General features: G+C 64.0%; 46 protein-coding genes, 1 tRNA gene and 1 pseudogene (1 of these 48 only partly in view). 33 read left to right on the top strand and 15 right to left on the bottom strand.

Annotated features, from left to right (window positions below; genetic code table 11):
- Nucleotides 1–2: a 2-nt sliver of a sigma-54 dependent transcriptional regulator gene (locus P9217_RS14420; RefSeq protein WP_278087115.1), read on the bottom strand. 1540 nt of this gene lie to the left of the window's left edge; only 2 of the gene's 1542 nt are visible here; its start codon straddles the left edge of the window (only 2 of its three bases are visible, at nucleotides 1–2); its stop codon lies beyond the left edge, outside the window.
- 144 nt (nucleotides 3–146) lie between these two features.
- On the opposite strand from P9217_RS14420, the gene P9217_RS14415 reads away from it, so the two are divergent.
- The 12 genes from P9217_RS14415 (at nucleotide 147) to P9217_RS14360 (ending at nucleotide 13335) form a co-directional block, all read left to right on the top strand.
- Nucleotides 147–1985 carry a M3 family oligoendopeptidase gene (locus tag P9217_RS14415; protein ID WP_278087114.1) on the top strand — a complete coding sequence of 613 codons (1839 nt, stop codon included), beginning with the start codon at nucleotides 147–149 and terminating at the stop codon, nucleotides 1983–1985.
- 329 nt (nucleotides 1986–2314) lie between these two features.
- Nucleotides 2315–3019 carry an NADH dehydrogenase gene (locus tag P9217_RS14410; RefSeq protein WP_067325955.1) on the top strand — a complete coding sequence of 235 codons (705 nt, stop codon included), beginning with the start codon at nucleotides 2315–2317 and terminating at the stop codon, nucleotides 3017–3019.
- 153 nt (nucleotides 3020–3172) lie between these two features.
- Nucleotides 3173–4318, top strand: a complete 1146-nt coding sequence (locus tag P9217_RS14405) for an aminodeoxychorismate synthase component I (RefSeq protein ID WP_067325952.1) — start codon at nucleotides 3173–3175, stop codon at nucleotides 4316–4318.
- A complete protein-coding gene (locus P9217_RS14400) occupies nucleotides 4267–4929 on the top strand; it encodes an aminotransferase class IV family protein (RefSeq protein WP_067325948.1) in 663 nt (220 codons plus the stop codon). The genes P9217_RS14405 and P9217_RS14400 overlap by 52 nt, the downstream gene beginning before the upstream one ends.
- Nucleotides 4930–4976: 47 nt before the next feature.
- The gene (locus P9217_RS14395; protein ID WP_278087113.1) at nucleotides 4977–5237 is read left to right on the top strand and encodes a YciI family protein; all 261 of its coding nucleotides are present in this window, start codon (nucleotides 4977–4979) and stop codon (nucleotides 5235–5237) included.
- On the top strand, nucleotides 5234–6169 hold the full coding sequence (locus P9217_RS14390; RefSeq protein ID WP_278087112.1) for a DUF3445 domain-containing protein: 936 nt from the start codon (nucleotides 5234–5236) through the stop codon (nucleotides 6167–6169). The genes P9217_RS14395 and P9217_RS14390 overlap by 4 nt, the downstream gene beginning before the upstream one ends.
- A 125-nt stretch (nucleotides 6170–6294) precedes the next feature.
- Nucleotides 6295–7740 (top strand): homospermidine synthase, encoded by a 1446-nt coding sequence (locus P9217_RS14385; RefSeq protein ID WP_127215433.1) that lies wholly within the window; start codon nucleotides 6295–6297, stop codon nucleotides 7738–7740.
- A 186-nt stretch (nucleotides 7741–7926) separates the two neighbouring features.
- The gene (locus P9217_RS14380; RefSeq protein ID WP_067002507.1) at nucleotides 7927–8298 is read left to right on the top strand and encodes a hypothetical protein; all 372 of its coding nucleotides are present in this window, start codon (nucleotides 7927–7929) and stop codon (nucleotides 8296–8298) included.
- A gap of 190 nt (nucleotides 8299–8488) precedes the next feature.
- Nucleotides 8489–10546, top strand: a complete 2058-nt coding sequence (locus P9217_RS14375) for a 5'-nucleotidase C-terminal domain-containing protein (RefSeq protein ID WP_278087111.1) — start codon at nucleotides 8489–8491, stop codon at nucleotides 10544–10546.
- 147 nt (nucleotides 10547–10693) lie between these two features.
- On the top strand, nucleotides 10694–11758 hold the full coding sequence (gene hemH, locus P9217_RS14370; RefSeq protein ID WP_127240930.1) for a ferrochelatase: 1065 nt from the start codon (nucleotides 10694–10696) through the stop codon (nucleotides 11756–11758).
- Between the two features lie 133 nt (nucleotides 11759–11891).
- Nucleotides 11892–12842 carry an SPFH domain-containing protein gene (locus P9217_RS14365; protein ID WP_067002512.1) on the top strand — a complete coding sequence of 317 codons (951 nt, stop codon included), beginning with the start codon at nucleotides 11892–11894 and terminating at the stop codon, nucleotides 12840–12842.
- 28 nt (nucleotides 12843–12870) lie between these two features.
- On the top strand, nucleotides 12871–13335 hold the full coding sequence (locus tag P9217_RS14360; RefSeq protein WP_067325928.1) for an NfeD family protein: 465 nt from the start codon (nucleotides 12871–12873) through the stop codon (nucleotides 13333–13335).
- Nucleotides 13336–13401: 66 nt separating this feature from the next.
- Here the strand turns inward: P9217_RS14360 and P9217_RS14355 are convergent, their stop codons facing one another.
- Nucleotides 13402–14403, bottom strand: a complete 1002-nt coding sequence (locus tag P9217_RS14355) for a KpsF/GutQ family sugar-phosphate isomerase (protein ID WP_278087395.1) — start codon at nucleotides 14401–14403, stop codon at nucleotides 13402–13404.
- A 161-nt stretch (nucleotides 14404–14564) separates the two neighbouring features.
- Here P9217_RS14355 and P9217_RS14350 point away from each other — a divergent pair, with 161 nt between their 5' ends.
- Nucleotides 14565–16352, top strand: coding sequence for an outer membrane beta-barrel protein (locus tag P9217_RS14350; protein WP_278087394.1), 1788 nt, complete (start codon nucleotides 14565–14567; stop codon nucleotides 16350–16352).
- Nucleotides 16353–16421: 69 nt separating this feature from the next.
- Here the strand turns inward: P9217_RS14350 and galU are convergent, their stop codons facing one another.
- Entirely contained in the window at nucleotides 16422–17327 is a 906-nt protein-coding gene (gene galU, locus P9217_RS14345) for a UTP--glucose-1-phosphate uridylyltransferase GalU (protein WP_095777124.1), read from the bottom strand.
- 224 nt (nucleotides 17328–17551) lie between these two features.
- On the opposite strand from galU, the gene P9217_RS14340 reads away from it, so the two are divergent.
- Nucleotides 17552–18772 (top strand): lytic murein transglycosylase, encoded by a 1221-nt coding sequence (locus P9217_RS14340; RefSeq protein WP_278087110.1) that lies wholly within the window; start codon nucleotides 17552–17554, stop codon nucleotides 18770–18772.
- A gap of 115 nt (nucleotides 18773–18887) precedes the next feature.
- The gene (locus tag P9217_RS14335; RefSeq protein ID WP_278087109.1) at nucleotides 18888–20102 is read left to right on the top strand and encodes a DUF459 domain-containing protein; all 1215 of its coding nucleotides are present in this window, start codon (nucleotides 18888–18890) and stop codon (nucleotides 20100–20102) included.
- A gap of 38 nt (nucleotides 20103–20140) precedes the next feature.
- Here the strand turns inward: P9217_RS14335 and P9217_RS14330 are convergent, their stop codons facing one another.
- Together P9217_RS14330 and gltB are read right to left on the bottom strand one after the other, a co-directional pair.
- Entirely contained in the window at nucleotides 20141–21595 is a 1455-nt protein-coding gene (locus P9217_RS14330) for a glutamate synthase subunit beta (RefSeq protein WP_278087108.1), read from the bottom strand.
- Nucleotides 21596–21745: 150 nt separating this feature from the next.
- Entirely contained in the window at nucleotides 21746–26464 is a 4719-nt protein-coding gene (gltB, locus tag P9217_RS14325) for a glutamate synthase large subunit (RefSeq protein WP_278088293.1), read from the bottom strand.
- A gap of 490 nt (nucleotides 26465–26954) precedes the next feature.
- Between gltB and P9217_RS14320 the strand changes: the two genes are divergently transcribed.
- Nucleotides 26955–28007, top strand: coding sequence for a low specificity L-threonine aldolase (locus tag P9217_RS14320; RefSeq protein ID WP_278087106.1), 1053 nt, complete (start codon nucleotides 26955–26957; stop codon nucleotides 28005–28007).
- A gap of 180 nt (nucleotides 28008–28187) precedes the next feature.
- Here the strand turns inward: P9217_RS14320 and P9217_RS14315 are convergent, their stop codons facing one another.
- Nucleotides 28188–28655, bottom strand: coding sequence for an Hsp20 family protein (locus tag P9217_RS14315; RefSeq protein ID WP_278087105.1), 468 nt, complete (start codon nucleotides 28653–28655; stop codon nucleotides 28188–28190).
- Between the two features lie 464 nt (nucleotides 28656–29119).
- Between P9217_RS14315 and P9217_RS14310 the strand changes: the two genes are divergently transcribed.
- Nucleotides 29120–30076: an alpha/beta hydrolase gene (locus P9217_RS14310; RefSeq protein ID WP_278087104.1), complete on the top strand. Its 957-nt coding sequence runs from the start codon at nucleotides 29120–29122 to the stop codon at nucleotides 30074–30076.
- Nucleotides 30077–30096: 20 nt separating this feature from the next.
- Here P9217_RS14310 and hisN read toward each other — a convergent pair whose 3' ends face one another.
- Together hisN and P9217_RS14300 are read right to left on the bottom strand one after the other, a co-directional pair.
- Nucleotides 30097–30870: a histidinol-phosphatase gene (gene hisN, locus P9217_RS14305; protein WP_278087103.1), complete on the bottom strand. Its 774-nt coding sequence runs from the start codon at nucleotides 30868–30870 to the stop codon at nucleotides 30097–30099.
- A gap of 304 nt (nucleotides 30871–31174) precedes the next feature.
- Nucleotides 31175–32116, bottom strand: a complete 942-nt coding sequence (locus tag P9217_RS14300) for an N-formylglutamate amidohydrolase (protein ID WP_067002532.1) — start codon at nucleotides 32114–32116, stop codon at nucleotides 31175–31177.
- A gap of 165 nt (nucleotides 32117–32281) precedes the next feature.
- Here P9217_RS14300 and P9217_RS14295 point away from each other — a divergent pair, with 165 nt between their 5' ends.
- Both P9217_RS14295 and P9217_RS14290 read left to right on the top strand, forming a co-directional pair.
- Nucleotides 32282–32644 (top strand): response regulator, encoded by a 363-nt coding sequence (locus P9217_RS14295; RefSeq protein WP_006199474.1) that lies wholly within the window; start codon nucleotides 32282–32284, stop codon nucleotides 32642–32644.
- A gap of 215 nt (nucleotides 32645–32859) precedes the next feature.
- Nucleotides 32860–32934: transfer RNA gene (locus tag P9217_RS14290), tRNA-Val, on the top strand.
- A gap of 767 nt (nucleotides 32935–33701) precedes the next feature.
- Here P9217_RS14290 and P9217_RS14285 read toward each other — a convergent pair.
- A complete protein-coding gene (locus P9217_RS14285) occupies nucleotides 33702–34856 on the bottom strand; it encodes a dihydrodipicolinate synthase family protein (RefSeq protein ID WP_095823427.1) in 1155 nt (384 codons plus the stop codon).
- 230 nt (nucleotides 34857–35086) lie between these two features.
- Here P9217_RS14285 and P9217_RS14280 point away from each other — a divergent pair, with 230 nt between their 5' ends.
- The 14 genes and pseudogenes from P9217_RS14280 to P9217_RS14215 all read left to right on the top strand — a co-directional run bounded on the left by P9217_RS14280 (nucleotide 35087) and on the right by P9217_RS14215 (nucleotide 51243).
- Entirely contained in the window at nucleotides 35087–36139 is a 1053-nt protein-coding gene (locus tag P9217_RS14280) for a LacI family DNA-binding transcriptional regulator (protein ID WP_095800485.1), read from the top strand.
- Entirely contained in the window at nucleotides 36136–37152 is a 1017-nt protein-coding gene (locus tag P9217_RS14275; protein ID WP_278087102.1) for a Gfo/Idh/MocA family oxidoreductase, read from the top strand. The genes P9217_RS14280 and P9217_RS14275 overlap by 4 nt, the downstream gene beginning before the upstream one ends.
- Complete coding sequence (locus tag P9217_RS14270) at nucleotides 37149–38750, top strand: acyl CoA:acetate/3-ketoacid CoA transferase (RefSeq protein WP_095823429.1); 1602 nt, start codon at nucleotides 37149–37151, stop codon at nucleotides 38748–38750. The genes P9217_RS14275 and P9217_RS14270 overlap by 4 nt, the downstream gene beginning before the upstream one ends.
- Nucleotides 38743–39519, top strand: a complete 777-nt coding sequence (locus P9217_RS14265) for an enoyl-CoA hydratase/isomerase family protein (protein WP_095823590.1) — start codon at nucleotides 38743–38745, stop codon at nucleotides 39517–39519. The genes P9217_RS14270 and P9217_RS14265 overlap by 8 nt, the downstream gene beginning before the upstream one ends.
- Nucleotides 39520–39529: 10 nt before the next feature.
- Nucleotides 39530–41041, top strand: coding sequence for an aldehyde dehydrogenase family protein (locus P9217_RS14260; protein ID WP_127246093.1), 1512 nt, complete (start codon nucleotides 39530–39532; stop codon nucleotides 41039–41041).
- Between the two features lie 59 nt (nucleotides 41042–41100).
- Nucleotides 41101–42354, top strand: a complete 1254-nt coding sequence (locus P9217_RS14255; RefSeq protein ID WP_067002546.1) for an ABC transporter substrate-binding protein — start codon at nucleotides 41101–41103, stop codon at nucleotides 42352–42354.
- Nucleotides 42355–42540: 186 nt separating this feature from the next.
- Nucleotides 42541–43500 carry a sugar ABC transporter permease gene (locus P9217_RS14250; RefSeq protein WP_067002547.1) on the top strand — a complete coding sequence of 320 codons (960 nt, stop codon included), beginning with the start codon at nucleotides 42541–42543 and terminating at the stop codon, nucleotides 43498–43500.
- Nucleotides 43497–44441, top strand: coding sequence for a carbohydrate ABC transporter permease (locus P9217_RS14245; protein ID WP_095800490.1), 945 nt, complete (start codon nucleotides 43497–43499; stop codon nucleotides 44439–44441). Before P9217_RS14250 ends, P9217_RS14245 begins: the two co-directional genes overlap by 4 nt.
- 23 nt (nucleotides 44442–44464) lie before the next feature.
- Nucleotides 44465–45580: an ABC transporter ATP-binding protein gene (locus P9217_RS14240; protein WP_278053879.1), complete on the top strand. Its 1116-nt coding sequence runs from the start codon at nucleotides 44465–44467 to the stop codon at nucleotides 45578–45580.
- A gap of 106 nt (nucleotides 45581–45686) precedes the next feature.
- On the top strand, nucleotides 45687–47189 hold the full coding sequence (locus tag P9217_RS14235; RefSeq protein ID WP_278087101.1) for a GMC family oxidoreductase: 1503 nt from the start codon (nucleotides 45687–45689) through the stop codon (nucleotides 47187–47189).
- Nucleotides 47186–47947 (top strand): 3-ketoacyl-ACP reductase, encoded by a 762-nt coding sequence (locus P9217_RS14230; RefSeq protein WP_278087100.1) that lies wholly within the window; start codon nucleotides 47186–47188, stop codon nucleotides 47945–47947. Before P9217_RS14235 ends, P9217_RS14230 begins: the two co-directional genes overlap by 4 nt.
- 12 nt (nucleotides 47948–47959) lie before the next feature.
- Nucleotides 47960–49588, top strand: a complete 1629-nt coding sequence (locus P9217_RS14225) for a GMC family oxidoreductase N-terminal domain-containing protein (protein WP_278087099.1) — start codon at nucleotides 47960–47962, stop codon at nucleotides 49586–49588.
- Nucleotides 49589–49598: 10 nt separating this feature from the next.
- Nucleotides 49599–49915, top strand: a pseudogene (locus tag P9217_RS14220) (Dabb family protein).
- 74 nt (nucleotides 49916–49989) lie between these two features.
- A complete protein-coding gene (locus P9217_RS14215) occupies nucleotides 49990–51243 on the top strand; it encodes an MFS transporter (RefSeq protein ID WP_082953939.1) in 1254 nt (417 codons plus the stop codon).
- Here the strand turns inward: P9217_RS14215 and P9217_RS14210 are convergent.
- From P9217_RS14210 to P9217_RS14185, 6 genes are all read right to left on the bottom strand, one after another.
- Nucleotides 51230–52075 carry an EamA family transporter gene (locus P9217_RS14210; protein ID WP_067002559.1) on the bottom strand — a complete coding sequence of 282 codons (846 nt, stop codon included), beginning with the start codon at nucleotides 52073–52075 and terminating at the stop codon, nucleotides 51230–51232. The genes P9217_RS14215 and P9217_RS14210 overlap by 14 nt on opposite strands.
- A gap of 7 nt (nucleotides 52076–52082) precedes the next feature.
- The gene (locus tag P9217_RS14205) at nucleotides 52083–53000 is read right to left on the bottom strand and encodes an endonuclease/exonuclease/phosphatase family protein (protein ID WP_067325867.1); all 918 of its coding nucleotides are present in this window, start codon (nucleotides 52998–53000) and stop codon (nucleotides 52083–52085) included.
- 112 nt (nucleotides 53001–53112) lie between these two features.
- A complete protein-coding gene (locus P9217_RS14200; protein ID WP_278087097.1) occupies nucleotides 53113–54663 on the bottom strand; it encodes a sodium:proton antiporter in 1551 nt (516 codons plus the stop codon).
- Nucleotides 54664–54813: 150 nt separating this feature from the next.
- Nucleotides 54814–55878, bottom strand: a complete 1065-nt coding sequence (locus P9217_RS14195; protein ID WP_067325862.1) for an ABC transporter ATP-binding protein — start codon at nucleotides 55876–55878, stop codon at nucleotides 54814–54816.
- A gap of 27 nt (nucleotides 55879–55905) precedes the next feature.
- Nucleotides 55906–56697 carry an ABC transporter permease gene (locus tag P9217_RS14190; RefSeq protein ID WP_067002564.1) on the bottom strand — a complete coding sequence of 264 codons (792 nt, stop codon included), beginning with the start codon at nucleotides 56695–56697 and terminating at the stop codon, nucleotides 55906–55908.
- Nucleotides 56694–57539: an ABC transporter permease subunit gene (locus P9217_RS14185; RefSeq protein ID WP_176477631.1), complete on the bottom strand. Its 846-nt coding sequence runs from the start codon at nucleotides 57537–57539 to the stop codon at nucleotides 56694–56696. Before P9217_RS14185 ends, P9217_RS14190 begins: the two co-directional genes overlap by 4 nt.
- Between the last annotated feature and the right edge of the window lie 132 nt (nucleotides 57540–57671).

The following is a 57671-nucleotide window of genomic DNA, read 5'->3' as shown; positions in this document are numbered from 1 at the left end:
ATGACTCTTTGAATTGTCCGCCCGATAAATCCCCATGGATCATCTTGGCACAGGGTTCTAAATAAGGTTTCAAAAAACCCGGTGAACGAATTCCTTAGGATTTGACCGGCTTCTCCTTTCCCGTTGATTCGAAGAAGGTATTGTCGATGCGCATGATGTTTGGTCAGCGGCTTGCGGCGACGGCGTCTGGCCAGGCCGCGGCGGAACTTGGCGATCTGCCGGAGTGGAATCTCGCCGATCTCTATTCCGGTATGGAAGCGCCGGAGCTGAAGCGTGACATCGCCCGGGCGGCAAGCGACGCCATCGCCTTCGAGGTCCGCTGGAAGGGCACGTTGGCCGCCGAAGCCGAGCGTGGCGCCGCCGGCCGGCTCGGCGAGGCGCTGAAGGCCTACGAGGCGCTGGAGGAACTGATCGGCCGCATCGTCTCCTATGCCGGGCTTGTCTATGCCGGCAACACCGCCGATCCGCAGCGCGCCAAGCTCTATGGCGACATCCAGGAGAAGATGACGGATGCCAGCGCGCATCTTTTGTTCTTCGCGCTGGAGCTCAACCTGATCGACGACGCGGTGATCGAAGCAGCACTCGCGGCCGACCCGGCCTTCGCCCACTACCGTCCCTGGGTGCTCGACCTCAGGAAGGACAAGCCGTACCAGCTCGAGGATCGGGTCGAGCAGTTGTTCCACGAGAAGTCGGTCACCGGACGCGGCGCCTGGAACCGCCTGTTCGACGAGACGATGACCGACCTGCGTTTCGACGTCGACGGCGAGGAGCTGACGCTGGAGCCGGCGCTGAACCGACTGCAGGACGCGGATGGCGAAGTGCGCCGCCGTGCCTCCGAGGCACTCGCCGCGACTTTCCGCAATAACCTGCGCACCTTCACGCTCATCACCAACACGCTGGCTAAGGACAAGGAAATTTCCGACCGCTGGCGCGGCTTCGAGGACATCGCCGATTCACGCCATCTCGCCAACCGCGTCGAACGCGGCGTGGTCGATGCTTTGGCCGCGGCCGTGCGCGAAGCCTATCCGCGCCTGTCGCACCGCTACTATCAGATGAAGGCGCGCTGGCTCGGCACGGACGTCATGAACCACTGGGACCGCAACGCGCCGCTGCCCGAGACCCCGCAGTCGGTGATCCGCTGGGACGACGCCAGGGACACGGTGCTGTCAGCCTATCAGCGTTTCTCGCCGAAGATGGCGGAAATCGCGCGGACCTTCTTCGACCGCAAATGGATTGATGCGCCGGTCAGGCCGGGCAAATCGCCCGGCGCCTTCGCCCACCCGACCGTGCCTTCGGCGCATCCCTACGTGCTCCTCAACTACATGGGCAAGCCGCGCGATGTGATGACGCTGGCGCATGAGCTGGGCCACGGCGTTCACCAGGTGCTGGCCGCCGGCCAGGGCGCGCTGATGGCGTCCACCCCGCTGACGCTGGCCGAGACCGCCTCCGTCTTCGGAGAGATGCTGACCTTCCGCTCGCTGCTCGACCAGACCTCCGACAAGCGCGAGCGCAAGGCCATGCTCGCCCAGAAGGTCGAGGACATGATCAATACCGTCGTGCGCCAGATCGCCTTCTACGAGTTCGAGCGCAAGGTGCATGCCGAGCGCCGCAACGGCGAGCTGACCTCGGACAGGCTGGGCCAGTTCTGGCTTGAGGTGCAGGCTGAAAGCCTGGGGCCGGCGATCAAGTTGCGCGATGGCTACGAGGTCTTCTGGACTTATATCCCGCACTTCATCCACTCGCCCTTCTACGTCTACGCCTATGCCTTCGGCGACTGCCTGGTCAACTCGCTCTACGCCGTCTACCAGAACGCCGAGCGCGGCTTTCAGGAGAAGTATTTCGAGATGCTGCGCGCCGGCGGCACCAAGCATCATTCGGAACTGCTGGCGCCCTTCGGCCTCGACGCCACGGATCCGGCCTTCTGGCAGATCGGCCTGGGTGTGATCGGCGCGCTGATCGACGAGCTGGAGGCGCTCGACAAATGACGGGTGCTCGCCTGGCGGCATAGACCGGGAACAGTTTGGCCGGAACGCATACTTGTGCTGTTCTTGAATAACTCTGCCCGCACTTTTCAATTAGCTTTGCGCAGGCCGTGTGCTAGCGTAGACCCCAAGCTCAACCGGACGCGACAGCAAGGCCGGAGGCGGCCCTAGCGTTGCTTCAGCGGGAGCGATAGCGGCCGTCGGGCCGCAGCCGGAGGAGGGCCAGCCGCCAGCGATTGGAGGGGCGGTTCCGCCCAGCGCGCGGAACGATTGACGATCCCTGCGGCAAGGCCGCCGTTTGCGACCGCGGCCCGATCGGACTGGAGAGGGAAATGAGCACTTTCTTCTATATGCTCCTGGCGTTCGTTGTCGGTGTCCTGGTTGGCTGGTTCATCTGGGGCCGCCTGCGTGGCGAGCTCGACAGCCTGCGCGGCGAACTCGGTCGCGCCAAGAGCGAACGCGACCGGTTTAGCGCCGATACCTACCGCCTGAGCGGCGAGCTCGACGCATGCGGCCGCAGCCGCGCCGATCTCGAACGCAAGCTGCGCGAAGCGCCGACCTCTTCCGCCAAGGCGGGAACCGACAAAGCCTCCGCGCCGGCGCCTGCGGCGCTGATGTCGACCCCGACCCCAGCCAGATCCTCATCTGCAAGACCGTCAGCGGCAAAATCGGCTTCGACCAAATCCGCCGCGGCCAAGCCGGCAGCGGCAAAGACGGCCGCCGCGGCGCCAAAGAAGGCGCCGGCTCCGAAGAAAGCCGCCGCCCCGAAGGCGACCACCGGCAAGGCGGACAATCTGCGCCGCCTGATCGGCATCGGCCCGGTCAATGAAAAGCTGCTCAAGGCGCAGGGCGTCACGTCCTATGCCCAGATCGCCGCTTGGACCGATGCCGACGTCAAGCGCGTCGAGGAGGTGCTCAATTTCGACGGCCGCATCGCGCGCGAGAAATGGATCGAGCAGGCGAAACTGCTGGCCGCGGGCGACGAGGCCGAATTCGCTAGCCGGTTCCCCACGGCGGCGACCTCGAACAACAACTGATCTCGCTGTGTCTTCCCAGCGCAGGCGGCGTCCATTGGGCGCCGTTTTTGCTTTGGACCAGATGCCTTTACGCCCCTCCGACGCCGCTCTCTCGATTGCGCCTCGCCGCGCCCCCATATAGAGCGATCGACTTAATCGACCCATCCAAGGCTTATGTCCCTGCCCTCAGCAATATTCCGCAATGACGAGACCGGCCGCCAGCTCGTCTTTGACGGGCCGCATGAGGTCATCACGGCGCGAACCGCGGACGAATTCACGCCGGCGCTGGAAGCGGCACAGGCCGCCTCCGACGCGGGCAAATGGCTGGCAGGCTATTTCTCCTATGAGGCAGGCTACCTGCTGGAGCCGAAACTGGTGCCGTTGCTGCCAGAGGGCCGCCGCGCGCCGCTGATCTGTCTCGGTGTCTTCGATGCGCCGCTCGAACAGGCTGTCCCGCGGAATGAAGGCCCCGCTAGCAACGGACCGATCTTCGACGCCCGCGCATCCTGGTCCGCCGAGGACTACGCCGTCCGCTTCGCGCGCCTCCACCACCATATTCGCAAGGGCGACTGTTATCAGGGCAATCTAACCTTTCCGGTCCATGCGCAATGGTCGGGCGATCCGCTTGCCGCCTTCGAGGCGCTGACCGGGCGCCAGCCGGTGAAATACGGCGCGCTGATCTCGTTCGGCGATCCGATCGTGCTGTCGCGCTCGCCGGAACTCTTCTTCGAGATCGACGCCGACGGTATGATCGAGACGCACCCGATGAAGGGCACGGCGCCGCGCGGCGCCACCAAGGCCGAGGACGCGCGGCTGAAGGCGTTCCTGCGCAACGACGAGAAGAACCAGGCCGAGAACCGGATGATCGTCGATCTCCTGCGCAACGACATCTCGCTGATCAGCGAGGTCGGCACGCTGGAAGTGCCTGAGCTGTTCCGCATCGAGACCTACCCGACGGTGCACCAGATGGTGAGCCGGGTGCGGGCGAAGCTCCTGCCTGATATCGGTATTCGCCAAGTCTTCGCAGCGCTCTTTCCCTGCGGCTCGATCACCGGCGCGCCGAAGATCCGCGCCATGGAGATCCTGCACGATCTGGAGGGCGTGCCGCGCGACGTCTATTGCGGCGCCATCGGCTGGGTCGCGCCCGGCGGCACGATGCGGTTCTCGGTGGCGATCCGCACCATCTCGCTCTTTGCCGACGGCGAGGCTGTCTACAATGTTGGCGGCGGCGTCGTCTTCGATTCCACCGCCGAGGAGGAGTACCGGGAGTGTCTTCTGAAAGCGCGCTTCGCGACGGGAACCGTGCCGACTTCGAGCTGATCGAGACCATGCGCTGGGAGCCTGGCTCGGGCTTCCTGCGCTTCGAGCGCCATCTTGCACGGCTTTATGCCTCGGCCGCGGAGCTCGGCTTTGCCTGCGATCCGCAACGGATCGGCGAGGTGCTGAAGAACGCGATCGGCGGGCAGCGGATTGCTTTGCGCACCCGGCTTGCACTGCAGCGCAACGGCGAGGCGACAGCAGCCGCGCAGCCCTTTGAGCAGCTTCCCGCAGGTAGGGCATGGCGTCTGCAGCTGGCGCGGGTCCGCCTCGATTCCGGTAACTTGTTGCTGCGTCACAAGACCAACCGCCGCGAAACCTACCAACAGGCGCGCGCCGAATACCTCGCCACCCGCGCCGACGAAGTGCTGCTCGCCAACGAGCGCGGAGAACTCTGCGAAGGCACGATCACCAATCTGTTCGCCGATTTCGGCGACGGGATGCTGGTGACGCCCCGGCTTGATTGCGGCCTGCTGCCTGGAGTATTGCGCGGCGAGCTTCTGGACGAAGGCCGCGCCGCGGAAGCGATCTACACCTTCGACGATCTGAAGTCGGCGCAGGCGATCTTCGTCGGCAATTCGCTACGTGGGTTGATCCCGGCGAGGCTGGCATGACGCCAAGCAGGAGAATGCAATGTTCATCGTTTCGCTGAACTTACAAGGTGCCGCTGACCGAGATCGATCGGCTGGCGCCGGCGCATGTCGAATGGCTGAAGGCCTGCTACGCGGAAGGCATTTTTGTTGCGTCTGGACCGAAACGGCCAAGGACCGGCGGCATCATCGTCGCGCGCGGTTCCCGCGACGTGCTTGACGCCAGACTGGCGGCCGACCCTTTCTCCGAGGCAGGCGCGGCCGACTACGAAATCACCCAATTCGCGGCGCGGTTGACCGCCACCGAACTGGACGCCTTCAAGGAAGCATGACCATTCGCCAACCGACCCATACGCCCTATGACGGGTCCTCAAAGCTCTTCACCATCGGCCTGAAGCCGCTCGAGCTCAACCGCTGGATCGAGGTCGATCAATTCCTTCTGCCCCATCTCGCCGAGAAGCGACGGCTTTACGCGGAGATCCCGGAAAAGGTTTTTGTCGAGGAGGAAGAGACCCGCGATGCACAGCAAGAAGTGTTCGACCTTCTCGCCGGCTATCTTCCGGCAAAACATCCCGAGACCCACCGAGGTGCCGGCTCGGATGTCGAGGTCGTGGGCCTCGAAAGCGCGAGCAACGCGCTGCCGCCCGAATTGAACAAAGCGCCGCTAGCCCGCGCGTCCCTGCTGGTGCAGGAAGACCTGATCATCATGCGCCGTGGCGATAACGGCTGGCGGCTCGCGGCCGGCTCGCTCTGCTTTCCGTCGTCCTGGTCGCTCCGGGAGAAATTCGGCAAGCCGCTGCAACAGATCCACGCGCCCGTGCCCGGCTTCGGCCCCGGCACGCGGCCTGCCGACCTCATCAACCGCATGTTCGACGGCCTGCAGGGCCAGGCGGTCGAGCGCTTCAACTGGTCGATCCAGGCGGGCGACGCGCTCTATCATCCGCTTTCCAACGGGGAGCGCATCGACCGTGCCGCGAACCGTCCGACGCGTTTTGCGGACGGCGACATCAACGCCCATGCCTTCATTCGCGTCGAGCGTCAGACCTTGCGCAAGCTGCCGGTGTCGCGCGACATCCTTTTCACCATTCGCATCCATCTCGACCCGCTGGCGGTGCTTGCCCGCCACCCCGACAAGGTCGCGCTTGCGGCCTCCTTCGCCGACCAGCTCAATGCTCTCGATCAGGCGCAGCTCGATTACAAGGGCCTGACCGCCGACCGCGACCGGCTGGTTTCGTACCTCGCCGGCATGGCCATGGTGGCTTAACCAAACCGCCAGGCCGGTTTGGCCGTCGGTTGGCGGTTTTCGCTGGTTTGTGACAATGATCTGTGATGTAGGGCTACCGGCGAAAAATGCCGGACTTTCCCGTGTTTGAAGGAGTGTGCGAAAAAATGGCGAACGAGAACTGGCCCGTTTACGGTGAAATCACCGGCCCTGTCGTGATGATCGGCTTCGGCTCGATCGGACGGGGAACGCTGCCGCTGATCGAACGCCATTTCAAGTTCGACAAGTCGCGCATGGTGGTCATCGACCCGCGCGACAGCGACCGCATGCTGCTCGACGAGCGCGGCATCGCCTTCGTTCAGGACGCGGTGACCAGGAAGAACTACAAGAAGCTTCTGACCCCGCTTCTCACCAATGGCAGCGGTCAGGGCATGTGCGTCAACCTGTCGGTCGACACCTCCTCGCTCGAGTTGATGAAGCTCTGCCGCAAGCTCGGCGTGCTCTATATAGATACGGTGGTCGAGCCGTGGCTCGGCTTCTATTTCGACGACAAGGCCGACAATGCCTCGCGCACCAATTACGCGCTGCGCGAGAGCGTGCGCCAGGAGAAGGAGAAGGCTCCCGGCGGCACTACGGCGATCTCCTGCTGCGGCGCCAATCCTGGCATGGTCTCCTGGTTCGTCAAGCAGGCACTGGTCAACCTCGCCAACGATCTCGGGCTCGAGTTTGTGGTCCCGGCGGAGCACGACCGCGAGGGCTGGGCGAAGCTGATGAAGAAGGCCGGAGTCAAGGGCATCCACATCGCCGAGCGCGATACCCAGCGCACCAAGAAGCCGAAGCCGATGGACGTATTCTGGAACACCTGGTCGGTCGAGGGCTTCATCTCGGAAGGCCTGCAGCCGGCCGAGCTCGGCTGGGGCACGCATGAGACCTGGACGCCGAAGAACGGCAAGAAGCACAAGCACGGCTCGCAGGCGGCGATCTATCTGGAGCAGGCGGGCGCCAACACGCGCGTGCGCTCCTGGTGCCCGACGCCCGGCCCGCAATATGGCTTCCTGGTGACCCACAACGAGGCGATCTCGATCGCCGACTTCTTCACCGTGCGCGGCAAGAAGGGCAAGGTTCAGTATCGCCCGACCTGCCATTATGCCTATCACCCCTGCAACGATGCCGTGCTGTCGCTGCACGAGATGTTCGGCGCCGCCGGCAAGGCGCAACCGGTGCATCACGTGCTCGACGAGAACGAGCTGGTCGACGGCGTCGACGAGCTCGGCGTGCTGCTCTACGGCCATGCCAAGAACGCCTATTGGTACGGCTCACAGCTGTCGCTGGCCGAGGCGCGCAAGCTGGCGCCTTACCAGAACGCCACCGGCCTGCAGGTCACCTCGGCGGTGCTCGCCGGCATGGTCTGGGCGTTGGAAAATCCGATGGCCGGCATCGTGGAGGCCGACGAGATGGACTACCGGCGCTGCCTGGAAGTGCAGCTTCCCTATCTCGGGCCGGTCAGGGGCTACTACACCGACTGGACGCCGCTCGATAATCGCCCGGGGCTTTTCCCCGAGGATCTGGACAAGGACGATCCGTGGCAGTTCCGCAACATCCTGGTGCGATAGCAGCCAAGCCTACCCGCGTCTCCACCTTGCAATCGCCCGGAAATCGGGCGATTGAAGACGGGCGGCCTAGAGAAACGGGCGTTCCTTCGGACGCACAAAGTACTCTAGCACTTTGAATGCACGCATCGTGCTTTTCCGAAGATCGGAGATCGGTTTTCGGGCCGACGCGAGAGGAGAGGATTCTAAATGACCATTGCGCGCAAATTGCTTTCGGCAGGCGCCGCGGCAAGCCTTCTGGCCGCGGCCGCCTGCACCACCACCGGCCCTTCGGAGCCGATCGCAGCGGCGCCCAAGGGCGTCGAGGGCAACTGGATCGACGCCAAGGGCACCGGCCTCTCGACTTTCGCGGCCGGCAGCTTCACCACCGTCGCGACCGATACCGGCCAGAAGCTGTCCGAGGGCAGCTACACCATGACCGGCGCGACCTCGGTCGAGATCCACGGCACCTCGCTGATCCGCCAGACGCCGGTTAGCTTCAACTGCCTGATGGTCTCTACCAGCCAGCTCAACTGCACCAGCTCCAGTGGTCAGAATTTCGTGCTGACGCGCCGGGCCTGAGCTCAGGCAGAGATCGACTTTGTTGAGGATGGCGGCGCGAGCCGCCGTCCTTTTTTGTGCCGGCAAACCTCCTCCCGATTTCCGCTTGCATCGGCCAAAACGCGATGTGAACATGACCCGAAGCTGACTGTTACCTTCCAGCCAAGCGAGGGCTTTAAGCACTTCAAGTCAGCTCATCCGGGAGACGAGAATGAAGAAATTTGCCGCCATTGCCGCCCTTTCCGCATCAGCACTTGGCCTCTCGGCCGGAGCGTCTTTTGCCGACTACACGCTGAACATCCTGCATTTCAACGATTGGCATAGCCGCATCGAAGGCAACAACAAATACGAGTCGACCTGTTCAGCGGAGGAGGAGACCAAAGGCGAGTGCATTGGCGGCGCCGGCCGGCTGGTCACGGCGATCGCGCAGGAGCGCAAGAAGCTTGAAGGTCAGAACGTGCTGCTGCTCAATGCCGGCGACAGCTTCCAGGGATCGCTGTTCTACATCACCTACAAGGGAGCAGCGGAGGAGGAATTCCTCAATCAGCTCAAGCCCGACGCGGTGACGCTGGGCAATCATGAGTTCGACGACGGCGAAAGCGCGCTTGTGCCTTATCTCGACAAGGCGAAGTTCCCGGTGGTCAGCGCCAACGTCGTGCCCAACGACAAGTCCGGCGCCCACGGCAAGATCAAGCCGTCCATCGTGGTCGAGGTCGGCGGCCAGAAGATCGGCATCGTCGGCGCCGTCACCAACGACACTCCGGAACTCGCCTCGCCCGGCCCCAACATTGCCATCGCGGACGACGTCAAGTCGATCATCGCCGAGGTCGAGAAACTGAAGGCGCAGGGCATCAACAAGATCATCGCCGTCACCCATATCGGCTATAACCGCGAGCGCGACGTCATCGCGAAAATCCCCGGCGTCGACGTGGTGGTCGGCGGCCACAGCCACACGCTTTTGTCGAACACCGATCCGAAGGCGGCAGGCCCCTACCCGACGATGGTCGACAACCCCGACGGCTACAAGGTGCCGGTGGTGCAGGCGGCGTCCTATTCGAAACATCTCGGCGAATTCAAGGTCGTGTTCGACGACAACGGCGTCGTCAAGTCGGCCAGCGGCGACCCGATCTTTCTCGACAAGTCGATCACGCCCGATCCGGCGGTGCTCGCCCGCATCAAGGAGCTTGGCGCGCCGATCGAGGCGCTGAAGAACAAGGAAGTGGCGGAGACCACCAAGCCGATCGATGGCAGTCGTGAAAGCTGCCGCACCCGCGAATGCGAAATGGGCAATCTCGTCTCCGACGCCGTCCTCGATCGGGTCAAGGGCCAGGGCGTCGAGATCGTCATCTCGAATGGCGGCGGACTGCGCGCCTCGATCGACCAGGGCACCGTGACCATGGGCGAAGTGCTGACGGTGCTGCCGTTCCAGAACACGCTGGCGACCTTCAAGATCTCCGGCAAGGACCTGGTCGCCGGTCTCGAAAGCGGCGTCAGCCAGGTCGAGGACGGCGCCGGCCGCTTCCCGCAGGTGGCCGGCTTGAAATATGCCTTCGACAAGTCGATCGCGCCCAATGCCGGCCGCGTCAAATCGGTCGAGGTGATGGAGAACGGCGCCTGGGTGCCGATCAATCCGGACAAGCAGTATCTCGTCGCCACCAACAACTACGTCCGCCAGGGCGGCGACGGCTACAAGGTCTTCGCCGAAAAGGCCACGGACGCCTATGACTACGGCCCGGGCCTGGAGCAGGTGGTGGCCGACTATCTCGGCGCGCACCGCCCCTACACGCCGAAGCTCGACGGCCGCATCACCGAGATCGGCGCCACGACAGCGGCCGCGGAGCCGGCAAAACCTGCCGAGACCGCCACGACGCCGGCTGCCGCCCAACCCGCGAAGCCGGCCGAGACGGCGCCGGCGGCCACCGAGCCTGCCATGCCGGCTTTGCCGTCCAATTCCGGCGACATCGCCGGGACGCCGCCGGCCGTTCCGACCGAGACGGCACCGGCAACGTCGGAGACAGCAAAACCTGCCGAGACTGCGCCGGCGGCCGCCGCCCCTGCGACCGAATCCGCCAAGCCGGCCGCGACCGGTCCGGAGGCCAGCCCAGAGACCAGCCACGTGGTTGCCGCCGGCGACACCTATTGGGATCTGGCCAAGAAAAACTATGGCGACGGCAGCAAATGGAAGCTGATCTCCGAGGCCAACAAGGACTACAGGCCGCGCCGTCTGCCGCTCGGAGCAACGCTGACCATTCCGCCGGCCGCAAAGTAATCTTTCGCCGGAAGTTCATGGCGCCCGTCCGGGAGACCGGACGGGTGTTCCGTCTTCAGACGCAAACGCGGTAAGGTGCGTCCAGACGCAGCATTCCAAAACCGGCATGGCATCGCTAGTTTTCGCACCGACAACCGGAGACCGTCGATGACGCTTGCCAATCCTGCCGATGCGAAAGCCGCCAAGACCGCCGGTCCGGCGCCGGCGGGTGCCGCGCCGGTGAAAGCGGGCAAGATCGGCATCATGCTGATCAATCTCGGCACGCCCGACGGCACCGATTTCAAGCCGATGTGGCGCTATCTCAGAGAATTCCTCTCCGATCCGCGCGTCATCGAGCTCAACAAGGCGATCTGGTATCCGATCCTCTATGGGCTGGTTCTCACAACGCGACCGAAAAAGTCCGGCGCCAACTACGCCAGGATCTGGAACCGGGAGAAGAACGAGTCGCCGTTGCGCACCTTCACCCGCTCGCAGGCGGAGAAGCTCGCGGTTGCGCTTGCTGATTTGCCGGACGTCGTGGTCGACTGGGCCATGCGCTACGGCAATCCCTCGACCGGCAGCGTCCTCCGACGGCTGGTCGAGCAGGGCTGCGAGCGCATCCTCACTTTTCCGCTCTATCCGCAATATTCGGCGACGACCACGGCGACCGCGAACGACCAGCTGTTCCGGGCGCTGATGAAGATCAGGCGAGCGCCGGCGATCCGCAGCGTGCCGCCGTATTATGACGAGCCGGTCTATATCGACGCCCTCGCCCGTTCGATCGAGCAAAACCTGGCGACGCTCGATGTCGCGCCGGAGGTAGTGATCACCTCCTACCACGGCATCCCAAAACCCTATTCCGACAAGGGTGACCCTTACCAGGCGCATTGCCTCGAGACGACGCGGCTGCTCAGGGCAAGGCTCGGCTGGGACGAGAAGAAGCTCATCACCACCTTCCAGTCGCGCTTCGGCGCCCAGGAATGGCTCCAGCCCTACACCGACGTCACTGTCGAGAAGCTGGCGAAGGACGGCGTCCAATCGATCGCGGTCGTCAATCCGGGTTTTTCCGTCGACTGTATCGAGACGCTGGACGAGATCGGCCGCGAGGCCGCCGAGACATTCCACCATGCCGGCGGCAAGAACTTCGCCCACATCCCCTGCCTCAACGACAGCGCCGAGGGCATGGCGGTGATCGAGGCGCTGGTGCGGCGGGAACTGTCAGGCTGGGTCTGACGTCCAATAATAGGCGTCGAAACCGGTTCGCAACAGCCTTCGCTAACCAATATTCGCGATCACCTGATTGTAACGCTTCGGAAACACACTTAAGTGATTCCGCGAGGTCGCCGCCTTTTGAGGGAGAAACGAAATGGGGTTTAGCGGTTTCGATATTGCCATCATTGTTCTTGTATTCCTCGTCATCATCCTTCTTTTCAAAGGCATCAGAACGGTGCCGCAGGGCTACAACTACACGGTGGAGCGTTTCGGCCGCTACACCAAGACGCTGACGCCCGGCCTGAACATCATCAACCCGATCTTCGAGCGCGTAGGCGCCAAGATGAACATGATGGAGCAGGTGCTCGATGTCCCGACGCAGGAGATCATCACCCGCGACAATGCAATCGTCGGCGTCGACGGCGTCGCCTTCTACCAGGTGCTGAATGCCCCGCAGGCCGCCTATCAGGTCTCCGGGCTGCAGAACGCCATCCTCAACCTCACCATGACCAACATCCGTACCGTCATGGGCTCGATGGATCTCGACGAATTGCTGTCCAACCGCGATGCGATCAACGAACGGCTGCTGCGCGTCGTCGATGAGGCCGCGCACCCGTGGGGCATCAAGATCACCCGCGTCGAGATCAAGGACATCAACCCGCCAGCCAATCTGGTGGATTCGATGAGCCGCCAGATGATCGCCGAGCGCGACAAGCGCGCCCAGATCCTGGCCGCCGAAGGCATGAAGCAGTCGCAGATCCTCGAGGCCGAAGGCCGCAGGGAAGCCGCTTTCCGCGATGCCGAGGCGCGAGAGCGTTCCGCCGAGGCGGAGGCCAAGGCGACCCAGGTGGTGTCGGAAGCCATCGCCAAGGGCGACGTGCAGGCGATCAACTACTTCATCGCGCAGAAATACACCGAGGCGCTGGCCAGGATCGGCTCGTCCAGCAACAACAAGATCGTGCTCATGCCGTTCGAAGCCTCATCGCTGATCGGTTCGCTCGGCGGCATCGGCGAGATCGCCCGCGAAGTGTTCAAGGCCGACGGCCCTTCCGGCCCGCAACGTCAGGGGGCGCGCACGCCGCTCGTGCGACCGTCGGACAATTGAGTCACGCCATCTGGGTGGGAGAACGTCAATGATTGATCGCATCGTCTCGGAACTCGGGCCGTGGAACTGGATGGTCCTCGGCTTCGTGCTGCTGGTGATGGAAATCGTGGCGCCCGGCGTGTTCATGCTGTGGATCGGCATCGCCGCGCTGATCATCGGCGCGGTATCGCTGCTGATTTGGGACGCTGCCTTCTGGACCTGGCAGCTCCAGGTGCTCGCCTTCCTCGTGCTCTCTCTGGTCTCAGCCTTCGTCGGCAAGAAGCTGGTGGGCGATCGTGCCGTCAATGCGGACCAGCCGCTGCTCAACCGCCGCGGCGCTCAGATGGTCGGCCGCACGGCGACATTGGCCGAGCCCATCAAGAATGGCCGCGGCCGCATCCGCCTCGGCGACACGCTGTGGCGTGTCTCCGGCCCGGACCTGCCCGTCGGCACCCAGGTGCGTGTGACCGGCGCCGCCGACACCGATCTGGAGCTGACGGTGGAGGCCGTCTGAGTTTGCGGGTTTCCTATTCTGAAGCCGTTTGGGAATCAGGCCTGCGTGTCCTGAGTCTCGCCCATCTCAGGCGGCGCCGATGCGCAGCAGATCGTGCAGATGCACCAGCCCCACGGGGCGATCGGCCTCGACCACCATCAGGCTGGTGATGGCCGACGTATTGATCGTCTGCAGCGCCGTCGCCACCAGCGTGTCGGGGGCAGCCGTCTTCGGCTTCTTTGTCATCACCTCATCGACGTTCATCGACAGAAGATCATCGGCAATGTGGCGGCGGATGTCGCCATCGGTGATGATGCCGATCAGCGCACCGTCGGCGCCGGTGATCGCCACGCAGCCAAAACCCTTGCGCGACAGTTCGACGATCGCTTCGCGCATTCCCGTGCCCGACGGCACCAGCGGCAGCCGCTCGCCGACATGCATGATCTCGCGCAGTTGCATCAGGTTGGCGCCGAGCTGACCGCCGGGATGGAAGGTGCGGAAATGGTCCGGCGTGAAGCCGCGCGCCTCGAGCAGCGCGATCGCCAGCGCGTCGCCCATGACCAGCTGCAGCAGCGCCGATGTCGTCGGCGCCAGCCCGTGCGGACAGGCCTCCGGCGCGGCCGGCAGCAACAGCACGACGTCGGCGGCGCGCGCCAGCGCCGAATTCTCGCCCGAGGTGATGGCGATCAGCGGGATCGAAAAGCGTCTGGAATAGGCGACGATGCCCATCAGTTCCCTGCTCTCGCCCGACCACGACATGGCGATGATGGCGTCGTCCCTGGCGATCATGCCGAGATCGCCATGATTGGCCTCGGCCGGATGGACGAAGAAGGCAGGCGTGCCGGTCGAGGCGAGCGTCGCCGCGATCTTTGAGCCGATATGGCCGCTCTTGCCGACGCCGGTGACGATGACGCGGCCCTCGATCCGCGCGATGGCATCCACTGCGGCAGCGAACGGTTCGGACAAGCCGTTGCCGAGAGCGGCTGCAAGCGCGGCCATGCCGGCCTGCTCCGTCGCCACCGTTCTCAGCGCCGATTCAATCGCTGCCTGCCTGTCCGGCTGCTTTCTTTCTGAGGACCCCGCGTGCATGGCAGATGCCATTAGCGCCATGTCGCCCGCCTGTCCAACGGAATTCCCGTCTCGCGTGCGTCGCGGACAGGGGGCCTTGGCCTGTTTCAACCCTCCGTTAACCATCCGCATTTACGGTCCGGTAAGTATGGCGCGCCTGCGCCGCGCAAGCAGTGGTGATGATGTTCGGCGGCGAGCCAGATACGAAAAAGGGCCGGAAGTGCATTGCCGTTGCAGCGCTTTTGCTGACGGCAAGCATCGTCGCCTTGCTGCGCACAGTGCCGGCATTTTCGCAGGAAACCGAGTTGCGCGGCGAGGTCTCCGAATCGGCAATCCTGGCCGACCAGCAACGCAAGGCGAGACAGTTGCGCCCGCAGGGATCGCTGGATCAAGCGGTTCCAGCGACCCAGATGGCTGAGGACCAGACGCCCGCCAACCCTTATGAGCCGGCAAGCCCAGGCGCGGTGCCCGACGACGACCAGACCGGGGGCGCGGAGGGCAGCATCCTCAACCAGCCGCGAGCCACGGACGACCCCTTCGCCGACAATCAAACAATGGCCGCGCCGCGCCGGCCTTCGACTGCAAGGCAGAGTGCGGGTGCCAAGGCGAAAAGCGATGCCAAGGCGGCCGACAAGAAAAAGGCCACGAAGAAGCCTGGCCAGACGACCGACAGCACGGCCAAGGCCGCCACCGGCGATCAGGCCGAAACGGCGGCCACCGAGGATGACGGCGCGAACCGCCGCGCCGTCACCATCGACAGCGTCGACCGGCAGAAGCTCGATCCCGGCGCGGAGCGCACAGGATCGATCGAGGGCCAGAAAGTGAAGCTGGAGGACGATGCCTTCGCCGCCCCCGGCATCAAGGTCGGGACCTTTGTCTTCCGTCCGACACTCGAGCAAGGCCTCACCGCGACTTCCAATGCCGATGCCAGCGCCGGCGGCAGGTCGGCTGTGCTGTCCGAAACCGCGCTGCGTTTCTCCGCCACCTCCGACTGGCGCGAGAATTCGGCCGTCGTCGACGGCTACGGCCTTTTTCGCAACACGCTTTCGGGCCAGAAGATCAACGATGCGCAGGGCCGGATCGAAGGCCAGCTCACTGTCGACCTCGACAATGAACTGCGCGCCATCGCCAAGCTCGGGTATGAAGCGGTGCCGGAATCGGCGTCCTCGCCGGATGCGATTGCCGGCGTCACCTCACAGCCGCTGCGGCAGACGGTCGACGGCAGCCTCGGCATCGAGAAGGATGTCGGCAAGATGCGCTACGCGCTGACCGGCGCGGTCTCGCATGACTTCTACGGCGACGCCAAGCTCTCGGACGGCACCGTCTTGTCGCTGAAGGATCGCGACTCGACACTCTACTCTGCGACCTTGCGTACCGGCTACCAGGTCTCACCGGCCATGACGCCATTCCTTGAGGTGGAAGCCGGCCGGCGGATCTACGATCTGCGCCTCGACAGCAACGGTTTCGAGCGCTCCTCGACGCGGCTCGGCGCGCGTGCCGGCCTCGAGCTCGACATGCGCGAGAAGCTCTCCGGCGAGTTCTCCGTCGGATGGCTGCGCGAAGGCATCGACGACGACCGTCTGCCGGCGATTGCGGGGCCCTACGTCAACGCCGACCTCAGATGGTCGCCCGAGCGCGGCACCATCATCGGGCTGACCGGAAGAACCACGGTCGAGACCACGACCATCGCTAACGAGAGCGGCGACCTCCTCTATTCGGGCCGGCTCACCGGCGAGCGGCAGGTCCGCGCCAACCTGACGGCGAATACAGCGCTGGGGCTCGATTGGCGCGACTACATCGGCTCCGATGGCCACGATCTGGTCCTGAGCGCCGAGGCCGGCCTGACCTGGTGGCTGAACCGCTATGCCGGCCTCACCACAAGAATCAGGACGGAGAAGCTCACCAGCAACCTTCCCGGTCGCGACTATGTCGCCAACAGCGTCTATCTCGGCCTGAAGGTGCAGCGCTGACACTTCGTCATCCTCGCGCCAGCGATGCGGACGCGGAGATCCGAAGGATCCGCTCCGCTTAGCCAGCACCTAGGAAGCGGCGCCGATCCGCTCCGCCGGCCGCACCTCATCCAGCAGCGTGCGGATGACCCCGGCCATGCTCGCATTCATGTCGCTGCGCCAGAGCGCGAAGGCGACATTGGCCTCGACGAAGCCTTCCGGCGAGCCGCAGTCGAAGGTGCGCCCCTTATAGTGATAGCCGTAGAAGGCCTGCTGCTTCTCCAGCTTCAGCATCGCATCCGTCAGCTGGATCTCGTTGCCGGCGCCGCGCTCCTGGCTTTCGAGGATGCCGAAAATCTCCGGTTGCAGGATGTAGCGCCCGTTGATGAAGAGATTGGAGGGCGCCGTGCCAGCCTTCGGCTTCTCCACCATGCCGGTGATGCGAAAACCGTGATGGGTGTCCTCGCCACGGCCGACGATGCCGTATTTATGGGCCTCGGCCGGGTCGCATTCCTGTACGGCGATGATGTTGTTCCCGGTCTCGGCATAGAGTTCGACCATATCCTTCATGCAGCTTTTTTCCGACTGCATGATCATGTCGGGCAAAAGCAGCGCGAACGGTTCGTCACCGACCAGCTCACGCGCGCACCAGACGGCATGGCCAAGCCCCATCGGCACCTGCTGGCGGGTGAAGCTGGTCTGGCCCGGCGCTGGCTGCAGCCGCTGCAGGCGGGCGAGCTGGTCGTCCTTGCCGCGCTGGGCGAGCGTATCATAGAGCTCGAACTGGACGTCGAAGTGATCCTCGATGACCGCCTTGTTGCGCCCGGTCACGAAAATGAAATGCTCGATGCCGGCGTCGCGCGCCTCGTCGACCACATATTGAATGACCGGCCGGTCGACGACCGTTAGCATCTCCTTCGGGATGGCCTTGGTGGCCGGAAGAAACCGTGTGCCGAGACCGGCGACCGGGAAAACTGCCTTGCGAACTCGCTTCATGCTCCACCCATCCGTTTAAGCCCATTATCCGCGCGGCCATCCGCTCCGCAATCCCCCCGAACATTTTCGCGCCGGAATGTTGAATTATCCGAGCGGATGGCTTGAAAATCGAAAGTTAAAGCACCGACCTCTCTTTTCGTTCCTAATGGCACCTATGGTAAACTAAATACTAACCGGCTTCGGCGTTGAATGATCCTTCCTAATTTTGATGAAGGAGGAAAAGGATGTCCGTTCGCAACAGCGCAAGGCGCCTGGCGGCATTTTTGACGGCCGCGGGCCTCACGCTTGCCTTGCTGATGCCCGCCGGACCCGCTTTCGCCGATGCGGGTTTCCGCCAGTGGGTCGCGGGCTTTCGTGCCACCGCGGTTTCGGGCGGCGTTTCCGGCGCAGTCTACGACAGGGCCATGAGGGGCATCGAGCCCGACCCGGTCGTGCTGGAAAAGGCCCGCACCCAGCCGGAATTCACCGCCCCCGCCTGGGATTATTTCGACAACCGGGTGCATGACCAGTCGGTGACCAATGGTCAGGCAATGGCGCGCAAATGGAAGCCATGGCTGGATCGGATCGAGGCACGGTTCGGTGTCGATCGCCATATCCTTCTCGCCATCTGGTCGATGGAATCGAACTATGGCGAGATCCTCAAGCGCGACGACATCATGCGCAATGTCATCCGTTCGCTGGCGACCCTTGCCTATGGCGACCCGAAGCGCTCGAAATATGCCCGAACCCAGCTGATCGCGGCGCTGAAGATCCTGCAGACCGGCGACATCGACGAAAGCCATCTCATGGGTTCCTGGGCGGGCGCGATGGGTCAGACCCAGTTCATCCCGACCAGCTATCAGCACTACGCGGTGGACATGGACGGCAATGGCCGGCGCGACATCTGGAATTCGATACCCGACGCGTTGGCGACTGCCGCCAATCTGCTCAGGAAGAACGGCTGGCAGGCCGGCAAGACCTGGGGCTATGAAGTGACCTTGCCGCCGGGCAAGCTGCCGGCCGGATCGAAGACGCTGGCGCAGTGGCAGGCGCTCGGGGTCGTCAGGGCCAACGGCAAGCCGTTCAGGAACCTGAGCGACAAGGCGACGCTCAAGGTGCCGGACGGCAGGGGCGGACCGGCCTTCCTGATGATCAGGAATTTCTCGGTCATCAAGGCTTACAACAATGCCGACAAATATGCTTTGGCCGTCGGCCTGCTCGCCGACGAAATCGCCGGTGGCACCGGGCTTGTGCAGGACTGGCAGCGGCCGTTCACCAAGCTCAGCTTCGAGCAACGGCAGGAACTGCAGAAGCGGCTTTCCGAGCACGGTTATTATGACGGCAAGTTCGACGGGAAGATCGGCGAGGGGTCGAAGGCCGCCATCATGGCCTACCAGGCGAAGGTAGGCTTGAGCCAGGATGGCTATCCGAGCCTGGAAGTGCTGAAATGGCTCCGGAAGCAATAGAGCCGCCCATGGCGTCAAGCATCCTTTCAAAAGCGGAAAGGATGCTGTAGCGCTGCGGCCTGCGCATGACTTGCCGGCTTTTTACGTTGTCATGCGCCAAGGATGGAGACTTTCATTGGTTACGGTCGCGCGTGTCTGGCTGATCGTTCGCCGCCTGCCGATTCTCGTCCTGGCCATCGCCGTGCTTGCCGTCGCCGGCTCGAGCGCCTTTCATACCCCGGCTTTCGCGCAGGAAGACGGAAACCGCGGCTGGTCGCTGCGCGATCTTCTTTTCCCGCGCCGCAGCGAGCGCATTGAACCTCCTGCCAATGTCCAGCCGGTGAGGCCGAAGCCGAAGGCCAGAAAACCCAAGCCGCGCCCGCCGGCCGAGCCGGAGGCGCCGGTCGTCGAAAAGGCGCCGGATGCGCGCGTCGTGCTGGTGGTCGGCGATTTTCTGGCGGGCGGGCTCGCCGAGGGTCTGGACGTCGCCTTCGCCGACAATCCGGCGGTCAGGATCGTTTCGCGCAGCAACGGCTCGTCGGGCTTCGTGCGTGACGATTTCTACAATTGGCCGGTCGAGATCAAGTCTCTGATCGAGACGGAGAAGCCGTCCGTCGTGGTGGTCATGCTTGGCTCCAACGACCGCCAGCAGATGCGCGTCGGCGACGTCCGCGAGCAGCCGCGCTCCGAGAACTGGACCAAGGAATACGAGCACCGCACCGATGCGCTGGGCAAGGCCATTCAGGATGCAAAGGTGCCGTTCCTGTGGGTCGGCATGCCGGCGTTCGGGGCGGCAAAAATGACCTCGGACATGCTCGCCTTCAACGACATCTATCATTCAGCCGCACAGACCCATGGCGGCGAGTTCGTCGATGTCTGGGACGGCTTCGTCGACGAGAACGGCGCCTTCGTCACCTCCGGTCCGGACATCAACGGCCAGCCGGTGCGCCTGCGCTCCGACGACGGCATCAATGTGACCAAGGCCGGCAAGCGCAAGCTTGCCTTCTACACCGAAAAGCCGCTGGCCAAGATCCTCGGGCTGGCGGCACCCGGAAGCGTCACCACGATTTCCGCGCCGGCGGGCGCTCCGGTCGAGGTATCGAAGCCTGCCGCGGCCCCTGTCATCGTCGACCGCACCGCGCCGATGCTGCTCAGCGACCCCGCGCTCGACGGCGGGACCGAGCTGCTGGGTGCCGCACCGCCAGCCAAGGCCGATCCGAATCTTCCAGGCGAAAAGCTGACCGTCGAGGGCAAGGCGCCCGTCGCCTCGCCCGGCCGAGCCGACGATTTTTCCTGGCCGCCGAAGACGCCGACCGCTTCATCGGAGACCTCGACAGCGGTGCGTCGGTAGGGCCGCAACGGAAGAGCCCATCGTGGCTGCAGGTAGACTCAGCGGGGGAGTACGCTAGACCCCATCAGCGCCTCGTCGATCGCGCGCGCTGCCTGGCGGCCTTCGCGGATCGCCCACACCACCAGCGACTGGCCGCGACGGACGTCGCCCGCGGCATAGAGCCTGTCTATGCTGGTTCTGTAGTCGCGGTCGTCGGCCTCGACGTTGCGCGAGCGGCGGCTGTCGGTGACCATTTTTATCTCGCCGTCCAGCTCCTTCATCACGCTGTCGTTCGCCGGACCGGCAAAGCCGATGGCGATGAAGGCGAGATCGGCGCGGATGACGAACTCGGTGCCGGCGATCGGCTTGCGTTTCTCATCGACCTCGCAGCAGCGGACGCCGGTCAGCTGTCCGTCCTCGCCGATGAATTCGAGGGTCGCCACCTGGAATTCGCGCTCCGCGCCCTCGGCCTGCGAGGAAGACGTGCGCATCTTCGTCGCCCAGTAAGGCCAAACGGCGAGCTTGTCTTCCTTCTCCGGCGGCTGCGGACGGATGTCGAGCTGCGTCACGCGCACCGCGCCTTGCCGGAAGGCGGTGCCGATGCAGTCGGACGCGGTGTCGCCGCCGCCGACGACGACGACATGCTGGCCGCCGGCGATGATCGGATGTGACGGCCAGGCCACCGATTGGATCGGCTCGCCGCCGACGCGGCGGTTCTGCTGCACGAGATACGGCATGGCATCATAGACACCGCTGAGATCGTCGCCCGGAATGTTGGCCGGGCGCGGCGTTTCCGAGCCGCCGCAATAGAGCACGGCGTCGTGCTCGGCGAGGAGCTCGGCAACCGGCTTGTCGACGCCGACATTGACGCCGCAATGGAAACTCACGCCCTCGCCCTGCATCTGCTCGATGCGGCGATCGATGTAATGCTTCTCGATCTTGAAGTCGGGAATGCCGTAGCGCATCAGCCCGCCCGGCCGGCTCTCGCGCTCATAGACATGCACATCGTGGCCGGCGCGGCCGAGCTGCTGGGCGGCGGCCATGCCGGCCGGCCCGGAGCCGATGACGGCAACCCGCTTGCCGGTCTTCTTTTCCGGCGGGTAGGGCCGGATGTGGCCGGTTTCATAGGCCTTGTCGGCGATCGCCTGCTCGACCGTCTTGATGGCGACCGGAATGTCCTCGAGGTTCAGCGTGCAGGCTTCCTCGCAAGGCGCCGGGCAGATGCGGCCGGTGAACTCCGGGAAATTGTTGGTCGAATGCAGGTTGCGGATCGCGCTGTCCCAGTCGCCATTGTAGACGAGGTCGTTCCAGTCCGGGATCTGGTTGTGGATCGGGCAGCCGGTCGGCCCATGGCAAAACGGGATGCCGCAATCCATGCAGCGCGCGGCCTGTTTCTCGACCTCCTTGTCCGACATCGGCAGCGTGAATTCGCGGAAATGCCGGATGCGATCCGAGGCAGGCTGGTACTTCTGCACCTGCCGGTCGATTTCGAGAAACCCTGTTACCTTGCCCATAGTCCAGTCCCTGCTGTCCGAAGGCGCGCTCGCAAGTCTAGCTTGTCGGCGCACCCGTTAACCTCATAAGGACGCCGTGGCAACCTTGGTCCGAGGTCAGGATTGTTGGTGAGGATGCCGGCCGGGCGTCTCCTCGGCCGTGCCCAAAGCCTATTCCGCCGCCACGCTCATGCGCATGCGCTCCATCTCGATCAGCGCGCGGCGATACTCGACCGGCATGATTTTCCGGAATTTCGGCCGGAAGCTTGCCCAATTGTCGAGGATCTCGCGGCCGCGCACCGAGCCCGTGTAATGGACGTGGTTCGAGATCAGCTGATAGAGCCGCTCCTCGTCATGGCTTGTCATGTCTCCGGAGACGTCGACGCGTCCCTTATGGTCGAGGTCGCCGCCATGATGGAGCAGCTTCTCCATCAGGTCGTCCTCTTCCGGAACGGGCTCCAGCTCGACCATCGCCATGTTGCAGCGTTCGGCGAAATCGCCCTTCTCGTCGAGCACATAGGCGACGCCGCCCGACATGCCGGCGGCGAAGTTGCGGCCCGTTTTGCCGATGACCACGACGATGCCGCCGGTCATGTATTCGCAGCCATGGTCGCCGACGCCTTCGACGACGGCAACGACGCCGGAATTGCGCACCGCGAAGCGCTCGCCGGCGACCCCGGCGAAATAGGCCTCGCCCTCGGTCGCGCCGTAGAGCACCGTGTTGCCGACGATGATCGAGTCGGCCGCGACGATCTTGGCCTCTTCCGGCGGCCGGATGACGATGCGGCCGCCCGACAGGCCTTTGCCGACATAATCGTTGCCGGCGCCGACCAGCTCGAAGGAAACGCCGCGCGCGAGAAACGCACCGAAAGACTGGCCGGCCGTGCCGGTGAGCTTGACCTGGATCGTGTCCTCGCGCAGGCCTTTGTGCTTGAAGCGCTTGGCGACTTCGCCCGACAGCATCGCGCCGGCAGAGCGGTCGACATTGCGGATTGGTAGCTCGATGCTGACCGGCTGCTTGGCTTCCAGCGCCGGCTTTGCCAGCTCGATCAGCTTGCGGTCGAGCACGTCGTCGATCGGATGCTTCTGCCGCTCGGTCCAGTGCAGCGCCTCAGGCGGCGCCTCCGGCTTGAAGAACATCTTCGAGAAGTCGAGCCCGCGCGCCTTCCAGTGCTGGATCACGTCGCGCTTCTCCAGAAGGTCGGTGTCGCCGATGATCTGGTCGAGATGGGTGAAGCCCATTTCCGCAAGCAGCGCGCGCACCTCCTCCGCCACGTAGAAGAAGAAGTTGATGACATGCTCCGGCGTGCCCTTGAAGCGCTTGCGCAGCACCGGGTCCTGCGTCGCCACCCCGACCGGGCAGGTGTTCAGGTGGCACTTGCGCATCATGATGCAGCCGGCCGCAATCAGCGGCGCGGTCGAGAAGCCGAATTCGTCGGCGCCGAGCAGCGCGCCGATGATGACGTCACGGCCGGTGCGCAACCCGCCGTCGACCTGCAGCGCCACGCGGGAGCGCAGGCCGTTGAGCACCAGGGTCTGATGCGTCTCGGCGAGGCCCATTTCCCACGGGCTGCCGGCATGCTTGAGTGAGGTCAGCGGCGAAGCGCCGGTGCCGCCGTCGTAGCCGGAGATGGTGATGTGATCGGCGCGCGCCTTGGCGACGCCCGCCGCAACCGTGCCGACGCCGACCTCCGAGACCAGCTTGACCGACACATCGGCCGCCGGGTTGACGTTCTTCAGGTCGTAGATCAGCTGCGCCAGATCCTCGATCGAATAGATGTCGTGATGCGGCGGCGGCGAGATCAGGCCGACGCCGGGGGTCGAATGCCTGACCTTGGCGATGGTGGCGTCGACCTTGTGTCCGGGCAACTGACCGCCCTCGCCGGGCTTGGCGCCTTGGGCCACCTTGATCTGCATGACATCGGAATTGACCAGATATTCCGCCGTCACGCCGAACCGCCCCGACGCGACCTGCTTGATCGCCGAGCGTTCCGGATTCTTGCCGCCGCCGGGCAGCGGCAGATAGCGGTCGGCCTCTTCGCCGCCCTCGCCGGTGTTCGACTTGCCGCCGATGGCGTTCATCGCGCGCGCCAGCGTGGTGTGCGCTTCCCGGGAGATCGAACCGAAGGACATCGCCCCGGTCGAGAAGCGCTTGACGATCTCGGCCGCCGGCATGACGTCTTCGATCGCGACCTTCTTGCGGCCGGTCTCTTCCGCCAGCTTGATCTCGAACAGGCCGCGGATGGTCTGCGCTCTAGCTGTCGCGCTGTCGATCTGCGCCGAATACTCCTTGAACGTGTCCCAGGAGCCCTGGCGCACGGCATGCTGCAGGCTGGCGACCGCATCCGGCGACCACATATGCGCCTCGCCGCGCATGCGGAACATGTATTCGCCGCCGACCTCGAGATTGCTGCGCAGCACCGGGTCGTTGCCGAAGGCATCGGTATGGCGGCTGAGAGTCTCGGTCGCGATCTCGTCCAGCCCGACGCCTTCGATCAGCGTCGCGGTGCCGGTGAAATACTTCTCGACGAAGTCCGACTTGAGCCCGATGGCGTCGAAGATCTGCGCACCGCAATAGGACTGGTAGGTCGAGATGCCCATCTTGGACATCACTTTGAGGATGCCCTTGCCGATCGACTTGATGTAGCGGGAGACGACCTCGTATGCGTCGACCTCCTCCGGCAGTTCGCCGCGCCTGTGCATGTCGAGCAGCGTGTCGAAGGCGAGATAGGGGTTGATCGCCTCGGCGCCATAGCCGGCCAGGCAGCAGAAATGATGCACCTCGCGGGGCTCGCCGGATTCGACGACCAGTCCGACCGCGGTGCGCAGGCCCTTGCGGATCAGGTGATGGTGCACCGCCGCCGTCGCCAGCAAAACCGGAATGGCGATGCGGTCCGGCCCGACCTGGCGGTCGGACAGGATGATGATGTTGTAGCCGCCCGCGACCGCCGCCTCGGCGCGCTCGCAGAGCCGGTCGATGGCGCCTTGCATGCCGGCAGCGCCCTCGTTCGAACCGTAGGTGATGTCGATCGTCTTGGTGTCGAAGCGGTCCTCGGTGTGTCCGATGGAGCGGATCTTCTCGAGATCGCCGTTGGTGAGAATCGGCTGGCGCACTTCAAGCCGCTTGCGGCGCGATGTGCCGATCAGGTCGAAGATGTTCGGCCGCGGCCCGATGAAGGACACCAGGCTCATCACCAGTTCCTCACGGATCGGGTCGATCGGCGGATTGGTGACCTGAGCGAAGTTCTGCTTGAAATAGGTGTAGAGCAGCTTCGACTTGTCCGACATCGCCGAGATCGGCGTGTCGGTGCCCATCGAGCCGACCGCTTCCTGGCCGGTAGTGGCCATCGGTGCCATTAGAAGCTTCGTGTCTTCCTGTGTGTAGCCGAAGGCCTGCTGGCGATCGAGCAGGCTGACATCCTTGCGCAGCGCCCGCGGCTCGACCGGCTTCAGCTCTTCAAGAATCAACTGCGTGTTGGCGAGCCAGGTCTTGTAAGGGTGCCTGGTCGCGATCTCCGACTTGATCTCCTCGTCGGAGATGATGCGGCCCTTGGCCAGATCGATCAAAAGCATGCGGCCGGGCTGCAGCCGCCACTTCTGCACGATCTTTTCCTCCGGCACCGGCAGCACGCCGGCTTCCGAAGCCATGATGACGCGGTCGTCGTCGGTGACGATGTAGCGAGCCGGACGCAGGCCGTTGCGATCGAGCGTCGCGCCGATCTGCCGCCCGTCGGTGAAGACGACCGCCGCCGGCCCGTCCCACGGCTCCATCAGCGCGGCGTGGTATTCGTAAAACGCCTTGCGGTCGGAATCCATGAGCTTGTTGCCGGCCCAGGCTTCCGGGATCAGCATCATCATGGCGTGGCTTAAGCTATAGCCGCCCTGAAACAGGAATTCGAGCGCATTGTCGAAGCACGCCGTGTCGGACTGGCCTTCATAGGATATCGGCCACAGCTTCGAGATGTTGTTGCCGAACAGCTCGGAATCGACCGAGGCCTGACGCGCCGCCATCCAGTTGTTGTTGCCGCGCACCGTGTTGATCTCGCCGTTATGCGCGACCATGCGATAGGGATGCGCCAGCTTCCATGACGGGAAGGTGTTGGTCGAGAAGCGCTGGTGGACGAGGATCAGCGCCGTGTCGAAGCGCGGATCCTTGAGGTCCTTGTAATAGGCGCCGACTTGGTAGGCGAGGAACATGCCCTTGTAGACGATGGTGCGCGCCGACAGCGACACGCAATAGGCGCCGACATCCTTGTTGTCGTTCTCGGCATAGATGCGGCCCGAGATCACCTTGCGCAGCAGGTAGAGCCTCGCCTCGTATTCCTCGTCGTCCGGAATCTCGGCCGTGCGGCCGATGAACACCTGGCGATGGAACGGCTCGGAGGCGACAATCTCCGGCGCCTTCGACAGCGACGAATTATCGACCGGCACGTCGCGGAAGCCGATCAGCGGCAGCCCTTCGGACTGGGCCGATTCGGCGATGATGTCCTCGATATGGGCGCGAAGTGCTGCGTCCTGCGGCATGAACCAGTGGCCGACGCCATATTGGCCGGCCGGCGGCAGTTCGACGCCGTTTGCGGCCATCTCATCGCGGAAGAACCGATCCGGAATCTGCACCAGCACGCCGGCGCCGTCGCCGACCAGCGGATCGGCGCCGACAGCGCCGCGATGGGTGAGGTTTTCCAGCATCGCCAGACCGTCCTCGACGATCTGGTGCGACTTTACGCCCTTCATGTTGGCGATGAAGCCGACGCCGCAGGCGTCATGCTCGTTGCGCGGATCGTAGAGGCCCTGCGCGATCAAACCATTGGCGATGGTACCAGTTTTGACGGCTGCCGCTTTCGTCTGCGCGGCCTGGCCGTTGATCGCAGATGGCGTCAGTTCCGTCATCGTCCTGTCCTCCGTTCCGCACCCTTGGCGGTGATTTCCCTCGGGGCGCTGGTTTGCCTTGGGAAGCACGATGCTTCCCTTCGTCCTTGCTGCACGTCTCGCGAAATTCTTGCCGAACCATGCGGCCATACGCCCGGTTCGCATCCGGTATCGTACAGGCCAGAGCGGAGCCGTCTACCCGCCGCTCGCGACAATAGCCGGAATGGCAGCGATGATATGCCAGTCCAGCCTGTTTTGTGCGACAAAATAAGACAGCACTACTGTCCTAAATTTTTTATGGCAGAAATCCCGCACCTGCACAAGACCGATTCACAAAATTCTTGGGCGTGCCGCGACACAAAATTTCGCGAAGGGATCGGAAAACGCAACCTCTAGTCAGTCGTTACGGCCCGGCTGGCTTCACCGTTTTGCGAAAGATTGGCCCTTGCGCTTCGGGCGCCAAAGCAGTCAAGTCGCGCCGCTTTCTGCCAATCACAATACGGACCTCTCGATGTTCTTTGCATCCGACAACTGGGCGGGCGTTCATCCCGACATTTCGGCGAACCTCTCCCGCCACGCGGCCGGCATCGCGACCGCGTATGGCGACGGCGACTTGGACCGCACCGTCTACCATCGCTTCAGCGAGATCTTCGAGCGCGATGTTCAAGTGTTCTTCGTCGCCACCGGCACCGCGGCCAACGCCCTTTCGATGGCGGCGTTGAACCGTATCGGCGGCATCGCCCTTTGTCATTCCGAAGCGCATATGAATGTCGACGAGTTCGGAGCGATGGGCTTCTACACCGGCGGCGCTCGTACGACGCCGGTTGCGGGTCCCCTGGGGCGCATCAACCCGCAGGCTCTCGACGACGCCATCAGGCGTTATTCACAGGATCTTGCGCCGGCCGGCCAGCCGATGGCCGTGACGATCACCCAGGCGACCGAGGTGGGCACCGTCTACACCGTCGACGACGTCAAGGCGATCGCCGAGGTCAGCCGCAGGCACAAGCTGCCACTGCATATGGATGGCGCGCGCTTTGCCAATGCGATTGCCGCGACCGACGTCACGCCGGCGGAAATGACCTGGAGGAGCGGCGTCGACCTGATCTCCTTCGGCGGCACCAAGAACGGTTGCTGGATGGCCGACGCGGTGGTGATCTTCAACCCGGAAGTCGGCCGGGATCTGCGCCTGCTTCGCCAGCGCGCCGGACAGACCTTTTCCAAGGCGCGCTTCATCTCGGCGCAATTCGAAGCCTATTTCACCGACGACCTTTGGCTGAGGATGGCGCGGCATGCCAATGCGATGGCGGCACATCTCGCCGAGACGATCGAGGACGCGCCGGCGGGCAGGCTCGCCTGGCTGCCGCAGGCCAACGAAGTGTTCGCAATCTTCGACCGCGCTCTTGCCGAAAAGCTGCAGACCGCCGGCGCCAAATTCTATGAATGGGGCGTGCCGCAGGGTTTCGAAGGCCATCTCGGCGACAAGGAAGCGATCTACCGTTTCGTCGCCAGCTTCGCCACCACCACGCAAGAGATCGACCGTCTCGGCCAACTCCTCTCGCAATGATCAGGCGAGCAAAGGCCGCAGCGACAGTTCGAGGCCAAGCAGGATCAAAAACGCCAGAAAACATCGGCGAAATGTCGCCGCGTTGATTTTCTGACGCTGGATTAGTGTCACAAAAAAGCGGCGCCCTTCGGCGCCGCTTTCGTCTCGGGAGGGAGACGTTTCTTACATGGAGCCCGCGGCTTACGCGGCGGCCTTGGCCTCGATCTGCTTGGCCCTGTCCGAAGACGAGGTGATCGCGATCTTGCGCGGCTTCAGCTCTTCCGGAATGTTGCGCTTGAGGTCGACGAAGAGCAGGCCGTTCTTCAGCGTGGCGCCCTCGACCTCAACGTGGTCGGCGAGCTGGAAGCGACGCTCGAAGGCGCGCGAAGCGATGCCGCGATAGAGCAGCTCCGAACCCTCGCCATTGTTCTCTTCCTTGCGCTCACCCTTGACGGTCAGCACATTGCGGTGCGCCTCGATCGAGATCTCGTCTTCCGAGAAGCCGGCAACCGCCATCGAGATGCGATAGGCGTTCTCGCCGGTGCGCTCGATGTTATAGGGCGGATAGGTCTGCGCGCTCTCGGGCTGGCCGAGCGTATCGAGCATGGTGAACAGCCGGTCGAAACCGACGGTCGAACGATAAAGCGGGGAAAAATCAACGTGACGCATGATGTGTTCTCCTGTTGAGCAACATGGTTTGCGTTGACCCGGTACGAAACCCTCGAAAGGCGTTCCGGATAGGCCAGCGGCCCCGACGTCGGCGGCCGCAACCTCCATTTGGGAAGCGGAAAAGCCCATTTCAAGAAGTTCGCGCACCAACTTTCCCTTCGATTTTTTCGCTCGATGAACGCCAGATGAACCGAGGCTTCGGCATCCGTTCAGCCTGGGCTCGCTAGGCTGCAGTCACAATAACGGACATGCGGCGCCTCGATCGGTGCGCCGCGACGAGGCCGAACCGGGTGCAACGTCCCTTCCTCCCGGATCGACAGAGGCCGGAAGCGCGCCGCAGGCGCTTCCGGCCTTCCCTTACAGGGAAGCGCGCCAACCCGGACCCTTTGCTTTTGGCGCATGGGCGTCTATCACCGTGGCGACGCCTGGCCCGCTCGGGCAAGAAGCAATCAACGAAGCGCCGAATGACGGACCTTTTCTATCTGACTGAGGGCAACCCGCCGCCGCAGAACGCTGCCGGCGGCTTCTTCACCACCCGCGACGGCAGGAAGATCCGCTACGGCGTTTTCGCCGCCGTCGCCCGCCCGCTCCAGGGCACGGTGGTGCTGCTGACCGGCCGCAACGAGTGCATCGAGAAATATTTCGAGACCATCCGCGATCTCGCCGACCGCGGCTTCGGCGTCGCCACCCTCGACTGGCGCGGCCAGGGCGATTCCAGCCGCCTGCTGCGCGACCGGCAGCGCGGCTATGTCCGCAGCTTCCGTGACTACACCCGTGATCTCGAGCAGTTCTTCGAGGAGATCGTGCTGCCCGATTGCCGCGGTCCCTATTACATCCTCGCCCATTCGACGGGAGCAGTGATCGCGCTGCTTGCCTCGCCGTCGATGGTCAACCGGGTGCGGCGCATGGTGCTGATCGCGCCTTTCCTGGCCGTGCCCGACTTGCGGGTTTCGATCGCCACCATAAGGCGCGTCTGCGCGGTGTTCTGCGCGCTGGGCCTCGGCCGCCTCTATGCCGCCTGGGGGCCGCGCCCGAAATTGCCGACGCCCTTCGAAATGAACAAGGTGACGTCCGACCCGGAGCGCTACCGGCGCAATACCGACATTTACAGGGCCTGGCCCCACCTTGGACTCGGTGGTCCGACCATCCGCTGGCTGAAGGCCGCAGCCGCAGCCGCGGAAGCGGTCAGCGACCCCGATTTCATGGCAAGGATCCAGGTACCGACGCTGATCGTCGCCGCCGGCGCCGACCAGGTGGTCTCTACCAAGGCGGTCGAATCCTATGCCAGACGGCTTCGCGTCGGCTCTTTGTTGATGATCGACGGCGCGCATCATGAGATCCTGCAAGAGAGGGATCTCTTTCGCGAGCAGCTCCTGGCGGCCTTCGATGCTTTTGTTCCGGGAACCGGCGACGCTGCCTGATCACGGAACGACGCCGCGGATCAGCCGCGCAGCGCCGCCATTGCCGCGGCGTGCAATTCCGGCGTCGCCGCCGCCAATATGTCGCCGCCGTTTTCTGCCGGCCCGCCTTCGAAGGTGGTGACGACGCCGCCCGCCTTCTCGATGATCGGGATCAGCGCCACGATGTCGTAGGATTTCAAACCCGGATCGGCGACGATATCGACGCTGCCCGCCGCCACCATGGCGAAGGCGTAGCAGTCGGTGCCGTAGCGGGCGAGCTGCACCTGTTTCTCGAACGCGTCATAGCGGTTGCGCGCCGCGCCCTTGAACAGCGCCGGCGTGGTGGTGAACAGGGTCGCGTGCGAAAGCTCCGTCGTCTTGCGCGTCGCGAGCTTGCGCGGGCCACCCGGGCCTTCGTAATGCGAGCCGGAGGCATTGGCATAGAACAGCTCGCCGGTGAAGGGCTGCGACATCAGGCCGGCTACGGCATCGCCGTCGATCGTCAGTCCGACCAGCGTTCCCCAGACCGGCAGGCCGGAAATGAAGGCGCGTGTGCCGTCGATCGGGTCGATGACCCAGACATGCCGGCTCGAAATGTTCTCGCTGCCATGCTCCTCGCCGAGGATGCCGTGATCGGGATATTCCGCCGAGATAAGCGCCCGGATCGCCCGCTCGGCCTCGCGATCGGCCTCCGTCACCGGATCGAAGCTCTCCGCCAGCTTATTGGCGACTGCGGCCTGGCTGCGGAAGCGAGGCAAGGTCTCGGCGGCGGCGGCACGCGCGATGCGCCGCATGAAGTCGATGCTGATATCCAACCCACTCTCCCCGTTGCGGCAACCATCCGGCAGCTGCTGTCTTCTTGCCGGACCGGATCGTGAAACCGGGTCAGGCGCCCTCGCCTGTTGCCTCAAAGTCACACGTCAGGCGCCGAAACCGGATTTGCACATGATATTGAATTAAAAAAGCCTGAAGTCGATTGACATTTGTGCATCGCACAATACTTTTGTTCTCGGACAGCTTATCCTGTCCATGCCCTCCTTGGGCGTTTCCTCCCTAGACTTCGACCGTGTCGTGAAAACGATGCGGTCTTTTTTTGAGCTGCGGTTCCCAGCGCCGCCGTCATTCGGCGGCGAGCGGCAGGTCGAGGAAATGATGGCCGGGCATCGAAATCAGTTCGGCCGAAAACCGCGTCAGGTCGTCGGCTAAAGCGTCGAAGCCAGCCGATTTCTGGAATGTCCGCTCGTTCATGTAGAGCCCGCGATTGACCTCGATCTGCAGCGCGTGGAGATGACGCGCCGGCCGTCCGTAATGCTCGGTTATGAAGCCGCCGGCATAAGGCTTGTTATGCGCGACAGCGTAGCCCATTCCGGTGAGCAGGCCGATCGCCCTCTCGGTTAGAGCGGCGCTGGCGGAAATGCCGAAACGATCGCCGATGATGAAGTCCGGCCGCGCGCCATTGTCGCCGACCCGGACGCTGGCCGGCATCGAATGGCAGTCGATCAGCACGGCATAGCCGAACCTGGCGTGGGTCCTGGTCAAGAGCCGCTTCAGCGTCTCGTGATAGGGCTTGTAGACGGCCTCTATGCGTCCCACGGCCTCGGAGAGCGGCAGACGCCCGGGATAGATGTCGAGCCCCTCTCCCACCAGCTTCGGCACGGTGCCCAGCCCGCCCGCGACGCGGGCCGAACGGATATTGCAGAAGGACGGCACCGGCTCCGCGAACATGCGCGGATCGAGTTCCCACGGTTCGCGGTTGACGTCGAGATAGGCGCGCGGGAAATTTGCCGCCAGCATCGGCGCGCCGAGCGCCACGGCGCCGCCGAACAGTTCATCGACATAGCAATCCTCCGAGCGGCGTATGGCGTTGCGGTCGAGCCGCACCATGGCCAGGAAGCGCTCGGGATAATGGCGGCCGCTATGCGGCGAGTTGAACAGGAAAGCTACGCGTTGCTCGGCGCCCGATCGGATTTCGAAGGGTGGTGTGACCGAAAAATCCTCGGCTGCCGTCTTCAATTTGAACGAACCAGGACGAAGCACTGCATCATGATGCGAAACTGCCATCTTGCGCCCGGCATGTCCAGCATTTCAGCCCCGCGAAACGCACAGTCGTAGTGGTCGCGACAAGGCCAACGTTCACTTGATGTTTACCGTCTCCTCCTCATATACAGGATGGTTAACGGGCTTGCCCGGCGGCAGGCTTGGGGCGGGTGATTCGGACGGGATACGATGGCACGCATTCTTCTGGCGGAAGACGACGACGATATGCGCCGGTTCCTCGTCAAGGCGCTGGAACGCGCCGGCTACCAGGTGAGCGATTTCGACAACGGCGCCAGCGCCTATGAGCGGCTGCGCGAAGAGCCTTTTTCGCTGCTTCTGACCGACATCGTCATGCCGGAGATGGACGGCATCGAGCTTGCCCGCCGCGCCACTGAGATCGATCCGGATCTCAAGGTCATGTTCATCACCGGCTTCGCTGCCGTCGCGCTCAATCCGGATTCCAAGGCGCCCAAGGACGCCAAGGTGCTGTCGAAGCCGTTCCATCTGCGCGATCTCGTCAACGAGGTCGAGAAGATGCTTCAGGCGGCCTAAAGGGTTTTTCCGGCCGACGCATGTCGTCCAAAACGGCGCAGCGGCTGGGAAAACGACATCAACTAAACAAAAGATCTAAGCGCGTCACTCGAACCCGTTTCGACGCGACGCGCTTTAGGCTTGGCGCTTCCGCCGCTGCGGCGAAACCGAGCTTTCTTTTCTCGTTCCTGCTATTGACGCGCCGGACCAAAAATGGTGTATGCGCGGCTTCGGATGGGCGTGTAGCTCAGCGGGAGAGCACTGCATTGACATTGCAGGGGTCACAAGTTCAATCCTTGTCACGCCCACCATCCTTTCAATCACTTAGCTAACCCAATGTGCCGATTGGCACAGAAACTCCGGGTCGAAGATTTCCAACCGCGACCCCGGAACCAAAGCGGACGCGTTCCGTTGCACGCCAAATGGGGACTGGCTGCAATGGCCGAAGACGAGTTGGAAGGTTTATATAGATTCCATCAAATTGCGCGCCGAGCGGTATCGGCTTCGAGCCGAAGTCGACGCCGAACGGCAACAAGCGCGACGGATCCGTAGCGAACTGCAGTCGGCCCGAGAGCGAGCCTGGATATTCCGGCAAGGCCCAGAAGATCTCTAACGCACCGTGCAACTGATCTGACGCTCGCAAGTTAACCTTCATCGTCGGCAACTAGCAAAGGACGCCGGCGGCTGAGAGACAGCGACCGCGTTCCCGTCTGAACCAAGACCCGAGACGCGTCGTGCGAGACCGAATTCCCGACAATCCACGCCCGCGCCCTCTTCAAGCCGAGAGCGACAGGAAGCTCCTCGCCCAAACGAGAGATGTGATCAATCGTTCGAGGCAGAAGCTCATCGACACAGAACCGCAGATCGATCCGCACCGGTTGAAGCGGATTTCTCGCAAAGTCACTGGGGTCTAGACTAGACCTCGGCCTGCGGGAACATGCGCTACTGCCGATCGGTCGGCCTGATAGTCGACGACGGCGGTGCCAACCCTTCCAGCTGAATTTCGGCTGCTGCCGGTCCAAGCCCGATATCCAGGTTACGCTTTTCGCCAGCGGCAGGGGAAGCGAGAGGCATATCCTCAGACGCCCGAGACGGCGCAAAGTGCTTTCATCCTGGCGACGGCGAGGTGAGGATCGGCCAGCAACCCCGCCTGATCGGCGAGGCGGAAGACATCGGCATAGTGGCAGATGCCGCGTGCCGACTGCATGCCGCCGACCATGGTGAAGTGATCCTGGTGGCCATTCAGCCAGGCCATGAAAACGATGCCTGCCTTGTAATATTCCGTCGGGGCTTCGAAGATCTTGCGCGACAGCGGCACGGTCGGCGCCATCAGCGCGTCATAGCCGGCCCGGTCGCCCTCGGCGAGCCTGGCCAACGCGGGGTTGGCCACCGGGGCGATGGCATCGAAGATGCCGAGCAGCGCATGCGAGTGCCTCTTGCCGTCGCCCGCGATCAACTCCGGATAGTTGAAGTCGTCACCCGTGAACATCACCACGCCTTCAGGCAGGCGGTCTCGCAGCAGCACCTCCTTGCCGGCGTCGAGCAGTGATATCTTTATGCCTTCGACCTTGTCGGCGTGCCGCTCGATGATGGCGACCACGGTGTCCAAGGCGGTATCGAAATCGTTGCTGCCCCAATAGCCCTTGAGCGCCGGATCGAACATGTCGCCCAGCCAGTGCAGGATCACCTTGCCGGAGGCTTGGCTGAGGATCCGGTCGTAGACGCGGGCATAGTCGTCCGGGCCTTTGGCCGCGGCCGCCAGCGCGCGGCTTGCCATCATGATCGCCTTGCCGCCCTCGCCTTCGATGAAGGCGAACTGCTCCTCATAGGCTCGGATCACATCGTCGAGCGTCCTTGCCGCGGCCGGCGTCAGGTGGTCGGTGCCGGCGCCGGAGGCGAGATCGGCGCCTTTCACCGTGCGCGCCTCGGCGATCGAGCGCCGGATCAGTTCTTTCGCGCTCGCCCAGTCGAACCCCATGCCGCGCTGCGAGGTGTCCATCGCCTCGGCGATGCGGAAGCCGAGCCGCCACAGATGATGACGGAATGCCATGGTCTTGTCCCAGTCGACCGCCGGCCGCGACCAGGGATCGGTCATGGCGAAGGGGTTGGCGACGACATGGGCGGCGGCATAGGCGAGGCGCGGGAAATCCGCGCCGATGTTGGGCTGCGCCGGTTGGCCGACCAGCCGGTAGCCGACACGATCGCCATTCTTCGCAGGCAGGATGATGTCCATCGAAATCTCCCTTTGTGGCAGCCTATAGATGGAACGTTCCAATAAATCAAGAACCTTTATGATCCCTGCGACTGACGCGATCCAACGCAGCGCTGCGGCCCTAAACCCATCCATTTTCTGGTCATCGATCAATTTTTCGAAATCGACATGATTCCCAGTTGACTCCGGTTTGACGCAATGTTTAGAACGTTCCAATAAATTTTAGCGCCGGACGCGGAGGAAGCACGGATATGGCCAGCCGGGCCAAGGCGACGATCCTGGACATCGCCCGCGAGGCCGGCGTGTCCAAATCGACGGTATCGCTCGTGCTGCAAGGCAGCGGACTGATCCGGCCTGAGACCGCGGTCAAGGTCCGCAAGGCCATCGAGGATGTCGGCTATGTCTACAACCGCGGCGCCGCCAACCTGCGCAAGGCGCATTCCAACGTCATCGGCATGGTGATCAACGATCTCACCAACCCCTTCTTCGCCGAGCTGGCGGTTGGCATGGAGCGCGTCTTTCAGGCCGCAGGCATCGTGCCCTTCATCGCCAACACCGCGGAAAATCCGGTCCGCCAGGAAGAAGTGCTGAAGTCGCTGCTGGAACAGGGCGTCGCCGGTCTGATCGTCTCGCCGGCGCGCGGCACCACGCCCGGCGCCTTCCGCCGCATCGAGGCTGCCGGCGTGCCGGTCGTCTTCGCCATGCGCCGCCTGCCCGAGAGCCGCATCCCGGCAATCGCGCCCGACAACCATCGCGGCGCCTATCTCGCCACCCAGCATCTGATCGGCAAAGGCCACCGCCGGCTGGCTTTCTTCGGCGGTTCGTCCGACCTCGTTGTCTATCACGACAGGCTCGGCGGCTTCATCGAGGCTTGCGAGGCGCTTGGCATCCCGGCCGCCAACCGGACGATCGTCGAAGGCGAGACCAGCCGCAGAGGCGGCATGGCCTGCCTGGAGACCGCGCTTGCGGCAGCCGAGCCGCCGACAGCCGCGCTTTGCTTCAACGACGCCGTCGCTTTCGGCGTCATGCTCGCGCTGCGCAAGCGCGGCCTGGAGGCCGGGGCCGACTTCGCCGTGGTCGGTTTCGACGACGTGGCCGAAGCCGAGCACTACATGCCGGCGCTGACCAGCGTCGCCGTCGACACCCCAGGCCTCGGCGAGCGCGCCGCGCACGTCATGCTGAAGATGATCCAGTCGCGCACGACGCGCGCCGAGGACCATATCGGCGCGGTCAGCCTCGTCGTCAGGGAAAGCTGCGGCCCGAGCCGCAGCGCGCACGGCACTGGAATGGGAGACGCGGCATGAGCGTGAGATGGGGCCTGATCGGCGCGAGCACAATCGCCAGGCAGTTCATGATCAACGCCATTCGCGCGCAGGCCGACGGCGAGGTTGCCGCCGTGATGAGCTCCAGCGCAGAGCGGGCTCAAGGCTACGCCAAGGAAAACGGCATTCCTAAAGCCGTCTCGACGCTCGATGCGCTGCTTGGCTCGGACATTGATGCCGTCTACATCTCGACCACCAATGAGCTGCATCTCGAACAGGGGCTGGCCGCCATCAAGGCCGGCAAGCATGTGCTCTGCGAAAAGCCGCTGGCGCTGACCAGCGCCGATGCGCGCAAGATGGTGGCGGTGGCCAGGAAAGCCGGCATCGTGTTCGGCACCAACCATCATCTGCGCAATGCCGGCGCGCACCGCGCGATGCGCGAGGCAATCGCAACCGGCCGTATCGGCAAACCGATCGCCGCGCGTGTCTTCCATTCCGTCTATCTGCCTGAAAGCCTGCAGGGCTGGCGCATCACCAGGCCTGAAGCCGGGGGCGGCGTGGTGCTCGACATCACGGTGCATGATGCCGACACGCTGCGCTTCGTGCTCGGCGACGATCCGGTCGAGATCTCGGCCTTCACACAGTCGGCCGGCATGGCCGGCGGCGGGCTGGAGGACGGCGCGATGTGCATCTGGCGCTTCAAGTCCGGCGTCATTGCGCAATCGCATGAAGGCTTCACGACCAAGTTCGCCGGCATCGGTTTCGAAGCGCATGGGTCGGAGGGCTCGCTGATCGCCACCGATGTGATGACGCAGAAGCCGGTCGGCTCGGTGCTGCTGCGCACTGCAAATGGCGAGGAAGAGCTGAGCTTCGATCGCGAGGACCTCTACACCCGCTCGCTGCGCCAGTTCCATGCCGCGATCCGCGGCGAAGGCCAGCCTTCGGCCACCGGCGAGGACGGCATTTGGTCGCTGGCATCCGCCGAAGCAGCACTGCAATCATCGAAGACCGGCAAGGCCGTGATCATCGATCCGCAACTCGGGAGCCTCGCGTGAGCAAGCTCGTCACGGCAGCGCATGCCGCCAGCCTGATCAAGGACGGCATGGTTGTCTCGGTGTCGTCCTCGAGCGGCCTCGGCTGCCCCGACGCCGTGCTCGCCGCGATCGGCGAGCGCTTCGATGCGGAAGGGCATCCGAGAGCGATCACCACGCTGCACCCGATCGCCGCCGGCGACATGTACGGCATCAAGGGCATCGACCATCTCGCCAAGCCTGGCCTGCTCAAACGCACGCTCTGCGGCTCGTATCCGTCAGGCCCCTCCTCCGCCGAGCCGCCGCGGATCTGGCAGATGATCGGCGACGACTCGGTCGCGGCTTACAACGTGCCCTCCGGCATCCTCTTCGACATGCATCGCGAGGCGGCCGCCAAGCGTCCCGGCGTGCTGACCAAGGTCGGCCTCGACACTTTCGCCGACCCTCGCCACCAGGGCTGCGCCATGAACGCCGCCGCCAGCGAGCCGATCGTCTCGGTGCAGCAGTTCGACGGCGAGGAGTGGCTCTATTTCCGCGCCATCGTCCCCAACGTCTCGATCATCCGCGCCACCTCCGCCGACGAGCGCGGCAACCTCACCTACGAGCATGAGGGCGCCTATCTCGGCGGTCTCGAACAGGCATTGGCTGCCCGCAACAATGGCGGCATCGTCATTGCGCAGGTTAAGCGCATCGTCGAGAACGGCACCCTCAAGCCGCACGATGTGCGCGTGCCCGGCGTCTTGGTCGACCATATCGTGGTCGCGCCCGATCAGCTGCAGACGACGCAGACGGCTTACGACCCGGCGATCTCGGGCGAGATCTTCCGGCCGCTCTCCACCTTCCGCACCCCGGAGATGAACATCCAGAAGGTGATCGCGCGCCGCGTCGCCATGGAGTTGCGCGACGGCATGGCCGTCAATATCGGCTTCGGCATCTCCGCCAACGTGCCGCGCATTCTTCTCGAGGAAGGCCAGCACGGCAAGGTCACCTGGGTGATCGAGCAGGGCGCGGTCGGCGGCGTGCCGCTGCTCGACTTCAAGTTCGGCTGCGCCTCGAATGCCGAGGCGATCATGCCCTCGCCGCACCAGTTCATCTATTTCCAGGCCGGCGGCTTTGACGCCTCGCTCCTGTCCTTCCTGCAGATCGACCGCCACGGCTCGGTCAACGTGTCGAAGCTTTCGGCGAGACCGCATGTGACGGCCGGCGCCGGCGGCTTCGTCGATATCACCGCGCGGGCGAAGAAGATCGTCTTCTCCGGCTTCTTCAATGCTGGCGCCAAGCTTTCGCTGGCGAACGGCGCCCTCCGCATCGACCAGGAAGGCAAGGTGAAAAAGATCGTCGAGGAGGTCGAGCACATCTCCTTCTCCGGCAAGCGCGCGGTCGCGCAAGGCCAGGACATCACCTATGTCACCGAACGCTGTGTGATGAAGCTGACCCAGGCCGGGCTGATGGTGACCGAGCTGGCGCCCGGCATCGATCTCGAACGCGATGTGCTGGCGCAGGCCGACACTCCGCTCGCCGTCGCAAACGACCTCAAGATCACGCCGGCGTCGCTCTATCAGGATCGGCCGATCGGCCTGTCGCTCAACGGCGGCGCTTCACTTGGAGGCGCGCATGGCTGAGCGCCTCGTCACCTTCGAGCAGGATGGCGCGATCGGTACCGTGACGCTCAGGCGGCCGGAAAAGTTCAACGCGCTCGACATTCCGATGCTGCGCGCGCTCGAAGCCGCGCTCGACAAGGCCGAGCTGGCCGAGGGTGTCCGTGTCGTGCTCATCAGCGGCGAAGGCAAGGGTTTCTGCGCCGGCGGCGACGTCGAGGCCTGGGCACAATTAAGCGCCGCCGATTTCCAGGTTCAATGGGTGCGCTACGGCCATCGTGTCTTCGACCGGCTGGCGCGGCTTCGGCAACCGACAATCGCCGTGCTGTCCGGCCATGCGCTGGGCGGCGGCTTGGAATTGGCCGCCGCCTGCGATTTTCGCGTCGCCGAAACCCAGATCAAGCTCGGCTTTCCCGAGACCTCGATCGGCGTCGTGCCCGGCTGGTCTGGTACGCAGCGCGCTGTGCGCCGCTTCGGTGCACAGATCGTGCGGCGCATGGCGCTTGGCGGCGAGATTTTTCTGGCGAACGAGGCGCTCGCCCTCGGCGTCGTCGACCGCGTCGTCGAAACCGGCAAGGCCTTGGATGAAGCAAAAGCCTGGGGAGAAAAGATCGCCGAGCGTGGTCCGCTCGCAACCGAGGCCGCCAAGCTGATGATCGGCATTGCCGAAGGCGAGGAAGACGCCGCCGCGACGGAAGCGCTGGCCAGCGGCTTCATTGCGCTCACCGGCGATCTCAAGGCCGGTGTCGGCGCCTTCAAGGCCAGGCACAAGCCGGACTTTTCGAGATCCTAGAGAAGATACGATGAACGCACCGCTTAACATTTCCATGCCGGTCGAAGCGTCTCAGGCGCCGAAGAGCTACAAGCTTCTGATCGACGGCAAACATGTCGGTGCCCGGGACGGCCGCACGATCGAACGCAACAGCCCCGGCCACGGTTTTGCGGTTTCACGCTATGCGCAGGCGGGTGCTGCGGAAGTCGACGCTGCGGTGCAGGCAGCTCACAAGGCCTTCGAGGCCGGCGCATGGCCGCGCATGAAGGCGTCGGAACGCGCCGCGGTGCTGCTCAAAGCGGCCGATCTGATCGAGGGCCGACTGGAAGAGATTGCCAGGCTCGACGCGTTGGAATCCGGCAAGCCGATCGCGCAGGCGCGCGGCGAGATCGGCGGCGCCGTCGACATCTGGCGCTATGCCGCTTCGCTTGCTCGCACGCTCCATGGCGAGAGCTACGCCAATCTCGGCGATGACATGCTGGGCGTGGTGCTGCGCGAGCCGATCGGCGTCGTCTCGATCATCACGCCGTGGAATTTTCCCTTCCTGATCGTGAGCCAGAAACTGCCCTTCGCGCTCGCCGCCGGCTGCACTGCCGTGGTCAAGCCGAGCGAGATGACCTCGGCGTCGACCTTCGTGCTCGGCGATATCCTGCTGCAGGCCGGCCTGCCGACGGGTGTCGTCAACATCCTCGCTGGCCTGGGTAGCGATGTCGGCGCGCCAATGGTCAGCCATCCGCTGGTTGAGATGGTGTCCTTCACCGGCTCGACCCGCGTCGGCAAGATGACCATGGCGGCGGCGTCCAGTTCGCTGAAGAAGGTGTCGATGGAGCTCGGCGGCAAGAACGGCCAGATCGTCTTTCCCGACGCCGATCTCGAAGCAGCGGCGGATGCCGCAGTCTTCGGCGGCTTCTTCAACGCCGGCGAATGCTGCAATGCCGGCAGTCGGCTGATCGTGCATGAGGCGATCGCGGACGACTTTCTCGGCGCAGTCAAGGCGCTGGCCGAGAGGGTGAAAGTCGGCGATCCGCTTGACGACCGCACCAAGGTCGGCGCGATGATCTCGGCCGACCACATGGCAAAGGTAGCCGGCTATGTGACGGCGGCCAAAACCGGCGGCGGCAGCGTCTTCAGCGGCGGCGAACAGCTCGCCTCCAACGCCGGCCAGTATCTCGATCCGACCATTGTCCGCAACGTTACCGAGGACATGGAAATCGCGCGCGAGGAAGTCTTCGGGCCGGTGCTGTCCGTGCTCACTTTTGAAACGATTGAAAGGGCATTGCACATCGCCAACAACACGCCCTATGGTCTGTCTGCGGGAGTGTGGAGCGCCAGCATCGACACATGCATGTCGGTGGCGCGCGGTGTGCGTTCGGGGACGGTTTGGGTGAATACGTTCATGGAGGGTTATCCCGAACTGCCCTTCGGCGGCTACAAGCAATCCGGTCTCGGACGCGAACTCGGCAAACGCGCCGTCGAGGACTATACCGAGGAAAAGACAATCCAGTTTCATCGCGGCCAGCGCACCGGATGGTGGCTCGGCTGAGTTGGGAGACCCCGGCGGTCACCCCGCCGGTTATGTGAATGCAACAAGGGAGGTAGTACATGTTGCGCAAACTGCTTATCGGAACGGCTCTTGCGACGAGCTTTGCGTTCTCGGCGCATGCCGCGGACGTCAAGGAAGTGCAGATGCTGCATTGGTGGACGTCGGGCGGCGAAGCGGCTGCTCTGAACGTGCTGAAGCAGGATCTGGCCAAGGAAGGCTATGCCTGGAAGGACGTGCCGGTGGCCGGCGGCGGCGGCGACGCCGCCATGACCGCTCTGAAGGCGATGGTCGCGGCCGGCAACTATCCGACTGCCTCGCAGATGCTGGGCTACACCGTGCTCGACTATGCCGCTGCTGGCGTCATGGGCGACCTCACCGAGACCGCCAAGAAGGAAGGCTGGGACAAGAGCGTTCCGGCCGCCCTGCAGAAGTTCTCCGTCTATGACGGCAAGTGGGTCGCGGCTCCGGTCAACGTCCACTCGGTCAACTGGCTGTGGATCAACAAGGCCGTGATGGACAAGATCGGCGGCACCGAGCCGAAGACCTTCGACGACTTCATCGCCCTGCTCGACAAGGCCAAGGCCGCTGGCGTCATCCCGCTGGCGCTCGGCGGCCAGAACTGGCAGGAAGCGACCATGTTCGACTCCGTCGTGCTGTCGACCGGCGGACCGGAATTCTACAAGAAGGCGATGAACGACCTCGATGAGGAGTCGCTCAAGTCCGACACGATGAAGAAGTCGTTCGACAACCTCGCCAAGCTCGTCACCTATGTCGACCCGAACTTCTCGGGCCGCGACTGGAACCTCGCCACCGCCATGGTCATCAAGGGCGATGCGCTGGTTCAGGTCATGGGCGACTGGGCCAAGGGCGAATTCCACGCCGCCAACAAGACGCCGGGCACGGACTTCCTCTGCTACCGCTTCCCGGGCACCGACGGCTCGGTGATCTACAACTCCGACATGTTCGGCATGTTCAACGTTCCGGACGACCGCAAGGCCGCCCAGGTCGCTCTGGCCACCGCCACCCTGTCGAAGAGCTTCCAGTCGGCTTTCAACGTCGTGAAGGGCTCGGTCCCCGCCCGCACCGACGTGCCGGACACCGACTTCGATGCTTGCGGCAAGAAGGGCATCGCCGACCTTAAGGCGGCTAACGAAGGCGGCAAGCTGTTCGGCTCGTTGGCCCAGGGCTACGGCGCGCCCCCGGCTGTCGCCAACGCCTACAAGGACGTCATCTCGAAGTTCGTCCATGGCCAGATCAAGACCTCGGACGAAGCCGTGACCGAATTGGTCAAGGCAATCGACGACGCCAAGTAAGGCGTTTTGCTGGAGCAATTCCAGGAAAAGTGCATAGCGGTTTTCCGTTCGGAATTGCATAAACAAAACCACTCGAGTCTCCCCCGCTCCGGCGGGGGAGGTCTCCTGTCGAGACGATATACGGGATTGCTGCCTGGTGTGCGCCGCACGCTGGCTGGTCCCCAATAACCGGTACTGGATGAGCCGATGAGCACAGTCGCCGAAACCCAAATCAAGCTGACGCCGGAACATGACGCCCGTCCTGGCGCCTCCGTCCGCTCGCGATTGCAGGACCTGTTGCCGAAGATCGTCCTGGCGCCGAGCTTCGCGGCGACGATCGTCTTCGTCTATGGCTTCATCCTGTGGACGATCTATCTGTCGTTCACCAATTCCAAGACCTTCCCATCCTACGACATCACCGGCGCCCGCGCCTATCAGCGGCTGTGGCGCTGGACCTTCGAGAGCGACCCGCCGTCGAGCTGGTACACCTCGATCACCAACATGGGGATTTTCGGCTTCCTCTACATCCTGATCTGCCTGGCGCTCGGCCTCTTCCTGGCCATCCTGCTCGACCAGAAGATCCGCGGCGAAGGCATGCTGCGGCCGATCTATCTCTATCCGATGGCGCTCTCCTTCATCGTCACTGGCGTCGCCTGGAAGTGGTTCCTCGACCCCGGCCTCGGTCTCGAGCAGACCCTACACCAATGGGGCTGGACGAGCTTCCATTTCGACTGGATCAAGAACAAGGATTTCGTCATCTACACGGTGGTGATCGCCGGCGTCTGGCAGGCTTCCGGCTTCATCATGGCGATGTTTCTGGCCGGGCTTCGCGGCATCGACGGTGAGATCATGAAGGCCGCGCAGATCGATGGCGCCACCACCTTCCAGCTCTACCGCCGCATCGTTATTCCGCTGCTCAGGCCGGTGTTCCTGTCGGCCTTCATCGTGCTCGCGCATCTGGCCATCAAGTCCTATGACCTTGTCGTGGCGCTGACCAGCGGCGGACCGGGCGGTTCGGCCTGGCTGCCCTCCAACTTCATGTATGAGTTCACCTTCAAGCGCAACGAGATGGCGGTGGGCTCGGCGAGCGCGGTGATCATGCTGATGACTTTGACCGCGATCATCGTGCCTTATCTCTATTCCGAGCTCAGGGAGAAGCCGCGATGAGCGCCGTCACCTCACCGGCCAGCCAGGCATCGAGCGGCGTCAGCGCCAGGACGATCAACCGCATCGTAATCTACGGGCTGCTCGCGCTGTTCGCGCTGTTCTACCTGATGCCGCTCTTCGTGATGCTGGTCACCTCGTTCAAGACCATGGACGAGATCCAGAACGGCAACATGCTGGCGCTGCCGCAGTCGCCGACCATCGCGCCATGGTTCAAGGCCTGGGGCGAAACCTGCGTCGGCCTGACTTGTGCCGGCATCAAGGGCTACTTCTGGAACTCCATCAAGATGGTGGTGCCGGCGGTGCTGATCTCGACGCTGCTCGGCGCGCTCAACGGCTATGTGCTGACCAAATGGCGCTTCCGCGGCCATACGCTGGTCTTCGCGATGATGCTGTTCGCCTGTTTCATTCCGTTCCAGTCGGTGCTCTTGCCGATGGCGACCATCCTCGGCAGCATCGGCCGCTTCGGCGCCAGCCTGCAGAACGCGACGGGGTTCAACTTCGGCCTCGGTAACTCGACGGTCAACCTGGTCTTCGTCCATGTGGTCTACGGCCTCGGCTTCACCACCCTGTTCTTCCGCAACTATTACGAGGCCTTCCCGACCGAACTGGTGAAGGCGGCGCAGGTCGACGGCGCCTCCTTCTTCCAGATCTTCCGTCGCATCATGCTGCCGAACTCGATGCCGATCTTTGTCGTCACCGTCATCTACCAGTTCACCAACATCTGGAACGACTTCCTGTTCGCTTCCGCTTACGCCGGCACCGGCGACGTGATGCCGATGACGGTGGCGCTCAACAATGTCGTCAACACCTCGACCGGCGTCGTCGAATACAATGTCAACATGGCCGCGGCGATGATTGCCGCGCTCCCCACCCTTATCGTCTATGTCGTCGCCGGCCGCTATTTCGTGCGCGGGCTGATGGCCGGCGCGGTCAAGGGCTGACCCTATTTTCTGAAGGAACGACCATGGCTTTTCTGGAAATTGATGGGCTGAAGAAGCGCTTCGGGAATGTCGAGATCCTGAAAGGCATCGATGTCGAGCTCGAAAAGGGCGGCTTCCTGGTGCTGGTCGGCCCGTCCGGCTGCGGCAAGTCCACGCTGCTCAACACCATCGCCGGGCTGGAAACCATCACCGAGGGCCAGATCCGCGTCGACGGCCGCGCGATCAACGATCTGCATCCCTCGAAGCGCGACATCGCCATGGTCTTCCAGAGCTACGCGCTCTATCCGAACATGACGGTTGCCGGAAACATCGCCTTCGGCATGGAGATGCGCGGCGTGCCGGCGGCGGAGCGCCAGGCGGCGATCGACAAGGTGGCAAAGATCCTGCAGATCGGTCACCTGCTCAACCGCAAGCCCAGCCAGCTTTCCGGCGGCCAGCGCCAGCGCGTTGCCATGGGCCGGGCGCTGGTGCGCGACCCGAAACTCTTCCTGTTTGACGAGCCGCTTTCCAACCTCGACGCCAAGCTGCGCGTCGACATGCGCATCGAGATCAAGCGCCTGCACGCCACGACCGGCACCACGATCGTCTATGTCACCCACGACCAGATCGAGGCGATGACGCTGGCGACCAAGATCGCCGTGATGCGCGACGGCGAGGTACAGCAGTTCGGCACGCCGGCCGAAGTCTACAACAACCCCACCAATATCTTCGTCGCCGACTTCATGGGCTCGCCCGCGATGAACCTGATCCCGGCCAGGATTGGCGCCAATGGCAGCGGGCTCTCGGTCGTTCTCGATCGTGAGGCGCGCCAGCCGATCACGCTGTCACTGCCCGGCGCGCCGACCGGCCTTGCGGCCTTCAAGGACAAGCCGGTCATCTTCGGCGTGCGCCCGGAAGCGCTGACCGATCCAGAAGGCGCCGAGCGCAACGGATCCGAAATCGCCACCGCCGACTGCCACATCGAAGTGGTCGAGCCGGCGGGATCGGACACGTTCGCCGTCACCAATCTCGGCGGCAAGGGCGTGGTGGCGCGGCTGCGCGCCGACGCCAGGATCCAGCCCGGCACCAGCACGCCGCTGGCCTTCAATCTCAGCAAGGCGGTGTTCTTCGATCCGGCGACCGAGAAGCGCATTCTCTGATGCATGTCGCCCAAAAGTGGATCCGGTTTTGGGGCAGCGACATGCGTCAAGACAAAGATCTAAAGCGCGTGGTCCCGGTCAGTTCAGACACGACGCGCTTTAGACCATGACAAATCCGGATATCGTCATCATCGGCTCCGGCATCGGCGGCGCCACGATCGCCTCCGGCTTGGCCGGCAGCGGCGCCTCGATCCTGATCCTGGAACGCGGTGAACCGCTGCCCGCGACGCCGCATGCGCGCTCGACGCGCTCGATCTTCGTCGACGGGCATTACCGGCCGAAGGAGATGTGGCGCGAGGCCGGCGGCGCCGCGTTCAACCCCGGCAATTACTATTATGTCGGCGGCAACTCGAAATTTTTCGGCGCGGTGCTGATCCGCTACCGCAAGGAGGATTTCTCCGAGCTGGAGCATTTCGGCGGTGTCTCGCCGGCCTGGCCGTTTTCCTATGACGAGTTCGAACCCTGGTATTCGAAGGCCGAGCAGCTTTTCCGCGTGCGCGGCGCGCTCGGCGAGGATCCGACCGAGCCGTTCCATTCGATTCCTTATGCCTTCAAGCCGGTGCCCGACGAACCTTCGATCGCGCGTGCTCGCGCCGAGCTCAAAGGCCTCGGCCTGCATCCTGCCTCGCTGCCGCTCGGCGTCGACATCGAAGCCTGGCTGAAGGAGGGCAAGACCGGCTGGGATGCTTTTCCGAACACCGGGCAAGGCAAGGTCGACGCCCAGACCGGGCCTCTGGCGGCGGCGCTCAATGACAAGAACATCAAGCTCGAAACCGGCGCCCATGTCGACTGGCTCGAGGCCTCGCCGGACGGCAAATCGATTGCCGCCATTCATTACACGCAGAACGGCGCGCAAAGGACGCTCTCGCCGAAGCTGGTCATCCTATCGGCCGGCGCGATCAACTCCGCCGTCATCCTGCTGCGCTCGCCCTCGACAAACGGCAAAGGCCTCGCCAACAGTTCCGACCAGGTCGGCCGCAATTTCATGAACCACAATTCGAGCGCGATGCTGGCGATCGACCCGCGCCGCCGCAACGACGCCGTCTACCAGAAGACGCTGATGATCAACGACTATTACCTGTCGGACGGCATGGGCGGTAAACCACTCGGCAACGTGCAACTGCTCGGCAAGATCGACGGCAACATGCTGCGGGCCAATGTGAAGCTGGCGCCAAGATTCGCGCTCGATTTCATGGCCGGCCACGCCGTCGACTGGTACCTGATGTGCGAGGACCTGCCCGATCCTGAAAGCCGCATCCTGGTCGACGGCAAGGAGATCGTCATGCAGTGGCGGCGCTCCAACATGCAGTCGCTGGAAGGCCTGACCACGGTGATGCGCGAAAACTTCCGCGCCTGCGGTTACCCGATCGTGCTGTCGCGCCCGTTCGACAAGCGCACGCCCTCGCACCAGTGCGGCACCGTGCGGATGGGCAACGACCCCGCGACGGCGCCACTCGATACGTTCTGTCGTGCTTACGACCATAAGAACCTGTTCGTCGTGGACGCCGGCTTCCTGCCGACCTCGGCGGCGGTCAATCCGGCGCTGTCGATCGCAGCCCAGGCGCTGCGCGTGGCAGACCATATCCGCAAGACGGAGCTCGCGGCATGACCCGCCCGGCAGCCATCGTCACCGGCGGCGCGCGCGGCATCGGCCTTGCCTGCGCCGAGGCGCTGGCCGATGCCGGCTTCGATATTCTTGTTGCCGACCTTGCGGACAAGCCGGCCGATGGACTTGCCGAAAGCATCGCCGCGCGCGGCGCGAAATTTGCCTATGCCAGCTGTGACATCGCTGATCTCGCTGGCCATCCAAAACTGGTCGCGGCGGCGGTGGACGCCTTCGGCAGCATCGAGTGCCTCGTCAACAACGCCGGCATAGGCGCCGTCGTGCGCGGCGACCTTCTGGAATTGAAGCCTGATAATTTCGACCACGCGCTAAATATCAATCTGCGCGGCACGGTGTTCCTCAGCCAGGCCGTCGCCAGGGCGATGCTGGCGACACCCGCCAGCTTTGCGAGGTCGATCGTCACCATCACCTCGGTCAGCGCGACAATGGCCTCGCCGGAGCGCGCCGACTACTGCATCTCAAAGGCAGGGCTTTCGATGTGGGTGAAGAACCTGGCGCTGCGGCTCGCCGCGGAAAACATCGGCGTGTTCGAGGTGCGGCCGGGCATCATTCGCACCGACATGACGGCAGGCGTATCCGCCAAATATGACGCGTTGATAGACGGCGGGTTGGTGCCGGCCAAACGCTGGGGCGAGGGCGCCGATATCGGCGCTGTGGTGGCCGCACTTGCCAGCGGAAAATTCGGCTTTGCAACCGGATCGGTCATCGATGTCGACGGCGCGCTCTCCGTGCCTCGTCTGTGAGTGAGTGGAACCATGGCTGACTACATCATCGTTGGCGCCGGACCGGCCGGTTGCGTGCTGGCCAACCGGCTGAGCGAGGAGCCGACCAATTCGGTGCTGCTGCTCGAAGCCGGCGGCAAGGATTGGCACCCGCTGATCCACATGCCGGCAGGCTTCGCCAAGATGACCAAGGGCATCGCTTCCTGGGGCTGGTCGACGGTGCCGCAGAAGCACATGAAGGACCGCGTCTTCTGGTACACCCAAGCCAAGGTTGTCGGCGGCGGCTCGTCGATCAACGCCCAGATCTACACGCGCGGCAACGCCCGCGACTATGACGCCTGGGAGAAGGAAGAGGGCTTGGCCGGCTGGGGCTATCGCGATGTGCTGCCCTATTTCAAGCGCGCCGAGAACAACCAGCGCTTCGCCAACGATTATCACGGCGACCAAGGGCCGCTCGGCGTTTCCAACCCGATCTCGCCGCTGCCGATCTGCGAGGCCTATTTCCGCGCCGGCCAGGAGATGGGAATCCCCTTCAATCCGGATTTCAACGGCGCCAGCCAGGAAGGCGTCGGCTATTACCAGCTCACCCAGAAGGACGCGCGGCGCTCCTCCGCCTCGGTCGCCTATCTGAAGCCTATCCGAGCCCGCAAGAACCTGACGGTCAGGACCGGTGTGCTCGTCACCCGCGTCGTCGTCGAGAAAGGCCGCGCCATCGGCGTCGAGATCGTCGACAGGCCGGGCGGAGAGAAGACGATCCTGCGCGCCGAACGCGAGGTGATCGTCTCCTCCGGCGCCATCGGCTCGCCAAAGCTCTTGATGCAATCCGGCATTGGCCCGGCCGATCATCTGAAGTCGGTCGGCGTCACGCCGGTCCATGACCTGCCCGGCGTCGGCTCCAACATGCAGGACCATCTCGACCTGTTCGTGATCGCCGAATGCACCGGCGACCACACCTATGACAACTATGCCAAGCTGCACCGCACGATGTGGGCCGGCCTGCTATACGTGCTTTTGAAGAAGGGCCCCGTCGCCTCCAGCCTGTTCGAGACCGGCGGCTTCTGGTACGCCGATCCGACCGCCGCCTCGCCCGACATCCAGTTCCATCTCGGTCTCGGCTCCGGCATTGAGGCCGGGGTCGAAAAACTGAACAATCCCGGCGTGACGCTGAACTCCGCCTTCCTGCGCCCGCGCTCGCGTGGCACCGTGCGATTGAAGAGCGCCGATCCCGCCGATCATCCGCTGATCGACCCGAACTACTGGTCCGATTCCTACGATCGCGACATGTCGATCAAGGGCCTGCGGCTGGCGCGCGAGATCATGCGGCAGAAGGCGCTGCAGCCTTTTGTGCTGCGCGAGGTGCTGCCCGGCCCTGCCCTGCAAAGCGACGCCGACCTCTTCGACTATGCCTGCCGCGCGTCGAAGACCGATCACCATCCCGTCGGCACCTGCCGCATGGGACATGATGCGTTGGCTGTGGTGACGCCCGATCTCAGGCTGCGCGGCATCGACGGCCTGCGGGTCTGCGACGCGTCGGTGATGCCGCGTGTCCCCTCCTCCAACACCAATGCGCCGACCATCATGGTCGGCGAGAAGGGCGCCGATCTGATCCTCGGACGCGAGCCGCTGCCGCCGGCCGTGTTCAAGGGCAATAAGGCGGCTTGAGGGGAGAACAATGATCCGCCACTGCGTCTTTGTCCGCTTCGGCGACGGCACCTCCGCCGCCGAGCGCGCCGCGATTCACGCCGATCTCGAAGCGCTGCGCCCGGCCATCGACGGCATGGGCAAGGTTCATTTCAGCGCCAAGGTCAGCCCGGAGCCGATCGCGCGCGGTTTCGGCCATGGCTTTACCATCGATTTCCGCGATGCTGCCGCCCGCGACGCCTACTGGCGCACGAGGCGCATCAGCGCGCCGGCGCTCGCCTGGTAGCGGCGCTCGAAGGGGGCACCGACGGGCTGATGGTCCTCGACTTGGAGTTTACGGAAATGTGACCGCCGGTTGATCGGAAACCGGCAAATAACCCGTTCTTTTTTGCACTGCATGGAACATATCGTTCCTTTCGCGGATGCAAAGGAGCAGCGATTTGAGTCTCACCTCGGAGCAGAAGAAAACCGTACTCGCATCTTTCCTGGGCTGGACGCTCGACGCTTTTGATTTCTTCCTTCTGACATTCCTGCTCACCGATATCGCCGCTGAATTCCATACCGATGTCCCGGCGGTCTCCAAGGCGCTGTTCCTGACCTTGGCCACGCGATTCATCGGCGCGTTCCTGTTCGGCATGCTGGCCGACAGATATGGGCGCAAACCGCTGCTGATGCTCAACATCGTCAGCTACTCGGTGATCGGGGCGCTGGCGGCCTTCTCGCCCAATCTCGGCATCTTCCTGGCGCTTCGGGCGCTGTTCGGCATCGCGATGGGCGGCGAGTGGGGCCTTGGCAGCTCGCTCGCCATGGAATCCATTCCGCCCAGCGCCCGCGGCATGGTTTCGGGCATACTGCAATGCGGCTATCCGGCGGGATATCTGCTGGCGGCAGTTGTCTATGGGCTGCTCTACGGCCAGAAGATCGGCGATTTCACCTTCGGCTGGCGCGCCATGTTCCTGCTGAGCTTCGTGCCGGCGCTGATCGTGCTCTTCATCCGCTCGCACGTGCCTGAATCGCCCGCCTTCGTCTCAGGCCGGGCGCAGGCGCGGCCGGGTCTTCTCGTAACGCTGCAGAAGCACTGGGGCATCGCGCTCTATGCCGTGGTGCTGATGATGTTCTTCAACTTCTTCAGCCATGGCACGCAGGACCTCTACCCGACCTTCCTGAAGAAGCAGCACGGCTTCGATCCGCACACGGTGAGCTGGATCACCATCGTCGCCAATATCGGCGCCATTGTCGGCGGTCTGGCGTTCGGCGCGCTGTCGGAGAAGATCGGGCGCATAAACGCCATCACGCTCGCCTGCGTCATTGCCCTGCCGGCTATTCCGCTCTGGGCCTATACGACGACGCCCTTCATGCTGGCGCTCGGCGCCTTCATCATGCAGGTGGCGGTGCAAGGCGCCTGGGGCGTCATTCCGGTGCATCTCAACGAGCTATCGCCGGGCTCCGTGCGGGCGACCTTGCCTGGCTTCATCTACCAGGCCGGCAATCTGGCGGCCTCCTATGGCGGCCCGTATCAGGCCGGCATCGCCGAAGCGCGGGGAGGCAGCTATGGCTATGCGCTGGCATTGTTTGCCGGCGTGGTCGCCGTCTGCATCATCGTCGTGATCCGCTTCAGCCCCGAGAAGCGTGGCGAGGTCATGACCGTGATCGACCGGGAAGTCAGCCCAGTCTGAGCGCGACCACGCCCGCGACGATGCCCAGCGCCGCGGCGGCGCGCCATGCCGTCATCTTCTCGCCCAGCGCAAGCACCGAGATCAGCATGGCGAACAGGATCGAGGTCTCGCGCAGCGACGCCACCGAGGCGATCGGCGCCTTGGTCATCGCCCACATCACGATCCAGTAGGCGGCGCCGCTGAGCACGCCGGTGAAGAGGCCTGCCTTCCAGTCCCGCGCCAGCAGGGGCAGCGACTGTGGCCCGCGAAAGGCGATGCACAGCACCAGCGCCCAGAGCGCATCGCAGACGAACAGCCAGGCCGCATAGCTTTGCGCGGTTGCCGCCAGCCGCGCGCCGCTGCCGTCCGACAGCGTGTAGCTGGCAATGAAGATCGATGTGCCGAGCGCGAAGCTGACGGCGCGCAGATTGAACCGTTCAAGATGCACACCGCCGCGAAACGACATGACCAGCGTGCCTGCCGACAGAAGCACGATGCCGAAGATGGAGAGTGGCGCCGGTATCTCTCCGAGCAGAACGATGCCGCCGAGCGCGGAGAGCAGCGGCGCGGTACCGCGCGCCAGCGGATAGGTCTGAGCGAAATCGCCGGCCTTGTAAGCGCCGATCAGAAACGTCCGGTAGCCCATATGGAAGAAGACCGAGGCGAGGATGAATGGCCAGACCTCGGCTTTCGGCACTTCAACGAAAGGCAGCGCCAGCAGCGCCGCAGCCCCCATGCCGAGCGTCATCAAGGTGATCGACAGGAAGCGGTCGAGGTGCACCTTGACCAGCGCGTTCCAGATCGCGTGCATGGCGGCCGCCGACAGTACCGCGAGGAAGACGAAAAGCGTCATGCCCGCCTCACCCGCCTGCAAGCCTAGCGGCGATGCCTGGCGTTTCCAGATCGATATCGACCCTGAGCGGGAAATGGTCGGAGGCCACTTCGCCGATATCGGCGCTCACGGAACGCACCCGCCCGGCCAGCACGCCGCCAACGAAGCAATGATCGAGCCGGCGTTTCGCCAGCTTGCCCTCGATGATCTTTTCATGCGTGTGGAAGTCCGCCACCGGCTTGGCGGCGACGGCTGCGGCATCGACGAACCCGTCGATATAGACGGCGCCGCGATGATAGGGCGTGCTGCCGACGATGCGCCGGTATTCCGCACTTCCCGGCTCCATGTTGAAATCGCCGAGCCAGATCGCCGCCAGCGGGTTTTCCGGCTCCGGCTCGCCATTCGCCCAGTTGCGCTGCGGCTCGTCATCGGCGCCGCTCCAGGGACCGCCATCGGACGGCGCGCGGCGCTGTTCGGCGAGCAGATAGTCGATTTGCTCCAGCCGCTCTTCGGCCGCGATATGGGCAAGATGCAGCGAGAAAACCCGCACCGATCCCGCCGGCGTCCGGATCATGCACTCCAGCGCGGCGTTGCGCGTGTTGAGGGGCTTGAGCGTGCGGCGCAGCGGCAGCGCATGCAGCCGCGACCAGACGATCGGCAGCTTGGACAGAAGCATCGTGCCGAACTGCCTGCGGCGGTTGACGATGCGCCCATCACGCTTTTCGCTGGCGTCCATGTCGAAGGCCGGACCGTAGACCCAGTGATAGTCGGGCAGCAGCCTGGACAGGATTTCCGGCTGGTCGTCGCCGTTGCTGCGCTGCCAGTGCCGCTCCACTTCCTGCAGGGCGATGATGTCGGCGCCGTCGACGAGGCGCGCGGCGCGCACCAGATCGTAGCGGCCGTCGCTGCCGTAGCCGTACTGGATGTTGTAGCTGACCAGCTTCATCGATTAACCGGCTGAATATCCGGCCACGGCACTAGCGCCTCGGCCATCGCGTTGCAATGGACGCCATCGACGTGCGGAATGGTCCAGTCATGACCGCCGACCCTGGCATCGTCTAGGTCGTGAGCGACTGGAACCGCCCCGCCGGCGATGCTGCCAGCTCGGACCAGTCGATTTCTTCTTCCAGACGGTGATAGGCTTCGTCGCCGATCGTACCGTCGCGGCGCAATTCTTCGAGCCTATCGCGCTGCCGCTTGATGGCATAGAGGCGCAGCCGGTCGTATTCGGTGGCCGCCTGCGCATCCTCAGGATTCTCGGCGATCTTGCGTTGGGCCTCGTACTGCTCGCGCACGACGTCGGCAGCGGCAGACGTCTTGCGGCTCAGGACGTCGAGCGCGGCTTCCATGATGGCAACGCGTGCCTGCGCCACTTCGCGATCTATCGTCGTATCCTCTTCGAAGTTGAGCCAGCGCAGCAGCGGCTTCAAGCTCATGCCTTGCAGCACCAGCGTGCCGAGCACGACCGCGAAGGCGGCAAGCACGATCGGGTCCCGGCCAGGGAAATTGGCCGGCAGTGCAATGGCCACCACCAGGCTCACCAGCCCACGCATGCCGCACCAGCCGACAAGCAAGGCGCCCCCGAATGTCGGCGCATCCCGCCTTTGCTCTTTGCTGTCGAAGCGGGCGAACCGCCGTATGATCGCGACGTAGCCAAACACCCAGACGAGGCGTGCCACGATGACAACGGCCAGCACCGTTGCGGCGAAGACAAATTCATCGCCCTGCCCATCGCCGGAGAGCCTGCCGACGATCGACCGGGCCTGCAGGCCCATCAGCACGAAAGCCAGCACATTGAGCACGAACACTGCCGACTCCCAGACCGAGTAGGTGCTGACGCGGCGTCTGGCCGACATCTGGCGCGGCGCGATGCGCGCGATGGTGATGGCATAGACGACGATGGTGATGATGGCGGAAAGGCCGATCCTGTCGGCGATGATCCAGACGGCAAAGGTTCCGGCAAACTGCACCACGGTGCTGCTTGCCGCATCCTCGATGCGCGTCAGCGTCAGCAGCGAGAGGCGGCCGAACAGATAGCCGGCGGCGACGCTGCCGACCGTCGACAGAAGGATCACCGGCACCGCATCGCTCAGCATGACCGAGCCGACCGCGGCCGAAACGGCGATGCGGTAGATCAGAAGCGCCGTGGCGTCGTTGAGCAGGCTCTCCCCTTGCAGGATGACGTTGAGGCGGTGCGGCACCTTGAACTGGCCGAGCACGGCGCTCGCCGCCACGGCGTCCGGCGGCGCGACGATGGCGCCGAGCGCGATCGCCGCCGCGATCGGCAGACCGGCCATCTTCCAGCCGACGAAGGCGACGACCACGGTGGTGAAGACGACCGCGCCCAACGCCAGCAGCACCAGCGACAGCCGGTAGCGCTTCAGGTCGCGCAGCGACGTATCATAGGCGGCATCGAGAAGCACCGGCGCGATGAACAGGGCAAGCGCCAGTTCCGGGTCGATCTCGATGGTCGGCGCACCTGGCAGAAAGGCGATCCCCACTCCGGCCAAGGCCAGCAGGGAGGGATAAGGTATCCCCAGCCATCGCGACAACGCCGTCAGCCCGACGGCGATCAGAAGCAGGATGAGGGTGAGCTCGAAAAGCGCCATGACTCATCGTAGCGATGGAACCAGGCCTTTGGCACTGCAAAAAGCGATGGTGAATGGTGAATGGTGAATGGGCATCATCAGAGATAATTCGAGCACGTAAAGTGCTCTCTTCGCTGACTACCATTCACTATTCACTATTCACCATTCACCCTAGTGCAGCACCAGCATGTCGCCCGACGAGAACGAGATGTCCGCCTTCTCGCCGACGACAGGCGGCGGCGTCGCCGAGTTGTTGAAGGTGTCGAGCGATACCGTGTTGCCGCCGATGCCGACGCGCACCCGGATGACCGAGCCGAGGAAATGCACCTCGGCGATCTCGCCCGAAAGGCTGGTGTCGTGGCCGGGCTGGCGTCCGAGCGAAATCGCTTCGGGCCGCAGCGCCAGCGACAGCGTGTCGCCGGACTTCGACCCGTTGAGCTTTCCCTTCAGCGAGACTTCCTGCGTGTTGACCCGCACCTTGCCGGACGCGGCATCGGTGACCTTGCCTTCCAGCACGTTGAGCGTGCCGACGAAATTGGCAACGAACTTGGTCGCCGGCCGGTTGTAGATCTCGAACGGCGTGCCGACCTGTTCGGCCTTGCCGCCATACATGACCGCGATGCGGTCGGAGATCGACAGCGCCTCTTCCTGGTCATGCGTCACGAAGATGGTGGTTATGCCGAGCTTCTTCTGGATCGAGCGGATTTCCTCGCGCAGCGAAATGCGCACTTTGGCGTCCAGCGCCGACAGCGGCTCGTCGAGCAGCAAAAGCTTCGGCTTCGGCGCAATGGCGCGCGCCAGCGCGATGCGCTGCTGCTGGCCGCCGGAGAGCTGGTAGGGATAGCGGTCGGCCATCTGCGGCAGCCTGATGATGTCGAGCATCTCCGCGACACGGGAATCGATGGCCGCCCTGGGCATGCCCGCCACCTTCAGTCCGAACCCGATATTCTGCGCCACAGTGAGGTTGGGAAACAGCGCATAGGCCTGGAACACCATGCCGATATTGCGCTGGTTGGGCTTCAGCCTGGTGATGTCCTTGCCGCTAACCACGATCTTGCCGGCCGAGGGCTCCTCGAAGCCGGCCACCATGCGCAACACCGTCGTCTTGCCGCAGCCGGACGGACCGAGGAAGGAGACGAATTCGCCCGGCGCGACATCGAGGTTGAAATCCTCGACCACGGTTGTGGCGCCGAAGGACTTTCGCACATGCTGGATGGAGAGGAACGGCTCGGCCATGGCTTTTTCTTTCGGTCGGTACTTCGCTCAATTGGGGCGGTTCGCCGATTTCGGCGCGAAACGGGACAAGATCTGGATCAGCGACATGCAGCCCCAGGTTATGACGAACGCGATGATCGACAGCGCCGCCGGCTCATAGGCGCGGTTGGCCACAAGATTCTGCAAATACGGGCCGAATGCCGGCCGGTTGAGCAGGCTGGCCATGGTGAATTCGCCGATCACGATGGCGAAGGTCAGGAATGCGCCCGAAAGCACCGCGATCAGCACATTGGGCAGGATCACGCGGCTGATAATCGTGCCCCAGCCGGCACCCAGGATCTGCGCCGCTTCCGTCAACGTGCGCACGTCGATGGTGCGAAGCCCGGTGTCGACGGCGCGGTACATGTATGGCAGTGCAAGCGTTGCATAGCCGATGACCAGCAGAGCATTCGCGCCTGGATTGGTTGCCAGGAACGGCAGCGGCGAATTCGACCCATACATCCTGATATAGCCGAAGACGATGACGATGGCCGGGATCACCAGCGGCAGCAGCGTGATGAACTCGACGATCGGCCTGATCTGCGGCATGCGAAGGCGGATCCAGTAGGCCGTAGGCACGACGATCAGCACGCCGAGGAGAATGGTGAAGATGGCGACGACCACCGAAAACATGAAGGTCGCCTGGAACTGGCTGTCGCCGAGCACGACCTTGTAGGCGTCCAGGGAATAGACGCCGCGGCGCATGCGCAGCGAGAACTCGATCGTCGCGATCAGCGGGATGAAGAAATACGCCGCGCCGAGGACAAAGACGACCCAGGCCCAGAACCTGCCGGATTTCATTTCAGCCACCTCTCCGAGCGCGTCCGGAACCAGATGTAGAAGATGTTGGCAAGCCCGGTGATGACGATCATGCCGAAGGCGATCGCGTAACCGAGATGGGCATTGTGCAGCACGTCGCCGCGGATCTGGGCGTAGAGCAGGATCGGCACGATGTTGAGCGAGGACCCGGTCAGCGCATAGGCGGTGGCGATCGCCCCGAAGGCATTGGCGAAGAGCAGGATCACGGTGCCGAGGAAGCTTGGCCACAGCACGGGGATTACCACCAAGCGCCAGTATTGCGCCTGGGTGGCGCCGAGCGTGGCGGCGGCTTCGCCCCATTCCCTTTTTAGTCCGTCGATCGCCGGCACGATGATGACCACCATCAGCGGGATCTGGAAATAGACATAGGTGATCGTCAGACCCCAGAACGACAGCAGGTTGAAGCCATGCGCATAGATGTTGAACCCGACCAGCGTGTTGAGCAGCACGGTGACGAGGCCCAGCCGGCCTAGCGTCGCGATGAAGGCGAAAGCCAGCGGCACTCCGGCGAAATTGGACGCGACACCGGAAAACGTCAGCGTCCCCGACCGTATCCAGTTGGGCAGGCCTCCGCGCACGATGGCGATGGCGATGGCAAGACCGGCGAAGGCGCCGATCAGCGATGACGCCAGGCTGACCTTTATCGAAATCCAGTAGGCGGCAACGATGTTGGCCGAAAAAAGCGCGACGATGTTGGCGAAGGTGAACTCGCCCGCCTCGTTCTGGAAGGCGCCCAGCATCAAGTAGAGCGTGGGCAGGATCAGGAACATGACGGCGAAGACGAAGAACGGCGTTACGCCAAGCCATTGCGTCGGCAGCCGCATTGCGCGCGCTTCGCCGGGGGGCGCGGCCTTGCCCGCAATTGCCTGATTGGAAACCGAGAGATCGGTCATGCGCCGGCTACCGTTTTTGGGAAGGAGTCCCGGGGGGGGGGGGGGGGGGGGGGGGGGGGGGGG

The sequence above is a fragment of the Mesorhizobium sp. WSM4989 genome (assembly GCF_029625795.1).
Classification (GTDB): Bacteria; Pseudomonadota; Alphaproteobacteria; order Rhizobiales; family Rhizobiaceae; genus Mesorhizobium.
This window is presented reverse-complemented; position numbering and strand designations above follow the sequence as displayed.

Excerpts from the sequence above, each read along its gene's own strand:
- P9217_RS14240 (WP_278053879.1), top strand. The coding sequence starts at position 44,465 with ATGGCTTTTCTGGAAATTGATGGGCTGAAGAAGCGCTTCGGGAATGTC.
- hemH (WP_127240930.1), top strand. The coding sequence starts at position 10,694 with ATGACGCTTGCCAATCCTGCCGATGCGAAAGCCGCCAAGACCGCCGGT.
- P9217_RS14360 (WP_067325928.1), top strand. The coding sequence starts at position 12,871 with ATGATTGATCGCATCGTCTCGGAACTCGGGCCGTGGAACTGGATGGTC.
- P9217_RS14280 (WP_095800485.1), top strand. The coding sequence starts at position 35,087 with ATGGCCAGCCGGGCCAAGGCGACGATCCTGGACATCGCCCGCGAGGCC.
- P9217_RS14385 (WP_127215433.1), top strand. The coding sequence starts at position 6,295 with ATGGCGAACGAGAACTGGCCCGTTTACGGTGAAATCACCGGCCCTGTC.
- P9217_RS14285 (WP_095823427.1), bottom strand. The coding sequence starts at position 34,856 with ATGGACATCATCCTGCCTGCGAAGAATGGCGATCGTGTCGGCTACCGG.
- P9217_RS14190 (WP_067002564.1), bottom strand. The coding sequence starts at position 56,697 with ATGAAATCCGGCAGGTTCTGGGCCTGGGTCGTCTTTGTCCTCGGCGCG.
- P9217_RS14250 (WP_067002547.1), top strand. The coding sequence starts at position 42,541 with ATGAGCACAGTCGCCGAAACCCAAATCAAGCTGACGCCGGAACATGAC.
- P9217_RS14195 (WP_067325862.1), bottom strand. The coding sequence starts at position 55,878 with ATGGCCGAGCCGTTCCTCTCCATCCAGCATGTGCGAAAGTCCTTCGGC.
- P9217_RS14330 (WP_278087108.1), bottom strand. The coding sequence starts at position 21,595 with ATGGGCAAGGTAACAGGGTTTCTCGAAATCGACCGGCAGGTGCAGAAG.
- P9217_RS14380 (WP_067002507.1), top strand. The coding sequence starts at position 7,927 with ATGACCATTGCGCGCAAATTGCTTTCGGCAGGCGCCGCGGCAAGCCTT.
- P9217_RS14310 (WP_278087104.1), top strand. The coding sequence starts at position 29,120 with ATGACGGACCTTTTCTATCTGACTGAGGGCAACCCGCCGCCGCAGAAC.
- P9217_RS14350 (WP_278087394.1), top strand. The coding sequence starts at position 14,565 with ATGTTCGGCGGCGAGCCAGATACGAAAAAGGGCCGGAAGTGCATTGCC.
- P9217_RS14205 (WP_067325867.1), bottom strand. The coding sequence starts at position 53,000 with ATGAAGCTGGTCAGCTACAACATCCAGTACGGCTACGGCAGCGACGGC.
- P9217_RS14235 (WP_278087101.1), top strand. The coding sequence starts at position 45,687 with ATGACAAATCCGGATATCGTCATCATCGGCTCCGGCATCGGCGGCGCC.
- P9217_RS14225 (WP_278087099.1), top strand. The coding sequence starts at position 47,960 with ATGGCTGACTACATCATCGTTGGCGCCGGACCGGCCGGTTGCGTGCTG.
- P9217_RS14315 (WP_278087105.1), bottom strand. The coding sequence starts at position 28,655 with ATGCGTCACGTTGATTTTTCCCCGCTTTATCGTTCGACCGTCGGTTTC.
- P9217_RS14200 (WP_278087097.1), bottom strand. The coding sequence starts at position 54,663 with ATGGCGCTTTTCGAGCTCACCCTCATCCTGCTTCTGATCGCCGTCGGG.
- P9217_RS14185 (WP_176477631.1), bottom strand. The coding sequence starts at position 57,539 with ATGCGGCTGCCGACGCAATGGCTTGGCGTAACGCCGTTCTTCGTCTTC.
- gltB (WP_278088293.1), bottom strand. The coding sequence starts at position 26,464 with ATGACGGAACTGACGCCATCTGCGATCAACGGCCAGGCCGCGCAGACG.
- galU (WP_095777124.1), bottom strand. The coding sequence starts at position 17,327 with ATGAAGCGAGTTCGCAAGGCAGTTTTCCCGGTCGCCGGTCTCGGCACA.
- P9217_RS14340 (WP_278087110.1), top strand. The coding sequence starts at position 17,552 with ATGTCCGTTCGCAACAGCGCAAGGCGCCTGGCGGCATTTTTGACGGCC.
- P9217_RS14215 (WP_082953939.1), top strand. The coding sequence starts at position 49,990 with ATGCAAAGGAGCAGCGATTTGAGTCTCACCTCGGAGCAGAAGAAAACC.
- P9217_RS14415 (WP_278087114.1), top strand. The coding sequence starts at position 147 with ATGCGCATGATGTTTGGTCAGCGGCTTGCGGCGACGGCGTCTGGCCAG.
- P9217_RS14255 (WP_067002546.1), top strand. The coding sequence starts at position 41,101 with ATGTTGCGCAAACTGCTTATCGGAACGGCTCTTGCGACGAGCTTTGCG.
- P9217_RS14320 (WP_278087106.1), top strand. The coding sequence starts at position 26,955 with ATGTTCTTTGCATCCGACAACTGGGCGGGCGTTCATCCCGACATTTCG.
- P9217_RS14230 (WP_278087100.1), top strand. The coding sequence starts at position 47,186 with ATGACCCGCCCGGCAGCCATCGTCACCGGCGGCGCGCGCGGCATCGGC.
- P9217_RS14375 (WP_278087111.1), top strand. The coding sequence starts at position 8,489 with ATGAAGAAATTTGCCGCCATTGCCGCCCTTTCCGCATCAGCACTTGGC.
- P9217_RS14210 (WP_067002559.1), bottom strand. The coding sequence starts at position 52,075 with ATGACGCTTTTCGTCTTCCTCGCGGTACTGTCGGCGGCCGCCATGCAC.
- P9217_RS14390 (WP_278087112.1), top strand. The coding sequence starts at position 5,234 with ATGACCATTCGCCAACCGACCCATACGCCCTATGACGGGTCCTCAAAG.
- P9217_RS14265 (WP_095823590.1), top strand. The coding sequence starts at position 38,743 with ATGGCTGAGCGCCTCGTCACCTTCGAGCAGGATGGCGCGATCGGTACC.
- P9217_RS14260 (WP_127246093.1), top strand. The coding sequence starts at position 39,530 with ATGAACGCACCGCTTAACATTTCCATGCCGGTCGAAGCGTCTCAGGCG.
- P9217_RS14295 (WP_006199474.1), top strand. The coding sequence starts at position 32,282 with ATGGCACGCATTCTTCTGGCGGAAGACGACGACGATATGCGCCGGTTC.
- P9217_RS14245 (WP_095800490.1), top strand. The coding sequence starts at position 43,497 with ATGAGCGCCGTCACCTCACCGGCCAGCCAGGCATCGAGCGGCGTCAGC.
- P9217_RS14405 (WP_067325952.1), top strand. The coding sequence starts at position 3,173 with ATGTCCCTGCCCTCAGCAATATTCCGCAATGACGAGACCGGCCGCCAG.
- P9217_RS14275 (WP_278087102.1), top strand. The coding sequence starts at position 36,136 with ATGAGCGTGAGATGGGGCCTGATCGGCGCGAGCACAATCGCCAGGCAG.
- P9217_RS14300 (WP_067002532.1), bottom strand. The coding sequence starts at position 32,116 with ATGGCAGTTTCGCATCATGATGCAGTGCTTCGTCCTGGTTCGTTCAAA.
- P9217_RS14410 (WP_067325955.1), top strand. The coding sequence starts at position 2,315 with ATGAGCACTTTCTTCTATATGCTCCTGGCGTTCGTTGTCGGTGTCCTG.
- P9217_RS14365 (WP_067002512.1), top strand. The coding sequence starts at position 11,892 with ATGGGGTTTAGCGGTTTCGATATTGCCATCATTGTTCTTGTATTCCTC.
- P9217_RS14355 (WP_278087395.1), bottom strand. The coding sequence starts at position 14,403 with ATGCACGCGGGGTCCTCAGAAAGAAAGCAGCCGGACAGGCAGGCAGCG.